At 63.5% G+C, this 56,001-nt stretch carries 52 protein-coding genes and 1 pseudogene (1 of these 53 only partly in view); 31 read left to right on the forward strand and 22 right to left on the reverse strand.

Annotation, left to right across the window (positions count from 1 at the left end; genetic code table 11):
- The 3 genes from lon to IAE40_RS12150 form a co-directional block, all read left to right on the forward strand.
- Positions 1–1,510, forward strand: partial view of an endopeptidase La gene (gene lon / locus IAE40_RS12140; RefSeq protein WP_054892388.1) — the 3' portion only. 887 nt of this gene lie to the left of the window's left edge; 1,510 of the gene's 2,397 nt are visible here — the last part of the coding sequence; its start codon lies beyond the left edge, outside the window; its stop codon occupies positions 1,508–1,510.
- A 153-nt stretch (positions 1,511–1,663) separates the two neighbouring features.
- Positions 1,664–1,936, forward strand: a complete 273-nt coding sequence (hupB, locus tag IAE40_RS12145) for a nucleoid-associated protein HU-beta (protein WP_054892387.1) — start codon at positions 1,664–1,666, stop codon at positions 1,934–1,936.
- A 184-nt stretch (positions 1,937–2,120) separates the two neighbouring features.
- Positions 2,121–3,992, forward strand: a complete 1,872-nt coding sequence (locus IAE40_RS12150) for a SurA N-terminal domain-containing protein (protein WP_200603237.1) — start codon at positions 2,121–2,123, stop codon at positions 3,990–3,992.
- A 109-nt stretch (positions 3,993–4,101) separates the two neighbouring features.
- On the opposite strand, the gene IAE40_RS12155 is transcribed toward IAE40_RS12150, so the two are convergent.
- Positions 4,102–5,142: a patatin-like phospholipase family protein gene (locus tag IAE40_RS12155; protein WP_112897885.1), complete on the reverse strand. Its 1,041-nt coding sequence runs from the start codon at positions 5,140–5,142 to the stop codon at positions 4,102–4,104.
- 157 nt (positions 5,143–5,299) lie between these two features.
- Between IAE40_RS12155 and IAE40_RS12160 the strand changes: the two genes are divergently transcribed.
- The 3 genes from IAE40_RS12160 (at position 5,300) to IAE40_RS12170 (ending at position 7,251) form a co-directional block, all read left to right on the forward strand.
- Positions 5,300–5,578 (forward strand): hypothetical protein, encoded by a 279-nt coding sequence (locus IAE40_RS12160; protein ID WP_054892384.1) that lies wholly within the window; start codon positions 5,300–5,302, stop codon positions 5,576–5,578.
- Positions 5,579–5,592: 14 nt separating this feature from the next.
- Positions 5,593–6,360: a CHAD domain-containing protein gene (locus IAE40_RS12165; RefSeq protein WP_197890036.1), complete on the forward strand. Its 768-nt coding sequence runs from the start codon at positions 5,593–5,595 to the stop codon at positions 6,358–6,360.
- Between the two features lie 93 nt (positions 6,361–6,453).
- A complete protein-coding gene (locus tag IAE40_RS12170; protein ID WP_200603238.1) occupies positions 6,454–7,251 on the forward strand; it encodes an acyl-CoA thioesterase in 798 nt (265 codons plus the stop codon).
- Positions 7,252–7,265: 14 nt separating this feature from the next.
- Here the strand turns inward: IAE40_RS12170 and IAE40_RS12175 are convergent, their stop codons facing one another.
- The 3 genes from IAE40_RS12175 to IAE40_RS12185 form a co-directional block, all read right to left on the reverse strand.
- A complete protein-coding gene (locus IAE40_RS12175) occupies positions 7,266–7,634 on the reverse strand; it encodes an Mpo1-like protein (RefSeq protein ID WP_125930339.1) in 369 nt (122 codons plus the stop codon).
- 75 nt (positions 7,635–7,709) lie between these two features.
- Positions 7,710–9,188 (reverse strand): methyl-accepting chemotaxis protein, encoded by a 1,479-nt coding sequence (locus IAE40_RS12180; RefSeq protein ID WP_200603239.1) that lies wholly within the window; start codon positions 9,186–9,188, stop codon positions 7,710–7,712.
- 87 nt (positions 9,189–9,275) lie between these two features.
- A complete protein-coding gene (locus IAE40_RS12185) occupies positions 9,276–10,073 on the reverse strand; it encodes a TatD family hydrolase (RefSeq protein WP_200603240.1) in 798 nt (265 codons plus the stop codon).
- A gap of 155 nt (positions 10,074–10,228) precedes the next feature.
- On the opposite strand from IAE40_RS12185, the gene IAE40_RS12190 reads away from it, so the two are divergent.
- From IAE40_RS12190 to greB, 4 genes are all read left to right on the forward strand, one after another.
- On the forward strand, positions 10,229–11,635 hold the full coding sequence (locus IAE40_RS12190; protein WP_197890044.1) for a transglycosylase SLT domain-containing protein: 1,407 nt from the start codon (positions 10,229–10,231) through the stop codon (positions 11,633–11,635).
- Between the two features lie 108 nt (positions 11,636–11,743).
- Positions 11,744–12,178 (forward strand): DoxX family protein, encoded by a 435-nt coding sequence (locus IAE40_RS12195; protein WP_054892377.1) that lies wholly within the window; start codon positions 11,744–11,746, stop codon positions 12,176–12,178.
- 213 nt (positions 12,179–12,391) lie between these two features.
- Positions 12,392–12,700, forward strand: a complete 309-nt coding sequence (locus IAE40_RS12200) for a hypothetical protein (RefSeq protein WP_054892376.1) — start codon at positions 12,392–12,394, stop codon at positions 12,698–12,700.
- A 91-nt stretch (positions 12,701–12,791) separates the two neighbouring features.
- Positions 12,792–13,268 carry a transcription elongation factor GreB gene (gene greB, locus IAE40_RS12205; RefSeq protein ID WP_063544128.1) on the forward strand — a complete coding sequence of 159 codons (477 nt, stop codon included), beginning with the start codon at positions 12,792–12,794 and terminating at the stop codon, positions 13,266–13,268.
- On the opposite strand, the gene pdxR is transcribed toward greB, so the two are convergent.
- Entirely contained in the window at positions 13,240–14,700 is a 1,461-nt protein-coding gene (gene pdxR / locus IAE40_RS12210; RefSeq protein ID WP_200603241.1) for a MocR-like pyridoxine biosynthesis transcription factor PdxR, read from the reverse strand. The two genes, greB and pdxR, sit on opposite strands and share 29 nt — an antisense overlap.
- Before the next feature lie 195 nt (positions 14,701–14,895).
- On the opposite strand from pdxR, the gene IAE40_RS12215 reads away from it, so the two are divergent.
- Positions 14,896–16,110: an MFS transporter gene (locus IAE40_RS12215; protein WP_200603242.1), complete on the forward strand. Its 1,215-nt coding sequence runs from the start codon at positions 14,896–14,898 to the stop codon at positions 16,108–16,110.
- Here IAE40_RS12215 and IAE40_RS12220 read toward each other — a convergent pair.
- Together IAE40_RS12220 and IAE40_RS12225 are read right to left on the reverse strand one after the other, a co-directional pair.
- Positions 16,073–18,580: an ABC transporter permease gene (locus IAE40_RS12220; RefSeq protein ID WP_197890280.1), complete on the reverse strand. Its 2,508-nt coding sequence runs from the start codon at positions 18,578–18,580 to the stop codon at positions 16,073–16,075. The genes IAE40_RS12215 and IAE40_RS12220 overlap by 38 nt on opposite strands.
- Positions 18,580–19,263 (reverse strand): ABC transporter ATP-binding protein, encoded by a 684-nt coding sequence (locus IAE40_RS12225; RefSeq protein WP_063544135.1) that lies wholly within the window; start codon positions 19,261–19,263, stop codon positions 18,580–18,582. The genes IAE40_RS12220 and IAE40_RS12225 overlap by 1 nt, the downstream gene beginning before the upstream one ends.
- A 10-nt stretch (positions 19,264–19,273) precedes the next feature.
- Between IAE40_RS12225 and IAE40_RS12230 the strand changes: the two genes are divergently transcribed.
- The 3 genes from IAE40_RS12230 (at position 19,274) to IAE40_RS12240 (ending at position 21,307) form a co-directional block, all read left to right on the forward strand.
- Complete coding sequence (locus tag IAE40_RS12230) at positions 19,274–19,879, forward strand: arylesterase (RefSeq protein ID WP_200603243.1); 606 nt, start codon at positions 19,274–19,276, stop codon at positions 19,877–19,879.
- A gap of 58 nt (positions 19,880–19,937) precedes the next feature.
- Positions 19,938–20,219 carry a hypothetical protein gene (locus tag IAE40_RS12235; protein WP_054895440.1) on the forward strand — a complete coding sequence of 94 codons (282 nt, stop codon included), beginning with the start codon at positions 19,938–19,940 and terminating at the stop codon, positions 20,217–20,219.
- 110 nt (positions 20,220–20,329) lie between these two features.
- Positions 20,330–21,307 (forward strand): L,D-transpeptidase family protein, encoded by a 978-nt coding sequence (locus tag IAE40_RS12240; RefSeq protein WP_197890063.1) that lies wholly within the window; start codon positions 20,330–20,332, stop codon positions 21,305–21,307.
- A gap of 148 nt (positions 21,308–21,455) precedes the next feature.
- Here IAE40_RS12240 and oprI read toward each other — a convergent pair whose 3' ends face one another.
- On the reverse strand, positions 21,456–21,707 hold the full coding sequence (gene oprI / locus IAE40_RS12245; RefSeq protein ID WP_003259780.1) for an outer membrane lipoprotei OprI: 252 nt from the start codon (positions 21,705–21,707) through the stop codon (positions 21,456–21,458).
- 502 nt (positions 21,708–22,209) lie between these two features.
- Between oprI and IAE40_RS12250 the strand changes: the two genes are divergently transcribed.
- Positions 22,210–22,491 (forward strand): GNAT family N-acetyltransferase, encoded by a 282-nt coding sequence (locus tag IAE40_RS12250; protein WP_054895442.1) that lies wholly within the window; start codon positions 22,210–22,212, stop codon positions 22,489–22,491.
- A gap of 58 nt (positions 22,492–22,549) precedes the next feature.
- Here IAE40_RS12250 and IAE40_RS12255 read toward each other — a convergent pair whose 3' ends face one another.
- Together IAE40_RS12255 and IAE40_RS12260 are read right to left on the reverse strand one after the other, a co-directional pair.
- On the reverse strand, positions 22,550–23,626 hold the full coding sequence (locus IAE40_RS12255; RefSeq protein ID WP_054895443.1) for a 3-deoxy-7-phosphoheptulonate synthase: 1,077 nt from the start codon (positions 23,624–23,626) through the stop codon (positions 22,550–22,552).
- 237 nt (positions 23,627–23,863) lie between these two features.
- Positions 23,864–24,280 (reverse strand): annotated as a pseudogene (locus tag IAE40_RS12260) (PilZ domain-containing protein); the annotation flags it as partial.
- A gap of 117 nt (positions 24,281–24,397) precedes the next feature.
- On the opposite strand from IAE40_RS12260, the gene IAE40_RS12265 reads away from it, so the two are divergent.
- From IAE40_RS12265 to cysB, 3 genes are all read left to right on the forward strand, one after another.
- Complete coding sequence (locus IAE40_RS12265) at positions 24,398–25,345, forward strand: putative 2-dehydropantoate 2-reductase (RefSeq protein ID WP_063544137.1); 948 nt, start codon at positions 24,398–24,400, stop codon at positions 25,343–25,345.
- Positions 25,346–25,442: 97 nt separating this feature from the next.
- A complete protein-coding gene (locus IAE40_RS12270) occupies positions 25,443–25,940 on the forward strand; it encodes a universal stress protein (protein WP_054895445.1) in 498 nt (165 codons plus the stop codon).
- Positions 25,941–26,067: 127 nt separating this feature from the next.
- Positions 26,068–27,042 carry an HTH-type transcriptional regulator CysB gene (gene cysB, locus IAE40_RS12275; protein WP_054895446.1) on the forward strand — a complete coding sequence of 325 codons (975 nt, stop codon included), beginning with the start codon at positions 26,068–26,070 and terminating at the stop codon, positions 27,040–27,042.
- A 93-nt stretch (positions 27,043–27,135) separates the two neighbouring features.
- On the opposite strand, the gene IAE40_RS12280 is transcribed toward cysB, so the two are convergent.
- The 5 genes from IAE40_RS12280 to rloA all read right to left on the reverse strand — a co-directional run bounded on the left by IAE40_RS12280 (position 27,136) and on the right by rloA (position 32,498).
- Positions 27,136–27,870 carry a phosphoadenylyl-sulfate reductase gene (locus IAE40_RS12280; RefSeq protein ID WP_054895447.1) on the reverse strand — a complete coding sequence of 245 codons (735 nt, stop codon included), beginning with the start codon at positions 27,868–27,870 and terminating at the stop codon, positions 27,136–27,138.
- 117 nt (positions 27,871–27,987) lie between these two features.
- Positions 27,988–29,331 (reverse strand): aminodeoxychorismate synthase component I, encoded by a 1,344-nt coding sequence (gene pabB, locus IAE40_RS12285; RefSeq protein WP_200603244.1) that lies wholly within the window; start codon positions 29,329–29,331, stop codon positions 27,988–27,990.
- Positions 29,332–29,440: 109 nt separating this feature from the next.
- Positions 29,441–30,421, reverse strand: coding sequence for an alpha-L-glutamate ligase-like protein (locus IAE40_RS12290; protein ID WP_063544141.1), 981 nt, complete (start codon positions 30,419–30,421; stop codon positions 29,441–29,443).
- A complete protein-coding gene (rloB, locus tag IAE40_RS12295) occupies positions 30,421–31,956 on the reverse strand; it encodes an osmotic stress tolerance membrane protein RloB (protein ID WP_063544143.1) in 1,536 nt (511 codons plus the stop codon). Before rloB ends, IAE40_RS12290 begins: the two co-directional genes overlap by 1 nt.
- A 5-nt stretch (positions 31,957–31,961) precedes the next feature.
- Positions 31,962–32,498 (reverse strand): retropepsin-like aspartic peptidase RloA, encoded by a 537-nt coding sequence (gene rloA, locus IAE40_RS12300; RefSeq protein WP_054895451.1) that lies wholly within the window; start codon positions 32,496–32,498, stop codon positions 31,962–31,964.
- A 276-nt stretch (positions 32,499–32,774) separates the two neighbouring features.
- Between rloA and IAE40_RS12305 the strand changes: the two genes are divergently transcribed.
- From IAE40_RS12305 to prpF, 5 genes are all read left to right on the forward strand, one after another.
- Positions 32,775–33,491 carry a GntR family transcriptional regulator gene (locus IAE40_RS12305; protein WP_054895452.1) on the forward strand — a complete coding sequence of 239 codons (717 nt, stop codon included), beginning with the start codon at positions 32,775–32,777 and terminating at the stop codon, positions 33,489–33,491.
- On the forward strand, positions 33,488–34,378 hold the full coding sequence (prpB, locus tag IAE40_RS12310; protein ID WP_054895453.1) for a methylisocitrate lyase: 891 nt from the start codon (positions 33,488–33,490) through the stop codon (positions 34,376–34,378). Before IAE40_RS12305 ends, prpB begins: the two co-directional genes overlap by 4 nt.
- Positions 34,379–34,557: 179 nt before the next feature.
- Positions 34,558–35,685 carry a bifunctional 2-methylcitrate synthase/citrate synthase gene (prpC, locus tag IAE40_RS12315; RefSeq protein WP_197890080.1) on the forward strand — a complete coding sequence of 376 codons (1,128 nt, stop codon included), beginning with the start codon at positions 34,558–34,560 and terminating at the stop codon, positions 35,683–35,685.
- Between the two features lie 157 nt (positions 35,686–35,842).
- Positions 35,843–38,431 carry a Fe/S-dependent 2-methylisocitrate dehydratase AcnD gene (acnD, locus tag IAE40_RS12320; RefSeq protein ID WP_063544147.1) on the forward strand — a complete coding sequence of 863 codons (2,589 nt, stop codon included), beginning with the start codon at positions 35,843–35,845 and terminating at the stop codon, positions 38,429–38,431.
- Between the two features lie 145 nt (positions 38,432–38,576).
- Positions 38,577–39,770 (forward strand): 2-methylaconitate cis-trans isomerase PrpF, encoded by a 1,194-nt coding sequence (gene prpF / locus IAE40_RS12325; protein ID WP_151924051.1) that lies wholly within the window; start codon positions 38,577–38,579, stop codon positions 39,768–39,770.
- A gap of 262 nt (positions 39,771–40,032) precedes the next feature.
- Here the strand turns inward: prpF and acnB are convergent, their stop codons facing one another.
- The gene (acnB, locus tag IAE40_RS12330) at positions 40,033–42,642 is read right to left on the reverse strand and encodes a bifunctional aconitate hydratase 2/2-methylisocitrate dehydratase (protein ID WP_200603255.1); all 2,610 of its coding nucleotides are present in this window, start codon (positions 42,640–42,642) and stop codon (positions 40,033–40,035) included.
- Between the two features lie 407 nt (positions 42,643–43,049).
- Between acnB and IAE40_RS12335 the strand changes: the two genes are divergently transcribed.
- Complete coding sequence (locus IAE40_RS12335) at positions 43,050–43,517, forward strand: DUF1289 domain-containing protein (RefSeq protein ID WP_197890084.1); 468 nt, start codon at positions 43,050–43,052, stop codon at positions 43,515–43,517.
- 68 nt (positions 43,518–43,585) lie between these two features.
- Complete coding sequence (locus IAE40_RS12340; protein WP_153772967.1) at positions 43,586–44,338, forward strand: hypothetical protein; 753 nt, start codon at positions 43,586–43,588, stop codon at positions 44,336–44,338.
- An 11-nt stretch (positions 44,339–44,349) separates the two neighbouring features.
- Here the strand turns inward: IAE40_RS12340 and queD are convergent, their stop codons facing one another.
- A complete protein-coding gene (gene queD, locus IAE40_RS12345; protein WP_028634508.1) occupies positions 44,350–44,706 on the reverse strand; it encodes a 6-carboxytetrahydropterin synthase QueD in 357 nt (118 codons plus the stop codon).
- A gap of 53 nt (positions 44,707–44,759) precedes the next feature.
- Positions 44,760–45,839, reverse strand: a complete 1,080-nt coding sequence (locus IAE40_RS12350) for a patatin-like phospholipase family protein (protein WP_200603245.1) — start codon at positions 45,837–45,839, stop codon at positions 44,760–44,762.
- A 167-nt stretch (positions 45,840–46,006) separates the two neighbouring features.
- Here IAE40_RS12350 and IAE40_RS12355 point away from each other — a divergent pair, with 167 nt between their 5' ends.
- From IAE40_RS12355 to IAE40_RS12375, 5 genes are all read left to right on the forward strand, one after another.
- On the forward strand, positions 46,007–46,315 hold the full coding sequence (locus tag IAE40_RS12355; protein ID WP_054894716.1) for a PepSY domain-containing protein: 309 nt from the start codon (positions 46,007–46,009) through the stop codon (positions 46,313–46,315).
- Entirely contained in the window at positions 46,315–46,629 is a 315-nt protein-coding gene (locus IAE40_RS12360; RefSeq protein ID WP_054894717.1) for a PepSY domain-containing protein, read from the forward strand. The genes IAE40_RS12355 and IAE40_RS12360 overlap by 1 nt, the downstream gene beginning before the upstream one ends.
- The gene (locus IAE40_RS12365) at positions 46,630–47,301 is read left to right on the forward strand and encodes a response regulator transcription factor (protein ID WP_153772968.1); all 672 of its coding nucleotides are present in this window, start codon (positions 46,630–46,632) and stop codon (positions 47,299–47,301) included.
- The gene (locus IAE40_RS12370; protein WP_200603246.1) at positions 47,298–48,617 is read left to right on the forward strand and encodes a sensor histidine kinase; all 1,320 of its coding nucleotides are present in this window, start codon (positions 47,298–47,300) and stop codon (positions 48,615–48,617) included. The genes IAE40_RS12365 and IAE40_RS12370 overlap by 4 nt, the downstream gene beginning before the upstream one ends.
- A 240-nt stretch (positions 48,618–48,857) precedes the next feature.
- On the forward strand, positions 48,858–50,015 hold the full coding sequence (locus IAE40_RS12375; protein WP_153772970.1) for an HPP family protein: 1,158 nt from the start codon (positions 48,858–48,860) through the stop codon (positions 50,013–50,015).
- Here the strand turns inward: IAE40_RS12375 and IAE40_RS12380 are convergent.
- Together IAE40_RS12380 and IAE40_RS12385 are read right to left on the reverse strand one after the other, a co-directional pair.
- On the reverse strand, positions 49,989–50,855 hold the full coding sequence (locus IAE40_RS12380) for a LysR family transcriptional regulator (protein WP_054894721.1): 867 nt from the start codon (positions 50,853–50,855) through the stop codon (positions 49,989–49,991). The two genes, IAE40_RS12375 and IAE40_RS12380, sit on opposite strands and share 27 nt — an antisense overlap.
- A gap of 120 nt (positions 50,856–50,975) precedes the next feature.
- Positions 50,976–52,268 carry a leucine-rich repeat-containing protein kinase family protein gene (locus IAE40_RS12385; protein WP_200603247.1) on the reverse strand — a complete coding sequence of 431 codons (1,293 nt, stop codon included), beginning with the start codon at positions 52,266–52,268 and terminating at the stop codon, positions 50,976–50,978.
- 160 nt (positions 52,269–52,428) lie between these two features.
- On the opposite strand from IAE40_RS12385, the gene IAE40_RS12390 reads away from it, so the two are divergent.
- The gene (locus IAE40_RS12390) at positions 52,429–54,318 is read left to right on the forward strand and encodes a propionyl-CoA synthetase (protein WP_200603248.1); all 1,890 of its coding nucleotides are present in this window, start codon (positions 52,429–52,431) and stop codon (positions 54,316–54,318) included.
- A 30-nt stretch (positions 54,319–54,348) separates the two neighbouring features.
- On the opposite strand, the gene zapE is transcribed toward IAE40_RS12390, so the two are convergent.
- Both zapE and IAE40_RS12400 read right to left on the reverse strand, forming a co-directional pair.
- Complete coding sequence (gene zapE, locus IAE40_RS12395) at positions 54,349–55,425, reverse strand: cell division protein ZapE (protein WP_200603249.1); 1,077 nt, start codon at positions 55,423–55,425, stop codon at positions 54,349–54,351.
- A gap of 107 nt (positions 55,426–55,532) precedes the next feature.
- Entirely contained in the window at positions 55,533–55,775 is a 243-nt protein-coding gene (locus IAE40_RS12400) for a hypothetical protein (protein ID WP_054894725.1), read from the reverse strand.
- Between the last annotated feature and the right edge of the window lie 226 nt (positions 55,776–56,001).

Below are 56,001 nucleotides of genomic sequence, written 5' to 3' on the forward strand. Positions count from 1 at the left end.
GGTGCCCTGGAAAGCCCAGAGCAAGGTGCGTCTGGATCTGGCCAAGGCCGAAGAGATCCTCGATTCGGACCACTACGGCCTGGAAGAGGTGAAGGAGCGTATTCTCGAGTACCTCGCGGTCCAGAAGCGCGTGAAGAAGATCCGTGGCCCCGTCCTGTGCCTCGTCGGGCCGCCCGGCGTGGGCAAGACATCGCTGGCCGAGTCGATCGCCGCTGCCACCAATCGCAAGTTCGTGCGCATGGCCTTGGGTGGTGTGCGTGACGAGGCCGAGATCCGTGGTCACCGCCGTACCTACATCGGCTCTATGCCGGGTCGCCTGATTCAGAAGATGACCAAGGTCGGGGTGCGCAACCCGCTGTTCCTGCTCGACGAGATCGACAAGATGGGCAGCGACATGCGCGGCGATCCGGCCTCGGCACTGCTCGAGGTGCTCGACCCGGAGCAGAATCACAACTTCAACGATCACTACCTGGAAGTCGACTACGACCTCTCGGACGTGATGTTCCTGTGCACCTCCAACTCGATGAACATTCCGCCAGCGTTGCTGGACCGGATGGAGATCATTCGTCTGCCGGGCTACACAGAGGACGAGAAGGTCAACATTGCGGTCAAGTACCTGGTGCCCAAGCAGGTCAAGGCCAACGGCCTCAAGAAGGAAGAGCTGGAGGTCGACGTCGCCGCGATCCGCGACATCATCCGCTACTACACTCGAGAAGCCGGTGTGCGTGGTCTGGAGCGCCAGATTGCCAAGGTCTGCCGCAAGGTGGTCAAGGAGCATGCGGGCAACAAGCAGGTGAAGGTCAAGGTCACCGGCGACCAGCTCGAACACCTGCTGGGTGTGCGCAAGTTCCGTTATGGTCTGGCCGAAACCCAGGACCAGATCGGCCAGGTCACAGGCCTTGCCTGGACCCAGGTCGGCGGTGAGCTGCTGACCATCGAGGCGGTCGTGATTCCTGGCAAGGGGCAGTTGATCAAGACCGGCTCGCTCGGCGATGTCATGGTCGAATCGATCACTGCCGCACAGACCGTGGTACGCAGCCGCGCCCGCAGCCTGGGTATCGCTGCCGATTTCCACGAGAAGCACGACGTGCACATCCACATGCCTGAGGGCGCCACGCCGAAGGATGGCCCGAGTGCCGGTATCGGCATGTGCACTGCACTGGTCTCGGCGCTGACCCAGATTCCGGTGCGTGCCGACGTGGCGATGACCGGTGAAATCACCCTGCGCGGTCAGGTGCTTGCCATCGGCGGGCTGAAGGAAAAACTGCTTGCGGCGCACCGCGGCGGGATCAAGACAGTCATCATTCCCGAGGAAAATGTGCGTGACCTGAAGGAGATTCCTGAAAATATAAAACAGGATCTGCAAATCAAACCGGTTAAATGGATTGACGAGGTCCTGCAAATTGCGCTGCAATACGCCCCGGAGCCCTTGCCAGATGTGGCTCCGGAGATTGTCGCGAAAGAAGAGAAGCGCGACAGCGATGCTAAGGAAAGAATTAGCACGCACTAGTTCGTATCTCATTGGGGGCCTTCGGTTGACAGCTTTTTCGGGCCCTTGCTATAAAGCGGCACGCCAGTGTCAACAGGCCACCCAATGATCGTTTCATAAGCTTTTCATTACATACTTAGAAACAAACTCAATAGAGATATAAGGGGACTTAGAGTGAACAAGTCGGAACTGATTGACGCTATCGCCGCTTCTGCTGACATCCCGAAAGCTGTAGCCGGCCGCGCGCTGGACGCAGTAATTGACTCCGTAACCGGTGCCCTGAAAGCAGGCGACGACGTCGTTCTGGTTGGCTTTGGTACCTTCTCCGTCAAGGAGCGCGCTGAGCGCACCGGCCGTAACCCGCAAACCGGCAAGGCGATCAAGATCGCTGCTGCCAAGGTTCCAGGCTTCAAAGCTGGCAAAGGCCTGAAAGACGCCGTCAACTAAGTCGTCTCTTTCAGCCGGACCCGGCCTGGCCAGGTCCGAGCACGTAGCGGCGGGGGCCGCAAACGTTCCCGCCTGCCACGTTTGCTAAGAAAAGGCGCATCCTCGGATGCGCCTTTCTTTTATCAGGATTCTACCCACTCTCCGCGGTTGTCGATGCAGTGGTACGACCGTTTCTGGGGGACGCATGCTGCAGAATATCAGGGACAATTCACAGGGTTGGATTGCCAAGACCATCATTGGCCTCATCGTCGTGCTGATGGCACTGACCGGTTTCGAGGCCATCTTCCAGGCCGCCAGCCACAGCCAGGATGCCGCCAAGGTGAATGGCCAGACCATCAGCCAGAACGAGCTGAGCCAGGCCGTCGACATGCAGCGCCGCCAGCTGATGCAACAGCTGGGCAAGGATTTCGATCCGGCGATGCTGGACGAGAAGATGCTGCGTGAGGCCGCACTCAAGGGGCTGATCGAACGCAAGCTGCTGTTGCAGGGTGCCGAAGACGCCAAGTTCGCTTTCTCCGAGGCGGCACTGGATCAGTTGATCCTGCAGACGCCTGAGTTCCAGGTCGATGGCAAGTTCAGCGCCGAGCGCTTCGACGCCGTCATCCGCCAGATGGGCTACGGCCGCATGCAGTTCCGCGAAATGCTCGCCCAGGAAATGCTCATCGGCCAGCTGCGTACCGGCCTGGCAGGCAGCAGCTTCGTTACCGACAAACAAGTCGACGCCTTCGCCCGTCTGGAAAACCAGACCCGCGATTTCGCTTCGCTGACCTTCAAGGCCAACCCGGCCGCAGTCAAGGTGAGCGATGAAGAGATCAAGGCTCATTACGATCAGCACGCCAAGGAATTCATGACCCCTGATCAGGTGGTCATCGATTACATCGAGCTCAAGAAAGCTGCGTTCTTCGACCAGGTTTCGGTCAACGAAGACGAGCTCAAGGCGCTGTACGAAAAGGAAATCGCCAACCTCGCGGAACAGCGCCGCGCTGCGCACATCCTGGTCGAAGTCAACGACAAGACCGATGATGCCCAGGCCAAGGCCCGCATCGAAGAGATCCAGCAGCGCCTGTCCAAGGGTGAAGACTTCGCCAAGTTGGCCAAGGAGTTCTCCCAGGATCCGGGCTCGGCGGCCAATGGCGGTGACCTCGGCTTCGCAGGTCCGGGTGTCTATGACCCGGCCTTCGAGGATGCCCTGTACAAGTTGAACAAGGACCAGGTGTCGGCACCGGTTCGCACCGAGTACGGCTACCACCTGATCAAGCTGCTGGGCGTCGAGGCGCCTGAAGTGCCTACCTTCGCCAGCCTGAAGGACAAGCTGACCCACGAGCTGAAAACCCAGCAGGTCGAGCAGAAGTTCGTCGAAGTCACCAAGCAACTGGAAGACTCGGCCTTCGAAGCCTCCGACCTGGCGCAGCCTGCGCAGGAACTGGGCTTGAAGGTACAGACCTCGGCACCGTTCGGCCGTGAGGGCGGCGAGGGCATCACTGCCAACCGTTCGGTGATCCAGGCTGCGTTCAGTGAAGAGGTGATGGACGAAGGCGCCAACAGCAGTGCCCTGGAGCTGGACCCTGAGACCGTGGTGGTACTGCGTGTGAAAGAGCACCGCAAGCCGGAGCAACTGGCGCTGGAAGTCGTGTCGAAGAACATCAGAGAACACCTGGCCAAGGAGAAGGCGACCGCCGAGCTCAAGGCCAAGGCGGACAAGCTGATTGCCGGCCTGCGTGATGGTTCGATCGCCAAGGGCGCCGACCAGGAAGGGCAGAAGTGGAAGGTGCAGGAGGCGGTGACCCGCAACCAGGACGGCATCGACCCAGCCGAACTGCAGGCCGCGTTCCGCATGGCCAAGCCTGAGTCCAAGGACAAGCCGGTCTACGGCAGTGTCGTCCTGGGTGACGGCAGCCTGGTAGTGCTGCAGCTCAAGGGTGTCAACGAAGGTGCTGCCGCCTCCGACGAGGAGAAGGTGCAGATTCGTCGCTACCTCGCTTCGCGCGCAGGCCAGCAGGACTTCGCTGCCTTCCGCAAGCAACTGGAAGCCAGCGCCGACATCACCCGTTACTGAGTGCTGTCGTCGTGAAGAAACAGGCCGCTTAAGCGGCCTGTTTCGTTTTCGGCATCTCCAGGTATTTTCGCGGACAGGCCCGCGAAAAAGTCAGCGCCGATACTCCTGCCTAGCGCTGCTCCCCCTCATGACTGTCCAGGGTATCCCGCGCAATCTCACGCCCCAGTGCGATCAGCTCCGGCGCCTTGTAGAACTCGAAGAACCGGCATACCCGCTTCGGCACGTTGATCAGTACATCCGGCGGATACCCGGCGATCTTGTACTGTGCCAGCGAGGTCTGCATCACCTCGAAGCTCTGGTTGATCAGGTCGAGTAGCGATGCAGGTCCGACGTTATCGATGATGAACGAACCGGTCGCCGACTTGGGGGCGCCTTCGCGTTCCGGGGCCGCTGCCGGTTGCTGGCTTTCCGGGTCGGCGGGGTCGCTCAGCCACGGGTTTGTCTGGCTCATGCGTTCGGCGACGATTTCCTGCTCGATGCGCATCAGCTGCTCGGCCGGCTTGCGGCGAAACGGCATGCGCGACCCCAGCGAACTGATCACCGATTCGAAACGCATCCTGAACGCCGCCGGGCGTTCGATCACCGGCAACTGGTACTGTTTCTGATTGGTGGCGTTGAGGTTGACCGCGATGATCAGGTCGCAGTGACTGGACACCACCGGCACGATCGGCAATGGATTGAGAATACCGCCATCGACCAGCATGCGGTTGCCCTGCATGACGGGCGTGAACAGGCTGGGAATCGCCGCCGAGGCGCGCATGGCCTGGTGCAGGCAGCCTTCCTGGAACCAGATTTCCTGCTGGTTGGTCAGGTCGGTGGCAACGGCGGTATAGGGGATTCGCAGTTGTTCGATATTGATCTCGCCGACGATCTTGCGGATTTGTCCAAATACCTTGTCACCACGAATGGCGCCCAGGCGAAAGCTCACATCCACCAGGCGCAGCACGTCGAGGTAGTCCAGGCTTTCTATCCAGCGACGGTATTCGTCGAGCTTGCCGGCGGCATAGATGCCACCAATCACCGCGCCCATCGAGCAACCGGCGATGCAGGCGATTTCGTAGCCGCGACGCTCGATCTCCTCGATCACGCCGATGTGCGCATATCCCCGGGCACCGCCCGAACCGAGCACCAGTGCGACACGCTTGCTCATACTTTTCCCCCCAAGGCATTTCGCGCGTATTCCAACAATGCACCCATTGGTGCCGGTGCTTCAATGTCGTTGCGCGCTGGGCTACGCTGAGCATGGCACTTTTCACGTTGCCGGCCGTCGAACAGCGACTGTTTTGTCCTTCTTGAGGTAATGCCCGATGAAAGCCTGGATCTGCCTTCCCCTGATTGCCCTGGCCCTTGCTGGCTGTGCGGGCAAGACGGCCTATCGCGACAGTTGCGCGACTCAGTTGGATGCGGCCTGGAAGGAGCTCGACCTCGCCAAGGCCGAAGGGTTTGCCGGTACCGTGAGCTACTCCAAGGCGCTGTCATTGCTGACTGGAGCCAAGACCCAGCAGCAGTTCGAGGCGTTCGAGGGGTGCAGCAGCAAAGCCGAGCGAGCACGTTTCTATATCCGTGAGTCCCGTGCAGGCCGTTGACCGAGGAGGCTGATATGCCCGCGATGCTCGATCATGTAGTCGCTCAGGTCCTGGCCCTGCAGGTGCGTCTACTGGCCTGCCGGGAACGCCTGGCCGCCGATACCGACAGCGAAGCCCTGCACGACCTGCGCACCAGTGTCAGGCGCCTGCGCAGTCTGCTGCGACCCTTGCGCGCGCTGCCGGGTGTCGAACAGTTGGAGGATGCAGCGAAATCGCTGGGCACGCTCACCACGCCTCCGCGCGACCGTGAGGTGCTGGCCGATCAGTTGATCTCTGCTGGGTACGTGCACGCCGGGCAGCGGCGCCTGCAGGGCAGGGCGGCAGCTTTCGCCAGCGTCGCTGCCAGCCCGCAGTTGGCCCGGCTGCTGGCGATACTCGATTCATTCCCCCTGTTCCTGCGTGCTTCGCAACGCGAAGGCCTGGCGAATGACTTGGGCACGCGCATCGACAAACGCCTGCGCAAGCAATGGCGCAAGCTGGAAGCGGCCATCGACGATCCGGCCCACGACCGGCATCGCTTGCGTCTGTTGATCAAACGGGTGCGCTACGGCGATGAGGCCTACCCGCAGTTGCGCCATGCAGGGAAGAAGCTTCAGAGGCTGCTCAAGCAGGCGCAAGGCGACCTGGGCGATTGGCATGATCGTGTTCAATGGCTGCTGCAGTTGCGCGAGCATCCCGACCTGGCGCCGTGCGAGGCGGCTTGGGAAACCGAGTTGCATGAGACCGAGCGTGCCAGCGATGCCACCTTGGCGTCGTTGCGCAAAGCCCTGTCGCGTCGATAACCCCAGTAAATGACCGATATGCGGGCTGCCCTGTGCCAGCCTGCTGGTTACCATGCGCCTTGACCCCGTTGTCGATAGAGGCCAAGGACTTCCATGAATTTCGATGAACTGCTAGAGGCCGTGCGCCGTCACCCGGCGTCGGTCAGTATCCCACCAGACTGGGCCCAGGGCCGCGCTTCGTTTGGCGGGTTGATGGCGGCGTTGGTCTATGAGGCGATGTGTCAGAAGATCAGCGATGGGCGGCCAGTGCGCTCGTTGGCCATCAGTTTCGTCGGCCCGGCGGCCCCGGATGTGCCGATACGCTTCGAGGCCGAGGTGCTGCGTGAGGGCAAGGCTGTGAGCACGCTGCTGGGGCGTGCGATCCAGGATGGGCAGGTGGTGACGCTGGTGCAGGGCAACTTCGGTGCCGGACGCCCGTCGGTGGTGGAGGTGCAGGCCGAGCCAGCGCCACCGTTCAAGGCTCTGGAGGATTCGGCGCCGGAGTTACCCTACATCAAGGGCGTCATGCCTGAATTCATGCGCAAGGTGGCGCTGCGCTGGGCGATCGGGGGGCTACCCTTCAGCGGAAACGCATCGCGCCAGATGGGCGGCTGGGTGCGTCTGCGCGACCTCCCGGAGGCGCCGCTTGAAGTGTCGCACCTGCTGGCGCTGGTCGATGCCTGGCCGCCGAGCCTGATGCCTTTTCTCAAGCAACCTGCCGCAGGCAGCACCCTGACCTGGACCATTGAGTTCGTCCAGCCATTGCCGGAGCTGAGCACGCACGACTGGTACCAGTATTGTGTAGAGACCGAGCACGCCCGTGATGGTTATGGGCATGCCGCAGCCCGCTTATGGTCGGCCGATGGCCGTTTGTTGGCCTTGAGCCGGCAGACGGTGACGGTGTTTGCCTGAGCCTTGCCGCGTGTTCAGGGCCGATGCTTGTGTCTTTCGCGCCAGGCACGCCACCAGCCACCGCTCAGGACGAAACGTGGGAAGGTGATGAACTGTTCGGTCAACAGACGTTTCAGGGCGTCCTGTCGATCACTGAACGGCTCGGGTTGCTCGGCCTCCAGGCGATGGCCCTGGCGCTGCATGGCAAGCCCTGCGATCAGCGCGATCACGCCTACCGCAAGCTGGGTGATGTCGAGCGAGAACAGGCCTGAAAGCACCAGCAGAGCACCAAGGATGAACAGCGGTACGGCAATCAGGTGCAGCACCAGGTTGGTCGGGTGGCGGTGATTATGGTGGTAGCCGCGCCATTGCCAGGCGGGCAGATTCGGCAGACGTTTGCTCATGGACAATTCCCCTTGGTCATGTCCAGAGCTTAGTGCGGCCCCCCGCAGGGGGCCAATCGAGGCTGTTTATCGGGACTATAGCTTGAGCTGGCCGATGGCTTTGTTCAGTTCGCCGGCGAGGGTCGCCAACGCATTGCTGGTGGTGGCCGATCCTACGGTCTGCTGTACGGTTTCTTCGGTGACGTCGCGGATGCTCACCACTGCCCGGTTCATCTCCTCGGCGACCTGGCTCTGCTGCTCGGCGGCCACGGCGATCTGTGTGTTGCTCTCGCGCATCTGCGCTACCGCGCGGGTGATTTCGGCCAGCGCATCGCCGGCTTCGCGGGCCTGCTTGACGCAGTCGTCGGCCTTGTAGGAGCTCTCTTGCATGTACTCCACGGCATCACGGGTGCCGTCCTGAAGCGCGGACACCATGGTGGTGATCTCGTTGGTGGAGTTCTGCACGCGCTTGGCCAGGTTGCGTACTTCGTCGGCCACCACCGCGAAGCCGCGACCCAGGTCGCCGGCGCGTGCGGCTTCGATGGCGGCGTTGAGGGCCAGCAGGTTGGTCTGTTCGGCGATGCTGTGGATCACGCTGACCACGCCGTTGATCTTCTGGCTGTCGTCGGCCAGTTGGCGAATCATCTCGGCAGTCTGCTGCACGCCACTGGACAGCCCGGCAATGGAATCCTGTACCCGGCTGACCACTTCCTGGCCGCTGCCGGCGAGGCTGTCGGCGCTTTGCGACAGGTCACGGGTGGCGCCGGCGTGCTGGGCGATGTGATGCACGGTGGCGGACATCTCGTTGATCGCTGTCGCGGCCTGGTCGGTCTCGCTCTGCTGGCCGATCATGCCGTGGCGTACTTCGTCCATGCTCGTGGCCAGACGTGCGGCGCCTGAGTCCAGTTGCGCGGCAGTGTGGGCCACCGTGCTGACCACGCGGTGGTAGGTCGTCTGCATGGCATTGAAGGCTCCGGCCATCTGGCCCACTTCGTCGCCACAGGCCAGCGGCACGCGCGCCGACAGGTCGCCGGTTTTTTCCACGTGCAGCATCACATCCTTGAGGGTGTTGAGCTGGCTGAGCAGGAAGCGGATCAGCAGCTGCGAAGCGCCAAGCATCGCCAGCATGAGAATCAGTACGCACACCGCGTAGTTGCTGAACCGGTCGATGAATACCTGGCGCAGGCTTGGCGATTGCGCCAGCACGGCAATGTGCTGATTGCCCTGGCGCAGCACCTGGGCGCCGCGCAGCGGATCGTCGCCAAACAGCCAGGCCGCGGGCAACGCGACCCAGCCTTGGCCGTCACGCAGTGCCTCGACGGGCTCGCCTTTGAAGCTCGGGGTCTGGCCTTCCTGCCAAGTGATCATCTGTGGCAGATGGGGGAGGGGTTGTGCAGCGGGCCAGGTGGCCAGCAGTTCGGCCTGGGCGACGGCATGCGCCTGGGCCGATTCGGCGCGGGCCTGCTGCTCCAGGTAGACCGCGTAGAGCACCAGCAGCAAGGTGGTGACGAAGGCCACCGCATTGACTGCCCAGAATTTGTACTTCAGGGAAATATTGCTAAGCCAGGCACCCATGGTAGGTCTTCTCTGAGTTGAGCGGAAACATTATTGGCAAGGTGCCATCATTGTGTCCGCTCGCGCGCGAAGCCTTTATGACATGCGTCAAGGGAGCTTGAAGAAATCCTTGGCCGTGGCCGTGGTGTGCTGGGCGCAGTGCTCAAGGCTTTCACCCCGGTGCAAGGCGACTTCACGCAGTACTTCAGGCAGGAACGCCGGTTCGTTGCGTCCGCTCTTCGGTTTCGGCCGCAGGGTGCGCGGCAGCAGGTAGGGCGCATCGCTTTCGAGCATCAGTCGGCCTTCGGGAATATTGCCTACCAGTGGATGCAGGTGCGTCCCGCGTCGCTCGTCACAGATCCACCCGGTGATGCCGATGTGCAGGTCCAGGTCGAGGTAGGCGAACAGCGCCTGGCGCTCGCCAGTGAAGCAATGCACCACGGCGGCTGGCAACTGGTCGCGGTAGTGCCTGAGGATTGCCAATAGCCGCTCGCTGGCATCGCGTTCATGCAGGAAGACCGGCAACTGCACTTCGGCGGCCAGGGCCAGTTGAGCTTCCAGGGCTTTTTCCTGCTGTGGACGGGGGGAGAAGTCACGGTTGAAGTCCAACCCGCATTCACCCACGGCAAGCACCCGCGGCTGAGCCAGCAGATCGCGCAGGGTGCGTTCGCTGGCGCCTTCCCAATGGCTGGCATCGTGAGGGTGGACGCCGGCCGTGCTGAACAGGTGTTGGCCAGCCTCATCCAGGCGCTGGCATAGCAGCAGGGCCTCTTCGCTGACGGCAAGGCTGGTGCCGGTCAAAACCATCTGCGCCACGCCGGCGGCCAGGGCGCGTTCGACGATCGCCGCCTGCTGGTCGTGAAAGCTGCTGTTGGTCAGGTTGACGCCGATATCGATCAGTTGCATGGTGCTACCTCGTGCCGCGGGGCGGCCAGCATAGCAAAATCTGCAAGTTCGCAGAAAAACCAAGAACTTCAAACGTTTGCCATGGTCTCTTGCCGTCATTTGTCATGCGCACCGCTCGGCGCATGGTTTCGCCAACCGCTTCTGGACCCTTCTTCATGCTGCGAACCCTGCTGACGACCTTGCTGTTGCTCGGGCTGATCGCCGCAGCGCCTGCCATCGCCCGCGAAACCGGCCCGTTGCAGCATGTGCCGGCGAGCCAGAGTCGCGACCTTGCGCAGATTCGAGCGAGCAAGGTGTTGCGGGTGCTGGTCAACCAGAGCCGCAACAGCTCAGGCGAGGTCAAGGGCGAACCGGTGGGTATCGAGTACTATCGCCTGCGCGCGCTGGAGCATTTTCTCAATGCGCGGGTCGCGGACGGTCAGGAAATCACGCTGCAGATCGTCCCGCGCGCCAAGGAACAACTGATAGGCGCCCTGCAGCGCGGTGAAGGCGACCTTGCCGCGCCTGGCGAATTGCTTGATGCGGGGCTGGTGCAGGGCGTCGGAGTCAGTGCGCCGGTGCTTGACCAGGTGCCGCTGATGCTGGTCGGACGCAAGGGTGAGCGAGCCTTCAGCCGGGTCGAGCAGCTGTCCGGGCGCACCATCGCCCTGACCACCGCCAGCGCTGCCGGTGCGGTGATCGAGCAGATCAACCAGCAGTTGGCCCTGCGCAAGCGCCCGCTGGTGAAGATCGAGTGGGTCGATCCGACCCTGGCAGTCGAAGATGTACTGGAGATGGTCCAGGCCGGCATCTATCACCTGACCGTAGTGGAGCGCCCCATCGCCCAGCGCTGGGCGCGGGTGATGCCCAAGCTGCGCCTGGACACCCAGTTGCGTCTGAGCCAACCTCAGGCCATGCGCTGGTATGTGCGCAAGGATGCCGAGCAGTTGCTGGCCAGCGTGGACCGCTTCCTTGCCGTTTACCGCGCGCCGGACAACCAGGATGCAGCCTTCGAGCGCATCTATCGACGCCAGTACCGCGTGCACAATCCGTTGGCCCGCCAGGACCGCCAGCGCCTGGAGTCGCTGCGCGCGGTGTTGCAGAAGCACGGCGCCGAGCAGCAGATCGACTGGCTCAACCTGGCGGCCCTGGCGTTCAAGGAGTCGACATTCGATCCCAAGGCCCGTGGTACAGGGGGCGCCCATGGGCTGATGCAGATCACCCCGGCCGCCGCGCAACGGGTGGGCGTGAGCAATACCGCCACGGTCGATGGCAATGTTCAGGCCAGCGCGCGCTACCTCGCGCTGATCCGACGCAAGTTCTTTTCCAGCCCGCAGCTCAATGAGCGTGAGCGCATGGCCTTCATTCTTGCCGCCTACAACCTCGGCCCGGAACGCGTCCAGGCAATGCGCGCCGAGGCCCGTCGCCGTGGCCTCAACGGTAACCAGTGGTTTTTCCAGACCGAGCGCATCGCCATGGAGCAGGTGGGTATGGGGCCGGTGAACTTCGTCAACAGCGTCAACAAGTACTTCCTGGCATTCAACCGGGAGCGCAGCGCCTTGGAGCGGGTCGCGAAACGTTGATAAATCGACTTTTTCGATTTGTTTGTTAGGTTTTTTGCGGTTTTCTTATTCGTTGGTTTGATTAAGATGGCGGCCATTCCAACCTGACATTTCAAGGAAGCTCACCCGATGAATCCCTCCCTCAACGCCCTGTTCGTCACCCGTGCCGGTTTCGGCCTCAGCATCATCCGCATCCTGGTCGGCATCATCTTCATGGCGCATGGCTCACAGAAGCTGTTCGGCCTGTTCGGTGGCTATGGCCTGGAAGGCACCGGTCAATGGATGGAGAGCATTGGCCTGGCCCCTGGCTATCTGATGGCCCTGCTCTCGGGCAGCGCGGAATTCTTTGGCGGCCTGGCACTGCTGCTCGGCCTGCTGGCCCGCCCGGCTGCGCTGGCGCTGAGCGTGACACTGGTGGTCGCGATCTTCTCGGTGCACATCGGCAATGGCCTGTTCATGTCCAACAACGGCTACGAGTTCGCCCTGGCGCTGTTGGGCGGCACGCTGGCGGTACTGGTCGAAGGGGCAGGGCGCCTGTCGCTGGATCGCCTGATCGCCCGCTGACATCTCGCTGCAACCCGCCTGCGGCAAGCTGCAAGTGAACGCCCACTTGCAGCTTGCCGTTCGACGCTCTACGATACCGCTTGCGCCGATTTAAACAGCTACTTGCGGGGCGCAGGAGAGGCCCCAGGGCAATCCGAAATACCGCTAAAGCGCTGGTTCGGTGACGCCTCCCACCGCTGCCCAGCGGGATTCGCGAGGCGCAGAGATACCACCATGAGTTGCCCACGTACCAGTGTTTGCCTGACCCCACTGCCTGCTGACCAGGCATCCCGCACACCGCGCATCCTGCTCGGTGGCCAGCATCAACCTACACTTCTGCGTAACCTCGACGGCTTTTCGCGCCGCAAGGGCCAGGCCCGTGCCTTCCTCATCCAGTTCGCCGAAGCGGCTTGCAACCTTGCCCATTACGCCAATGACCGCTTTGACCTGGCTGTGATCCAAGCTCCGATCGGCGAGGATGCTGGCGAGATCATCGGCCAGTTGACCCGCATCGCGCGCCAGGGCCTGATCACCCGCCGCTGAGCAAGGTGTGGCGGCGCCTGTTTTTGGTTAAGCTCGGTAACCCAGCAGGCCCAAGGCGCCTGCTGTGGCTGTGCCGAGGAGAGCAAGCGGTTTGAGTACCAACATCATCACCACCGAAGGTCATGAAGCCCTCAAGAAGGAGCTGGATCACCTGTGGCGCGTCTACCGCCCCGAGATCACCCAGAAGGTGACCTGGGCTGCGTCGCTGGGGGATCGCAGCGAAAACGCCGATTACCAGTACAACAAGAAATTGCTGCGCGAGATCGATCGGCGGGTCCGCTACCTGCGCAAGCGCCTCGAGGATGTGAAAGTCGTCGCCTATTCCCCGGAGCAGGAAGGCAAGGTGTTCTTCGGTGCCTGGGTCGAGATCGAGAACGACGACGGCGAAACCCTGACGTTTCGCATCGTCGGTTACGACGAGATCTATGGCCGTAACGACTACATTTCCATCGACTCGCCCATGGCCCGTGCGCTGCTGAAAAAAGAAGAGGGCGATGAGGTGCTGGTGCAAACGCCCACGGGTGAAGCGACCTGGTACATCAATCGCATCCACTACGGCGCCCAGTGAGCGCATTCAGGTACAGCCGCCCCAATGTGTCCCCCGCCACCGCAATCTGCGCCTCGCTCAACGAGGCGTAACCCACCAGTACGCCCGCCGGCCAGGCATGTTCACGGGTGAACAGTCCGAGCGGCTGAAGCATCAGGCCCTGCTCGTGGGCCTGTTGGCAAAATTGCTGTTCGTTGCAGCCTTCAGGCAACCAGAGGATGAAATGCAGCCCTGACTGCTCGCCGACAATCCGCACCTCAGTGTGCCGGCGCAGCCTGTCGATGAGCAGGTCGCGGCGCTGCTGGTAGGTCTGCCGGGCAATGCGCAGGTGGCGTGCATACTGGCCGTTGCCGAGCATCTGCTCCAGCGCCCGCTGGCCGAGGGCGCCAGGCGCCTGCCCGGAGATCGTCAGCGTGTCCAGCATTTCGGCGTGCAGGCGCCGGGGAACCACGGCAAAGCCCAGGCGCAGGTTACTGAACAAGGTCTTGTTGAAACTGCCGCAGAACAGCACTTGGTCGTGGTGGTCGATCGCCTTGATCGCCGGCAGCGGTGCACTCGCATAGTTGTACTCGCTGTCGTAATCGTCCTCGATGATTATCGCGTCCCGTGCCTGCGCCCAGTCGAGCAGGGCCTGGCGGCGTTCGACGCTCATGCAGATGCCCAGTGGCGCTTGATGGGCGGGTGTAACCTGTACCGCCCCGAGTGTTTCATGGTCGGCAAGGGCATCGACGCGCAGGCCCTGTTCGTCGAGCGGCGTGCTGAACAGCCTGTGCCCCGAACGCTCGAAAATCCGCCTGGCCCAGGCATAGCCTGGGTCCTCAACGGCGAGCGCTCGGTGCTTGGGCAGCACGCGGCTGAACAGGTCGAGGGTGTGACGAATGCCGTGGGTGACCAGGATGTCATCCGCCTCGCAGTCGATACCCCGATAGAGCTTCAAGTGCGCTGCGATGGCCTGGCGCAGGCTTGGGTCACCCTGCGCAGGGAGGCTTTCAAGCAGGCCGGCGCCGTCCAGGCGTGCCGGAAAAAGAGGCTGCTCCAGCAAGTTCGGGTCGGGCAGGCGGGCGACGAAGGGGACCCGCGCTTGCACCTGCGCCTGCACCGACTGCGGGTCGGGCATCGGCCGAGGTAGCGACGCCTGGCCGGCCGGGTTGCCGGATGCGATCAGGGTATCGGGCAGTTGCAAGGTGACCTGCGACCCTGCGCCCTGGCGCCGCTCGATGAAGCCTTCCAGCTTGAGCTGCTCGAACACCGCCTCCAGCGTGCCACGCGCCACGCCCCAGCGCTGTGCCAACGTGCGTGTGGAGGGCAGCAGGGTGCCGGGTGGCAGATGGCCGCTGACCACCAGCTCCTGGAGAAATCCATGCAGCAGCCGGTGCTTGCCGGTAGCGCTACCGGCAGACAGCTCGAACGGCAGGGCGAGATCGAGGGCAATGGCTTGTTTGCCTCTGGCCATAGTGGTCCATATTCGGGAAGGCCTAATGGGCCTTCATCTTATGCAGCGCCGCCCCTAACCTCAATCGCGTGACGCAGAGCCTTTGCGTCGTACCTGCAGGACCTCCTGACCTTCATTCAAGGAACATCGAATCATGTGTATAGCGGTGGGGCTGCGTTCGCCCGTCCGATTGTCTTTTGCCTTGCGGGTGCAGCCATGAACCGGCCCGGATTGTCAGTGGCCTTGCTGGCCGCAGTGGTAGTGCCGCAGGTCGGGCTGGGCATCATGGTGCCGGCCTCGGCGCAACTGGCCGAGCAGTTGCAGGTTGGCCTTGGCCAGGTGCAGAGCACACTGGTGATGTACATGGTCGGCTATGCGCTGTCGATGGTGCTGGCCGGGCTGCTGTGTGATCGCTACGGCCCGCGGGCAGTACAACTGGGCGGGCTGCTGCTGGCAGCGTGCGGTACCGGGCTTGCGGCCAGCGCCACGTCCTTCCTGCCCTTCATGATCGGCCGCCTGCTGCAAGCATTGGGCGGCTGCGTCGGCACGGTGACCACCCGTATGGTGGTGCGCGAGGTGTTCACCGAGCGCGAGCGCATGGGCATTCTCACCACGCTGGCTTCGGCCATCGCCATCACCCCGTGCCTGGCGCCGTTGCTGGGTGGCGCGTTGCTGCCGCCGTTTGGCTGGCGCGGGATTCTGGGGCTGGTGGGGGCATTCAACCTGCTGGTACTGCTGGTGTTCTGGCGCCTGGTGCCGAGGCTGCCGGGGACAGGCCAGGGCGTTACTCCGGGCCTGGTGCTGCGGGTGTACGGACGCAACCTGGGCAACGCTGCGTTCGTTTTTCATGCAGCCTGCATTAGCCTGGTTTGGATGAGCTACTTCGGCTTCCTGTCTTCATCGTCCTACGCCTTCCAGGTTGTCCTGGGGTTCAGCGCATCCGAATACGGCGCGCTGATCGCCATCTGTGCACTGGGTTATGTCACCGGCAGCTTTCTGGCCCGGCGCCTGAGTCGCCAGCATGACCTGGCGCTGATCCTGGCGGTCGGGGCCGCTGTCGGTACTGTCGGCTGGGTTGGCCTGTGGTTGGCCGTTCACCTGGCAGGGCCGGTGGCGGGAGCGTTCGTGGTTCCGATGATGACAATCCTGTTGAGCACTGGCATGGTGATTCCGGCGACCCAGGCAGGGCTGCTGCGTTGTGTGCCGCGGGATATCGGACTGTCCACCGGTCAGTTCTTCTTCCTGCAGATGGTCAGCGGTGCGGCGTATGGCTTTCTTGCCAGCCACTGGCCGCATTTGGATGTGAGCCAGTTGGCATGGTTGGTGGGCGCGCCGATGGTGCTGCTCACCGTGCTCACCGTGCTCACAGGCACGGCGAGCATGCGCCGTCGGCTCAGGTCTCGCGCAGAACGCTCAGTGGCGTTGCATTGAGTGCTCGCCGGGTGCCGAACACACCGGCCCCGCCGACCAGGACCGCGCCCAGCACGGGCAGTACCAGCAGCCACGGATGCGGCGCCCAGTGCAGGTCGAAGGCATAGCGGTACAGGGCCCAGGTGATCAGTTCGCAGCCCAGGGCAGCGAGCAGGCCGCTGGCGGCGCCAAGCAGGCCGAACTCGATGCGCCGGGCCTTGACCAGTAGCGCACGGCCGGCGCCCAGGGCGCGCAGTAGCGCGCCTTGGCGGATACGCTCGTCCAGGGTGGCCTGCAGGCCGGCGAACAACACGGCAAGGCCCGCCGCGAGCACGAACAGCAGTACGTACTCCACCGCCAAGGTGACCTGGGCGAGGATGCTGCGCAGTTGCCCCAGCAGCGCATCGACCTGGAGGATGGTCACCGCCGGAAACGCCCGCGACAGGGCGACCACGTCGTTATCGTGGCCCGGCGCGAGGTAGAAGCTGGTCAGGTAGGTGGCGGGCAGGCCTTGCAAGGTGCCGGGCTGGAAAATCATGTAGAAGTTCGGCTGGAAGCTGTCCCAGTGCACCGTACGCAGGCTGCTGACCCGTGCCTGGCGGTGCTCGCCGCCGATGTCGAAGGTCAGCAGGTCACCCAGTTTGAGCTTGAGGCTTGCGGCCAGCTCGGCTTCTACCGATACCGCGGGTGGCCCGTCGGTCGCCGGGGGCGTCTGCCACCAATCGCCTTCGCTCAAGGCATTGCCCTGGGGCAGTTCGGCGGCCCAGGTCAGGCTCAGGTCGCGCTGCACGGCACGATCGCCCGTAGATTCCTTGCTCACCAGCTGCTGTACCGGCTGATCGTTGATATGGGTGAGGCGCCCGGGGATCACTGGGTACAGCGGCGCCGAGGTGGCATTGACCTCGCGCAGGCGCTGGGCAAAGGGTTCGCGCTCGTCTGGCAGGATGTTCAGCGCGAAGTGGTTGGGGGCATCCTTGGGTAGTTGCGCCTGCCAGTTGTCCAGCAGCTCGGCGCGCAGTAGCGCGACCAGGGCCATGGCCAGCAGGATCAAGCCGAAGGCCAACGCCTGGCCGGCGGCTGCCAGCGGATGGCGCAGCAACTGACCCAGCCCCAGGCGCCAGGGCAGCGGCGAGCCGACCAGCAACCGGCGTAGGCTGCGCAGGCCCAGCAGTAGCAGGCCACCAAGCAGCAGCGCGGCGATCAGGCCGCCGCCGAGCAGGGCGAAGGTCAGCAGCAGGTCCAGGCTCAGGCGCCACATGATCAGGCCAAGGGCGAACAATGCGGCGCCATAGACCAGCCAACTGCTGGGCGGTACCGGCAGCAGGTCACGGCGCAGCACGCGCAAGGGCGGTACCCGGCCCAGAGCGGCGAGCGGAGGCAGGGCGAAGCCGGCCAGCGCCACCAGGCCGGTGCCGATGCCAGCCAGTGCCGGGGCGATGCCGCCCGGCGGAACGGTACTGGGCAGCAGCCCCTGCAGGAGGGCGAACAGACCCAGTTGCGCGAGCCAGCCAAGCAGGGCGCCGGCGAGCGCCGCCACCAGCCCCAGCATCGCCAGTTGCAGCGAGTACAGGCCCAGCGCCTGGTGTCGTGACAGCCCCAGGCAGCGCAGCAGGGCGCTGGCGTCCAGGCGGCGGGCGGCATAGCGACTGGCCGACAGCGCCACGGCCACACCGGCCAGCAGCACCGCGACCAGGCTGGCCATGTTCAGGTAGCGTTCGGCGCGACCCAGGGCGCCGCCGATCTGGCGGTTGCCGTCACGGGTGTCGAGCAGCCGCTGGTTGGCGGCAAGATCCTTCTCCACCGCCTGGCGATATTGCACCAGGGTGTCCGGCTCGCCGCGCCACAGGTCGCGATAGGTGACACGGCTTCCTGGCTGGATCACACCGGTGGCGTCCAGGTCTGCGATGTTCATCAGCACGCGTGGGGTGAGGCTGTAGAAGTTGCCGGCGCGATCCGGTTCGTAGGTCAGCACGCGGGTCATGCGCAGGGTCTTCATGCCGACGTCGATGCTGTCGCCCAGTGTCAGCCCCAGTGCCGCCAACAGGCGCGCCTCGACCCAGGCTTCGCCGGCCGCCGGCCCCCCGCCGGGCGTCTCGCTGCCATAGGGCGTGGCGGCGCTGCGCAGTTGGCCACGCAGTGGATAGGCCGGGTCGATGGCCTTGATGCTCGACAACTGGATACCGGCATCGGCGGCCACCACGCTGGTGAACTCCACCACGCGGGCGTGGGTCAGGCCACGCGAAGTACCGGCATCGATCTGCGCCGCCTGGGCGGCGGACGACCCTTGCAGCACAAGGTCAGCAGCGAGGAATTCGCTGGCCCGCAATTGCATGGCACCGTTGAGGCGGGCGCCGAAGTAACCAATGGCGGTGCTGGCGGCGACGGCCACCAGGAGCGCGAAGAACAGTACTCGCACTTCACTTGCGCGGGCGTCACGCAGCAGTTGGCGCAGGGCCAGGGCGCACAGGCGCATGAACGGCAGGCGGGTCATCATGGCTCCAGGGGCGCCACCAGGCGTCCGGCGTCCAGGCGGATCAGGCGACGGCAGCGCTTGGCCAGCCGCTCGTCATGGGTCACCAGCACCAAGGTGGTGCCGCGTTCCTTGTTGAGCTCGAACAGCAGGTCGCTGATGCGCTCGCCGGTATGGCTGTCGAGATTGCCGGTGGGCTCGTCGGCGAACAGTACTGCCGGGTGCGCCGCGAACGCACGGGCAATCGCCACCCGTTGCTGCTCGCCGCCGGACAACTGGCGTGGGGTGTGGCTCAGGCGCTGGCCCAGGCCGACCCGTTCGAGCAGGGTGCGGGCCTGCTCGCGGGCGTCGCGGCGACCGTCCAGCTCCAGGGGCAGCATGACGTTTTCCAGGGCATTGAGGCTGTCGAGCAACTGGAACGACTGGAACACGAAACCGACGTGTTCGGCACGCACCCGTGCGCGCTGGTCTTCGTCCAGGGGGCCAAGGTCGTGGCCGGCGAGCACGACACTGCCATCACTGGGGCGGTCAAGGCCTGCGAGCAGGCCGAGCAGGGTCGACTTGCCCGAGCCGGATGCACCGACGATGGCCAGGCTGTCGCCCTGGTCGAGGTCGAGAGAAAGCGGGTGGAGGATGGTGAGGTCGCCTTCCGCGCTGGGGACCACTTTGCTAAGGTTCTGCGCAACGAGAATGCTGGGGCCCATGGAGAATCCGATGCGAATGTGGTGGTTGAGTGCCGGTCTGGCCCTGTGTTGCCTGGCCCAGGGCGCGGCGGCGGGAACGTTGCTGGTTGTCGGCGATAGTATCAGTGCCGGTTTTGGCCTGGATACCCGCCAGGGATGGGTCGCGCTCCTGGAGCAACGCCTGAAGGACGAGGGTTTCACCGACCATGTGGTCAATGCCTCGATCAGTGGCGACACCAGTGCAGGTGGCCAGGCGCGGCTGCCGGCGCTGCTTGCAGCGCACAAGCCTGATCTGGTGGTGCTGGAGTTGGGCGGGAACGACGGGCTGCGTGGGCAACCTCCACAACAATTGCAACAAAATCTTGCCTCGATGATCGATCGCTCCCGTGAGGCCGGCGCCAAAGTGGTGTTGCTCGGCATGCGCTTGCCACCGAATTATGGCGTGCGCTACACCACCGCGTTCGCCCAGGTCTATGAGCAGTTGGCGAAGGAAAAGAAGGTGGCCTTGGTGCCGTTCTTTCTGGAGGGCATAGGTGGGGTGGCGGAGATGATGCAGGCCGATGGCATCCATCCGGCCGAGGGCGCCCAGCAGCGCTTGCTCGATAATGCCTGGCCGACGATAAAACCCTTGCTCTGACGCTTTTATCGGGGGCCGCTTTCGGCTAATGTTGCGCCCCCCGTTTCGAGTGCCCCCGATGCCACGCCCCGCCTGGTCCCTGTATGCCTACCAATTGATCGAGCCCGACGAGCAGCTCGACCTGTTCGCCTGCCAGGAAGTCCGTGTCCATCTCGCCGCCCGCCAGCTCGAACTGGGCGCTCCGGTCGACCGCACCTTGTGTGGCGGCTTGCTTCCGGCGCAGCCGCGCTGGTCGTCGGTCGAGCGCGCGGTCTATCGCGACGAACGCCTGTGCCCGCTATGCCGGGCCATTCTCGATGCCCAGCGGCGGGGTACGCGTCCGGTGTGGCCGGAGCTCTGAGCTCACCTTTCATCATTTGTAACCCTTGCAACGCCTGCCGATGCCTCCCGCTTGAATCCGGGCGGGTGTACAATCGAATGTCTTGAACCCTCTTTCGAAGGATTTACCGGATGTTGCCGCGCTTTCCCGCCGTCACCCGTTGCCTGTCCCTGGCCGCCTTGCTGCTGACCGGCCCTGCCGTCGCGCTGGAGCTGCCATTGCCACCGCCCGGCGAAGACGTCGTCGGCCAGGTCCGGACGATCAAGGCCAAGTACGAAGACACCTTCGCCGACATCGGCACCGCCAACGACCTGGGTTACCTGGAGATGATCGCCGCGAACCCTGGCGTCGATCCCTGGTTGCCTGGCGCCGGTACCGAAATCATCCTGCCGACCCGTTACGTCCTGCCACCCGGGCCACGCGAGGGGATCGTCATCAACCTGGCCGAGTACCGCCTGTACTACTATCCGAAAGGCGAGAACGTGGTGCACACCTTCCCGTTGGGGATCGGTCGTGAAGGCTGGGGTTCGCCGATCGCGGTCACCAAGATCACCGCCAAGACACCAAACCCGACCTGGACGCCGCCGGCCTCGATTCGCGCCGAACATGCCGCTGACGGCGATATCCTGCCTGCCGTCGTGCCGGCTGGCCCGGATAACCCGCTGGGTCCGTTCAAGTTCACCCTGGGCCTGCCGGGCTACCTGATCCACGGCTCGAACAAGAAGTTCGGCATCGGCATGCGCACCAGCCATGGCTGCTTCCGCATGCTCAACAACAATGTTGTGGCACTCTCCAAGATGGTGCCGGTGGGCACCCCGGTGCGGATCATCAACGAGCCTTACAAGTTCGGTGTGAGTGGTGGCAAAGTCTATCTCGAAGCTCACACGCCGTTGGACGACCATGGCAACCCGTCGGTGGTCGACAAACATACGGCCGTCATCAATGCGCTGCTCAAGCGTGAAGACCTGGCCAACAACCTGCGCATGAACTGGGACATGGTTCGTGACGTGGTGGCCGCCGAGGATGGCATGCCGGTCGAAATCGCCGTCCCGGTGAATGGCCAGGGTGCCGCACCGATGGTGTCGAGCATCCCGCCAGAGCTACAGTAAGCCCTCGCCTGCGTGAACCGAAAGGCCTGCCATCGTGCGGGCCTTTTTGTTTTCGGGTGACGGGAGTGGCGTGGAGAAGGGGCGTTCTTCGGGCAATAAAAAAGCCGGCCCACAAGTGGGCCGGCTCCATAACAATCCGTGAGGATTATTACTTGCGGCTGGCTTTGTCCAGCATACGCAGAGCGCGCTCGTTGGCTTCGTCAGCGGTCTGCTGAGCCTTCTGAGCGGCTGCCAGAGCGTCGTCAGCCTTACGGTAGGCTTCGTCAGCACGGGCTTGAGCGCGAGCTGCTGCGTCTTCAGTCGCAGTCAGACGAGCTTCGGTTTCTTTGGATACGCTGCTGCAACCGGTAGCCAGAACTGCGGCCAGAGCCAGAGCAGAGAATTTCAGAACGTTGTTCATCGTGTTCCCCTTCAAGGACTTTCTATTAAATAGCCATCTCTCGGAAAAGAGAAACTGGCCGGCGTACATAGTACCCATTACTTGTAGTAAGTAAACTGACAGAGCGCAAGAACTGCAAAAAAAATGTTGCCAGGGGCCGCGTGTGACGGGGTTTGTAAAGAAAGTGTGAAGGCCATGCAAATCGGCCGCAAGCGATTGTGCCAAGGAAACTTTTTGTTGAACTAAGGGTGACTTTCACGGTCCTCAAACGTCTTAACCCGTAGAACATCCGGCAGGCTGTTTGGTGTCGACCGGCGCCGGCGGCCCAACCCGCTTTCATGGAATTTTTAGCCCTGTGCACCTTGAGCAATCCCGCGTTGCACGCCTACTATTTGGGTGTCCCGGGCGTCGAACGATTGCTGATGGACCACGGTCCAAGGGGCATGAGTGGCGTTGAGGTTCCTCCGCCGGATAAACCATCGGTCAAGGCAAAGGTCTGCCAAAAGACCTGCGAGGAGTAGTGATGAGTGAAGCGCTGACCATCCACCATGACCAGGCTGGTCATCAGTTCGAGACCAATGTGGACGGTCATCGTGCCTACCTGACGTACATGGACCTGGGCAAGCAGACGCTGGATATCTATCGCACCTTCGTTCCCAACGCCCTGCGCGGTCGCGGTATCGCCGCGGCCCTGACTGAAAAGGCCCTTGAGTACGCCGAGCAGATGGGCTACACCGTCATTCCATCATGCTCATATGTCGAGCGTTACATGGAACGCCAGCAGCGCCATTCGACCAAGGCCTGAATCGACACCGCACCAACGAAAACGCCGGGCAGATGCCCGGCGTTTTCGTTGGTGCGTATCAGCCGCGCTGGCGCTTGGGCAGCACGTCCTTGAGCTTGGCGTGCATGCTGCGCAGGCTCTTCTCGGTGGCGGCCCAGTCGATGCAGGCGTCGGTCACCGAAACACCGTATTGCAGGTCTTCCAGGTTTTTCGGGATGGCCTGGCAGCCCCAGTTCAGGTGGCTTTCGACCATCAGGCCGATGATCGACTGGTTGCCTTCCAGAATCTGGTTGGCGACGTTCTCCATCACCAGCGGTTGCAGGGCCGGATCCTTGTTGGAGTTGGCGTGGCTGCAGTCGACCATGATGTTGGCCTTGATCTTGGCCTTGGCCAGATCCTGTTCGCACAGGGCAACGCTGACCGAATCGTAGTTGGGTTTGCCGTTGCCGCCACGCAGCACCACGTGGCCGTAGGCGTTGCCTTTGGTGGTGACGATCGACACGCCGCCTTCCTGGTTGATGCCCAGGAAGCGGTGGGGCTTGGACACCGACTGCAGGGCGTTGATCGCCACGGTCAGGCCGCCGTCGGTGCCGTTCTTGAAGCCGACTGCCGAAGACAGGCCCGAGGCCATTTCACGGTGGGTTTGCGATTCGGTGGTACGGGCACCGATGGCCGACCAGCTGATCAGGTCCTGCAGGTATTGCGGGGAGATCGGGTCGAGGGCTTCGGTCGCGGTCGGCAGACCCTTCTCGGCCAGGTCCAGCAGCAATTGGCGACCAATGTGCAGGCCGTCCTGGATCTTGAACGAGTCATCCAGGTACGGATCGTTGATCAAGCCTTTCCAGCCGACGGTGGTACGAGGCTTCTCGAAATACACCCGCATGACCAGATAGAGGGTGTCGGAGACTTCTTCGGCCAGTACCTTGAGGCGATCGGCGTACTCGTGGGCGGCCTTGATGTCGTGGATCGAGCAGGGGCCGATCACGACGAACAGGCGATGGTCCTTGCCGTCGAGGATGTTGCGCACCACTTCACGGCCGGCAGTCACGGTCTGCAGGGCCTTGGCGCTGAGGGGAATCTCTTTCTTCAGCTGATCGGGGGTGATCAGGGTCTCGTTGGAGGCAACGTTGAGGTCATCGATCGGTAAATCAGCCATCGTGTTACTCGTCAGGTCACGGGTGCCGGCCGCCAGCAAACCCCGTGCGGCCCAGCAGCAGATTGTTCGCAGCGGGGAGCCGAACCTTAGCGCGTTACATCGGGCGCGACAATGGGCAGGGGGCCGTCAGCGCTGAAAAGGTGCCCTGGCCGTGCGCGAGCTGCCTTGCAGGCCGATCGCGATACAAGGATCGCGCAGGGGGCTCGCCGAGGGGGTCGACATCAGGGGGTGTTCGCCCACCAGCGCTGCTTCGGAAAATTCGGCGCCATGCTGGGCGATCCACTGCTGCGCCAGCACCTGCGCCTGTTCGCCGTGCAGGTCATGTTGCTGGTGCACTTGGCAATAATGATGAATATGGCAAACCTGCTCACCCATGCGCGCGCCGAACAGGGCCTGGTCGTCGGTGAAGGCGATGCCCACGCGGTAGCCTGCATCCAGCTGCTGGCACCAGGCAACATAACCGGCATAACGCGCTTGTGCACCCAGTGAGGGAATGACCACTTCCACCGCAGTGCCGCGACGGTAGGCACGCGGGTGGTTGCAAGCGATGCCGCCAAGCCCCAGGGTATGCAGGTGCCGACGGAACAGGCTGGGAGACGGGCGAAGATTCAGCTCGAGCGGAATCCCGTCAGGGTGAGGCAGAAATCCACACATCGTCGACTCCGTGTCGATTATTTGACCTTTATCGCCTGAGTATAGTGAAGGATCGCAAACCGGCTGATTCGCTGTAAAAAATCGGACAGACAGTCATCGCTTCGACAGGAGAGCGGTATGGATCCTCGTAACAAACGCATCGGCATCATCGGTAGCGGTGCCATCGGTGGCTTCTATGGGCTGATGCTGGCGCGTGCCGGTTTTGACGTGCACTTTCTGCTGCGCAGCGAATATGGCGTGGTGCATGAGCACGGGCTTACGCTGCGCAGCGCTGTGCACGGGGAGTTGCAGATGGACGTCCAGGCTTATGCCTCGGCCAGCGACATGCCGCCGTGCGACTGGTTGCTGATCGGCACCAAGGCCACCAGCAACGCCGAATTGGCGCCGCTGATCGTCCAGGCGGCTGCGCCCGGTGCCAGGGTGGTGTTGCTGCAGAATGGCCTGGGCGTCGAGGAGCAGTTGCGTGGCGCGTTGCGCGACGACATGCACCTGCTCGGGGGGCTGTGCTTTATCTGTGTGAACCGTGAAGCGCCCGGGGTGATCCGCCACCAGGCGCTTGGCGCGGTCAACCTGGGTTACCACAGCGGTCCCAGCGATGACCGCGGCGCAGCCATCGTCGCCGAGGGCGCCGAATTGTTCCGCGCGGCGGGCGTCGACTCGCAGCCAATGGACAACCTCGCTCAAGCGCGCTGGCAGAAGCTGGTGTGGAATGTGCCGTACAACGGCCTGTCGGTGTTGCTGCAGGCCAGCACGACGCCTCTGATGACTGATCCCGACAGCCGCGCGCTGGTTCGCGGGCTGATGGCCGAAGTGGTCGAGGGCGCACGGGCCTGCGGGCATATCCTGCCGGAGGGCTATGCCGAGCACCTGTTCCGGGTCACCGAGCAGATGCCTGACTACTGGCCGAGCATGTACCACGATCACGCTCAGCAGCGGCCGCTGGAGTTGCAGGTGATCTACGGCGAGCCCCTGGCCCGTGCTCGCGAGGCCGGTTGCCACTTGCCGAAGATGGAGGCGCTGTACCAGGCGCTGGCGTTCATCGACCGGCGCAACTGCGCGGGCTGAAGCCTATGGCTGGCCGCTGCGCCGGACGGCGAAGCGGCTCTCCACGGCACTGCTAAGCTGTAGCTTGCTCTGCCCCCGCGGCAGTGGAGGAGGCCGAATGATCCGTTCCATGCTGTACGCCACCGATCTCGGCGTGTATGCGCCCTTCGTCATGCAACACGCCCTGGCCTTGGCGCGGACCTTCAACGCAGAGTTGTACGTGATCCACGCCGTCGAACCCATGGGCCAGTTCGCCGAGTCGTTGCTGCAAAGCTATCTCGATGAGCAGACCCTCGACCGCCTTCACTCCCAAGGGGTCAATACGGTGATGGCCAACATCGAGCAGCAGGTGCTGGAAAATTTTCGTGAGGAATTGGGCGAGGCGGCCGATCTGGCGGTGATCAAGGCCGTGCGAGTGCGCCAGGGCGATCCGGCGCAAGTGATTCTGGAGCAGGCCCAGCGCCTGGCGGTCGACCTGTTGATCTTCGGCAGTCACGCCGAGGGCGCGGGTGTCGATGTACCGATTGGTCGCACAGCGGTGCGGCTGCTGCAGCTGTCCCCGGTGCCGGTGTACATGGTGCCGTTGGCACAGCATTTGGGGCGTAGGAAAGTCTGATGCTGGCGGTAGGTCTTTTCCTTGGGGTGTAACAAAATAGTTCTAGATTTATTTCTCTTACCACTAATATAGTTATAAATCGTTGCTGCCAGCAGCCGGTGACCTACCGCTGATTCGAGGGGAATCTATGAAGCTTCAACAACTGCGCTATATCTGGGAAGTAGCGCACCACGACCTCAACGTCTCCGCGACTGCGCAGAGCTTGTACACGTCTCAGCCCGGGATCAGCAAGCAGATCCGTCTCCTCGAGGATGAACTGGGCGTAGAAGTCTTCGCCCGCAGCGGCAAGCACCTGACCCGCGTCACCCCGGCGGGCGAGCGCATCATCACCACTGCTGGCGAGATCCTGCGCAAGGTCGAAAGCATCAAGCAGATTGCCCAGGAGTTCTCCAACGAGAAAAAGGGCACGCTGTCCATCGCGACCACCCACACCCAGGCCCGTTATGCCCTGCCTCCGGTGATCAGCAACTTCATCAAGCAGTACCCCGAAGTATCCCTGCACATGCACCAGGGCTCGCCGATGCAGATCGCCGAGATGGCCGCTGACGGCACTGTCGATTTCGCAATCGCTACCGAGGCGCTGGAGCTGTTCGGCGATCTGATCATGATGCCGTGCTACAAATGGAATCGTTGCGTGGTGGTGCCCCAGGGGCATCCGCTGACCAAGCTGCCGAAGCTGACCCTCGAAGCGGTGGCCGAGTACCCGATCGTCACCTATGTGTTCGGTTTCACGGGCCGCTCCAAGCTCGATGAGGCGTTCAACCATCGCGGCCTGACGCCGAAGGTGGTGTTCACCGCCGCAGACGCCGACGTGATCAAGACGTACGTGCGCCTCGGTCTGGGCGTGGGTATCGTCGCGAAGATGGCGGTCGATCCGAAGCTCGACAGCGACCTGGTGTGCCTGGATGCGAGCGAGCTGTTCGAAGCCAGCATCACCAAGATCGGCTTCCGCCGTGGCACCTTCCTGCGTGGCTTCATGTGCGATTTCATCGAGAAGTTCGCACCGCACCTGACCCGCGAAGTGATGGCCAAGGCCATCCAGTGCCACAACAAGCAGGAGCTCGAAGAGCTGTTTGAAGGGGTTGAGTTACCCGTGCACTGAGTTGGCATGAAGCAGGGGCCACGTTGCGGCGCCGTCGCGGGGCGAGCCCGCGCCTACAGGTCTTGTGTAGGCGCGGGCTTGCCCCGTTTGTTTTCAGGCCTTGCTGATCAGGTTGCCCGCGTGCAATCCGCATTCCTTCTGCGTCGACTCCTCCCACCACCAGCGCCCCTCGCGCTCGTGCTGGTTCGGCAGCACCGGGCGGGTGCAAGGTTCGCAGCCGATGCTGATGAAGCCGCGCTCATGCAGGCTGTTGTACGGCAGCTCGAGCATGCGGATATAACCCCAGACTTCCGCGCTGCTCATCTGTGCCAGAGGGTTGAACTTGTACAGGGTGCGTTCGGGCGTCGAGAATGCCGAATCGATCTCCAGTGCTGCAACCTGGCTGCGGGTGCCAGGGCTCTGATCGCGGCGCTGGCCGGTTGCCCAGGCGCTGACGGTGGCCAGCTTGCGACGCAGCGGCTCGATCTTGCGGATGCCACAGCATTCGCCATGGCCATCCTTGTAGAAGCTGAACAGGCCCTTTTCCTTGACGAATGGGTCGAGCTTGGCGCGGTCCGGGCTGAGGATCTCGATCGGCAGGTTGTACTGCTCGCGAACCTGGTCGATGAAGCGGTAGGTTTCCGGGTGCAGGCGACCGGTGTCGAGGCTGAACACCTTGACTTGCTTGTTCAGCTTCCAGGCCATGTCGACCAGCACCACGTCCTCGGCACCGCTGAAGGAGATCCACAGGTCGTCGCCGAAGTGTTCGAAGGCGAGCTTGAGAATGTCCTGCGGGGACTTGCTGGCATAGGTCGCGGCCAGGGCGGCGACGTCGAAGGGTTGGCTCATCAGGCGGTTTCCATCGTGTGTATGGCGCTGTGCGCTCGTAATGGGTCGATGGTAACAAAAAATGGCGGGGTAGACGGGCTCGAATAGGTGACGCCCGCTTTGCGGGCGGATCATCGGCTATAGCCCCTGCAAGGTCTCCATCAGCACCCGCACTTTGGCGATCGACTCCTCGTACTCGGCCTCCCACGCCGAATCAGCCACCACCGCGCCACCGCCCCAGCAACTGACCTGACCCTCCTTGACCAGCAGGCTGCGGATGGCGATCGAGCTGTCCATCTCGCCGCGCACGTCGATGTATAGCAGCGAGCCGCAGTACAGGGCCCGGCGTGTCGGCTCCAGTTCATCGATGATCTGCATGGCACGGATCTTCGGAGCCCCGGTGATCGAGCCGCCGGGAAAACTGCCGGCGATCAGGTCCAGTGCATCCTTGTCGGCGGCCAGGCGCCCGGTGACGCTGCTGACCAGGTGGTGGACGTTGGGGTAGCTCTCGAGGCTGAACAGCTCCGGCACCTTCACCGAGCCGATCTCGCAGGTACGGCCGATGTCGTTGCGCAACAGGTCAACGATCATCAGGTTCTCCGAGCGGTCCTTGGTGCTGGCTTGCAGCTCGCGGGCGTTGCGCAGGTCTTGCTCCGGGTCTGTCGAGCGTGGTCGGGTGCCCTTGATCGGGCGGGTCTCGACGTCGCCCTGGCTGACGCGGATGAAGCGCTCCGGCGAAAAGCTCAGCAGTGCGCTGTCGGGACTCAGTTGCTGGAAGCCCGAGAAGGGCGTCGGGCAGGCGCTGCGCAGCGCCTGGTAGGCGTGCCACGGATCGCCCTGGCAGGGGGCGCGAAAGCGCTGGGTGAGGTTGATCTGGTAGCAGTCGCCGGCGTGGATATAGCGTTGTACCTGATCGAAGGCTGCGTGGTACTGCTCGGCACGAAGATCGCCCTGCATTGGAGACAGCAGCTTGAAGGTTCCGCTGAGTGGCGCGTCATCCTCCTCGAACAGGCGGATCAGGCGCTGGCGTTCGCTGTCGGCCAAGGCGGGATGGAACACCAATTGGCAGGTGCGCAGTTGGTGGTCGGTGATGGCGGCCCAGGCGTACAGGCCCAGTTGCGCATCGGGCAGGCCGAGGTCGTCTGTCGCCTGCTGCGGTAGATGCTCCAGGCGCCTGCCGAAGTCATAGCTCAGGTAGCCGATCAGTCCGCCGGCGAACGGCAGTTCGCTATCGTCGGGCAGTGTAGCCTCGCCGAGTCCTGCCAGGGCCTGGCGCAGCCGCTGCAGATAGTGTTCACCGCTTTCGCCGTCCTGCGCTTGCAGTTGTTGCAGTGGCCAGGCACTGAACAGGTCGAAGCGCCCGCGCTCGGCGACCGGGCGGGCGCTGTCGAGCAGGATGGCGCCGGGGGCCAGGCGCAAGCGGCTGAAGTAGTGCGCAGGGTCGGGTTGGTAGGGCAGGGGGTGCAGCGTACAGGTCGGCATCGGAATGGACGGCGATGAAAATCAAGGACGGGGATTGTAGGCCGCTGTAGGAAAAGTGCCTAGCACCAGTTGGAGCAGGCCGCCCCTGCAGGGACGGCCTGTCCTGGCATCATTGCTGGACGACGTGCCCGAACAGCCCCTGAGCCACTCGCACCCGGGTCTCGGCATCTTCGCTGATGCCGTCCTTGGCCAGCGCCTCGATATGCGCCTCGATGGCGTGGGTACGCTGGGTCAGGCCGCAGTCATTGGCGATCTGGATGTTAAGGCCGGGGCGGGCGTTGAGCTCAAGGATCAGCGGGCCTTTGTCCTGGTCCAGCACCATGTCCACGCCGATGTAGCCCAGCCCGCACAGCTCGTAGCAGCTGGCAGCCAGCTTCATGAAACCGTCCCAGTTCGGCAACTGCACGCCATCCACTGCGTTGGTGGTGTCCGGGTGTTTGCTGATGATCCGGTTCAGCCAGGTGCCGCGCAGGGTGACGCCGGTGGCGAGGTCCACGCCGACCCCGATCGCGCCCTGGTGCAGGTTGGCCTTGCCGCCGGACTGGCGGGTCGGCAGGCGCAACATGGCCATCACCGGGTAGCCCATCAGCACGATGATGCGGATGTCGGGTACACCTTCGTAGCTGATGCTCTTGAAGATCTGGTCCGGGGTGACGCGGTACTCGATCAGGGCGCGGTCGCGGTGCCCGCCCAGCGAATACAGCCCGGTGAGGATGCTCGAGATCTGGTGCTCGATTTCCTCATGGCTGATGATCTTGCCCGAGACCGTGCGGTAACGGTCCTCGAAGCGGTCGGCGACCACCAGGATGCCATCGCCGCCAGCGCCCTGCGCCGGCTTGATGACGAAGTCGCTGCGCCCGCCGATGATCTCGTCGAGCTTCTCGATCTCTTTTTCGGTTTCGATGATGCCGTACATCTCCGGCACATGGATGCCGGCCGCCAGTGCGCGCTCCTTGGTGATGATCTTGTCGTCGACGATCGGGTACAGGTGGCGCTTGTTGTACTTCAGGACATAGTCCGCGTTGCGCCGGTTGATACCCATGATGCCCCGGGCCTCCAGGGCTTTCCACGTCTTGATCAGTCCGAACATCAGGCGTCAGCCTTCTTCAGGAATGCCTTGAAGCGAACGAGCTCGGTCAGGCGGTAGCCGCGGTAGCGACCCATCGCCAGCATGAAGCCCACCAGGATCAGCAGCACTGCCGGGAAGGTGAAGACGAAGTACACGGCTTCCGGCACGGTCATCAGCAGGTGCGCCAAGGAGGCTGCGAACAGGGTGCCGACGGCGACTTTCATTGCATGGCCGCCGCCACGTTCCTCCCAAGTGATCGACAGGCGCTCGATGGTCATGGTCAGGATCACCATCGGGAACAGTGCCACCGACAGCCCGCGTTCCAGGCCCAGCTTGTGGCTGAACAGGCTGATCGCGGCGATCAGCACCACGACGAAGGTCAGCACCACCGACAGGCGCGGCAGCATCTGCAGCTTCAGGTGTTCAAGATAGGAGCGCAGCGAAAGGCCCAGGGCGGTGATCACCGTGAACAGCACGATGCCGAAGCCCAACTGCGTTTCGCGGAAGGCCAGGGCAATCAGCACCGGAGTGAAGGTGCCGAGGGTCTGAATGCCGATCAGGTTGCGCAGTACGAGGATGACCAACACGCCGATCGGGATCATCACCATGATCATGAAGGTCTGCTGGGTTTGCAGCGGCAGGCCGTACAGGGAGTACTCGAGGAAGTCGGCGTCGGTGTTCTCGTCGGTCAGCTTGGCCAGGCGGATGGCGTTCATCTCGCTGTTGTTCATGCTGAAGGTGACGGTGGCCTTCTTGCCGCCATCGACGGTGATCAGGTTTTCATCGCCGGTCCACCACAGCAGGCGGTCATTGGGCAGGCCCTGTTCGCCGGTTTCCGGGTTGAAGTACAGCCAGGCGTTGCCGTTGAAGCTGCGCAGCCATAGTTCAGGGCTTTGCGGGGTGTCGGCAACCAGGCGGATGGTGTGGACCTTTTCCATCGGCACGTGGGCTATCGACAGCAGCAGGTCGATGACCTGGGCTTTCTTCATGGGGGAGTTGTCGCCGGCCAGCAGCAGCTTGGCGTTGTCATCGTTGGGGTTGTTGACGCGCTTGATGGTCTCGCTGACGAAGGTCTCGACGTCGGCAGAGTGCTGGCGGATCGGTGCCATCAGCGCTTCGGCGGCAATTTTCTCGGGGCCTTCGACCGCCAGGCTGTCACGGAAGGTCGGGCCCTTGATCTTGGCTTTTTCGGTGCTGTAGCGCTTGGTCAGGACCAGGCGGTAGTAGAGGGTCTGATTGCCGCTGGCGCGGCGAGCCGACCAGGTGACCTTGCGATTGCCATCGGTGCGGTTGACGCTGACCCCGTAGTTGTTGGAGATGAAGCTCTCGTTGAGGCTCACGTAGTCGCGGTTCAGCGGCGGCACGAACATCTGGATCTTTACCGGGTCCTTGGGACTGGCAACGAACTCGACCTTGGCGTCGATGTTCCACAGGTCGTCGGTCTCGTCTTCGGTTACCGGGATGCCCAGGATGAAGATCTGGTAGCAGGTGACCGTCACGCCCAGCAGCACCAGGACGGTGATCAGGACTTTCAGGTGCAGGGTAAGAGAGCGCATCGGAATTACTCTACTTTGGGAGCTTCGGTGGCACAGGCAGGTTTGCCGGCCGCGTATTTGAGGCTGGGGTCGACCAGCGCGTCGAAGTGCTTGAGTGCCTCGGAGCCGATCAGCAGCGGGAACTGGAAGGCGCTGCGGTCGGTGAGGTTGACTTCGATGGTGCGCAGGGCCTGGCCCATGCAGATGTTCAGTTCGATCACCGGGCGGGCGGTGTAGGCCTTGCCTTCGTCCGGATTGTAGTCACCGGCGCGCCGCTTGATCTTGCTCACGCGGGCCAGTGGGCGTTCGATGGGGTGCTTGTGGGCGGCGTCGATGGCCAGGTAGAAACGCACCCAGCTTTCGCCGTCGCGCTTGAAGCGCTTGATGTCGCGCGCGCTGAGCGAGGCGGTCTTGGCGCCGGTATCGAGCTTGGCGGCCACTTCAAGGTCAAGATCGCCCAGGCGGGCGTACTCGTTCAGGCCGTACACGGTCTTTTCGGCCGCATGGCCAAGCGCCGGCAGCAAGGCGAGGCTGAACAACAGTGAATAAAACGTGGGTCTCATAGTCCTGGCGCGGTGCTGTCTGTGTTCGGGGCAGGGCGCAAGCGCCTCGTTCATCTGTCAACAGCATGAAATGATGACAGGCACACTATCCGTAATCCTTGGGAAGCGCGGCATTCTATCACGCCGACGTCTTGACGCCAGCGCGCTGCGATCTGACCGCGGCAGCGTGGGGTAAGTTCGTTATTAGACAATTGTCGACAATGTTGTTTTTGTCTTTGACTGCGCGCCTTTATTTGGCTAGTTTTGGCGCTATCAACTTACAAGGTGTCGACAATCATGCTGGAAGCGCCCCAGGCCCTCGCACCGGTTGCAGATGATTCCGAAACGCTTTCAGAGAATGTCTTTCGGCGCATCCAGGCGGCCATCGTGAAGGGGGATATCGCCCCGGGCAGCAAGATTTCCGAGCCGGAGCTGGCTCGCACCTACGGCATCAGTCGCGGTCCGTTGCGCGAGGCCATTCATCGACTGGAGGGCCAGCGCCTGCTGGTGCGTGTGCCGCATGTCGGTGCACGGGTGGTATCGCTCAACCACGCCGAGCTGATCGAGCTGTACGAAATCCGCGAATCGCTCGAAGGCATGGCCTGCAGGCTCGCCGCTGAACGCATGAGCGTGGCCCAGATCGACGAACTGCGCCAAGTGCTCGATACCCACGAGCGCGATGCGGCATTCCAGGCCGGGCTTGGCTACTACCAACAGGAAGGCGATTTCGACTTTCACTATCGGATCATCCAGGGCAGCGGCAACCAGACCCTGGTCAAGATGCTGTGTGGCGAGCTGTACCAGCTGGTGCGCATGTACCGCATCCAGTTCTCGGCCACCCCCAACCGTCCGCGCCAGGCTTTCGCCGAACACCACCGCATACTCGATGCCATCGCCGACCGTGACGGCGAGCTGGCCGAACTCCTGATGCGCCGCCATATCGGTGCGTCCAAGCGCAATATCGAGCGTCACTACCAGGACGCCCACAACAACAGCCCACGAGGTGAGTCATGACTGTGAAGAGCACCCCCGGTCAGCGTTTTCGCGACGCCGTAGCCGCCGAGCATCCGCTGCAGGTAGTCGGAGCCATCAACGCCAACCATGCGCTGCTGGCCAAGCGCGCCGGGTTCAAGGCCATCTACCTGTCCGGTGGCGGGGTCGCTGCCGGCTCCCTGGGGCTGCCGGACCTGGGCATCAGCGGGCTGGACGACGTGCTGACCGATGTTCGCCGGATCACCGATGTGTGCGACCTGCCGCTGCTGGTGGATGTCGACACCGGCTTTGGTGCCTCGGCGTTCAACGTCGCCCGCACGGTGCGCTCGATGTGCAAGTTCGGCGCCGCGGCCATTCACATCGAGGACCAGGTCGGCGCCAAGCGCTGTGGTCATCGGCCGAACAAGGAGATCGTCTCGCAGCAGGAGATGGTCGACCGGATCAAGGCAGCGGTGGATGCGCGCACTGACGACAGCTTCGTGATCATGGCACGTACCGACGCCCTGGCAGTGGAAGGCTTGAATGCGGCATTGGACCGTGCCGAGGCGTGCATCGAGGCCGGCGCCGACATGATCTTCCCCGAAGCCATCACCGAGCTGCAGATGTACAAGACCTTCGCCGACCGGGTGAAGGCGCCGATCCTGGCCAATATCACCGAGTTTGGTGCCACGCCGCTGTACACCACCGACGAGCTGGCGTCGGTCGATGTGTCGCTGGTGCTGTACCCACTGTCGGCGTTCCGCGCCATGAACAAGGCTGCCGAGAACGTCTACGCCGCCCTGCGCCGCGACGGCACGCAGAAGAATGTGATCGACACCATGCAGACCCGCATGGAGCTCTACGATGCCATTGGTTATCACGCGTTCGAGCAGAGCCTCGATGCGCTGTTTGCGCAGAAGAAGGGCTGAAGGTCAAAGATTCGCGTTGGAGCGGCTGGCCTCTTCGCGGGTGAACCCGCTCCCACAAGTACGGCGTGATGCTCGATGCCTGGGGAACCCTGTGGGAGCGGGTTTACCCGCGAAGGGGTCGGCCCAAGTTTCAACGATTAGCCAGATTTCCATAACAAGTTCAAGAAAGGAGAAACACCATGGCCGAAGCAAAAGTACTCAGTGGTGCCGGCCTGCGTGGCCAGGTGGCCGGGCAGACCGCGCTGTCGACCGTGGGCCAGGCCGGTGCCGGCCTGACCTATCGTGGCTACGACGTGCGCGACCTGGCCGCTGGCGCCGAGTTCGAGGAAGTCGCCTACCTGCTGCTCTATGGTGAGCTGCCGAGCAAGGCCGAGCTGGATGACTACAAACACAAGCTCAAGGGACTGCGCGACCTGCCGCAAGCGCTCAAGGAAGTGCTCGAACGCATCCCGCGCGACGCCCATCCAATGGACGTGATGCGCACGGGCTGCTCGGTGCTCGGTACCCTGGAGCCGGAGCTGACCTTCGAGGCCCAGCGCGACAAGACCGATCGCCTGCTGGCACTGTTCCCGGCGGTGATGTGCTACTGGTACCGCTTCACCCACCACGGCGTGCGCATCGACTGCAGCAGCGACGAGGACACCCTCGGTGGCCACTTCCTGCACCTGCTGCACGGCAAGAAGCCGAGCGAGCTGCACGTGAAGGTGATGAACGTCTCGCTGATCCTTTACGCCGAGCACGAATTCAACGCCTCGACCTTCACTGCACGGGTCTGTGCCTCGACCCTGTCAGACCTGTACTCCTGCGTCACGGCCGCCATCGGCTCGCTGCGCGGCCCGTTGCACGGTGGTGCCAACGAGGCGGCGATGGAGCTGATCGAGCGCTTCCAGAGTCCGCAGGAGGCGACCGCCGAGCTGCTGCGCATGCTCGAGCGCAAGGACAAGATCATGGGCTTCGGCCACGCCATCTACAAAGAGTCCGACCCGCGCAACGAGGTGATCAAGGGCTGGTCGAAGCAGTTGGCCGACGAGGTGGGCGACACGGTGCTGTACCCGGTATCCGAGGCCATCGACAAGACCATGTGGGAGCAGAAGCGCTTGTTCCCCAACGCCGATTTCTACCATGCCTCGGCGTACCACTTCATGGGCATCCCGACCAAGCTGTTCACCCCGATCTTCGTCTGCTCGCGCCTGACAGGCTGGGCGGCGCACGTGTTCGAGCAGCGCGCCAACAACCGCATCATTCGTCCGAGCGCCGAGTACACCGGCGTCGAGCAGCGCCAGTTCGTGCCGATCGACAAGCGCTGACAAAAGGCGCGCCGCGCGCCCTGTAGGAGCGGGCTTGCCCCGCGATAGTGTCAGACCAGACAGCATCATTGGCACGACTGACGCCATCGCGGGACAAGCCCGCTCCTACAAGAGCGACCGCGGCCCTTGGATAACCGTGACCGAGCCTGATAACGATATGAACACCGCATACCGCAAGAACCTGCCAGGTACTGCCCTGGACTACTTCGACACCCGCGCGGCGGTCGAGGCGATCAAGCCCGGCGCCTACGACGGCCTTCCCTATACCTCCCGCGTGCTCGCCGAAAACCTGGTACGCCGCTGCGATCCGGCCACCCTCGACGCCTCGCTCGGACAATTGATCGAGCGCAAGCGCGACCTCGACTTCCCCTGGTTCCCGGCGCGCGTGGTGTGCCACGACATTCTCGGCCAGACCGCCCTGGTCGACCTGGCGGGCCTGCGCGATGCCATCGCCGACAAGGGTGGCGATCCAGCGCAGGTCAATCCAGTGGTGCCGGTGCAATTGATCGTCGACCACTCGCTGGCCGTGGAGTGCGGCGGTTTCGATCCGCAAGCATTCGAGAAGAACCGCGCCATCGAAGACCGTCGCAACGAAGACCGTTTCCACTTCATCAACTGGACCAAGCAGGCGTTCAAGAACGTCGACGTGATCCAGCCGGGCAACGGCATCATGCACCAGATCAACCTGGAGAAGATGTCGCCAGTGATCCACAGCGATCGCGGCGTGGCCTACCCGGACACTTGCGTCGGCACCGACAGTCACACGCCGCATGTGGACGCCCTGGGCGTGATCGCCATCGGCGTGGGTGGCCTTGAGGCCGAGAACGTCATGCTCGGTCGCGCCTCGTGGATGCGCCTGCCGGAAATCGTCGGCGTCGAGCTGACCGGTCGACTGGCACCGAACATCACCGCTACCGACCTGGTACTGGCTCTGACCGAGTTCCTGCGCAAGCAGAAAGTGGTTGGCGCCTACCTCGAATTCCATGGCGAGGGTGCCCGGGCGCTGACCCTGGGCGACCGTGCCACCATTTCCAACATGGCACCTGAATACGGCGCCACTGCGGCGATGTTCGCCATCGACCAGCAGACCATCGACTACCTGCGCCTGACCGGTCGTGATGACCAGCAGGTGCAACTGGTCGAGACCTACGCCAAGGTCGCCGGCCTTTGGGCCGACAGCCTGGCCAAGGCCGAATACGAGCGCACGCTGACCTTCGACCTGTCAAGTGTGGTGCGCAACATGGCCGGCCCGTCCAACCCGCACGCCCGCGTGGCTACCAGCGATCTGGCGGCAAAGGGCATTGCCGGGGCTTGGGAAGAAGTGCCGGGGCAGATGCCCGATGGTGCAGTGATCATCGCCGCCATCACCAGTTGCACCAACACCAGCAACCCGCGCAACGTCATCGCCGCCGGCCTGCTGGCGCGTAACGCCAACCGGCTCGGCCTGGTGCGCAAACCCTGGGTCAAATCCTCGCTGGCGCCGGGCTCCAAGGCGGTACAGCTGTATCTGAAAGAGGCCGGCCTGGAACAGGAACTCGAGCAGTTGGGCTTCGGTATCGTCGCCTTCGCCTGCACCACCTGCAATGGCATGTCTGGCGCACTGGATCCGGTGATCCAGCAGGAGATCATTGACCGTGATCTCTATGCCACGGCAGTGCTCTCGGGCAACCGCAACTTCGACGGGCGTATCCATCCCTACGCCAAGCAGGCGTTCCTGGCGTCGCCGCCGCTGGTGGTGGCCTACGCCATCGCCGGCACCATCCGCTTCGATATCGAGAAGGATGTACTGGGCGTGGTCGACGGCAAGGAAATCCGCCTGAAGGATATCTGGCCGAGCGATGAAGAGATCGACGCGGTGGTACGTGCTTCGGTCAAGCCCGAGCAGTTCCGCCAGGTGTACATCCCGATGTTCACCATCGAGGAAGACAAGGGGCCGAAGGTTGCGCCGTTGTACGAATGGCGCCCGATGAGCACCTATATTCGGCGTCCCCCTTACTGGGAAGGCGCCCTGGCCGGCGAGCGCACCCTGCGCGGCATGCGTCCGCTGGCGGTGCTGCCGGACAACATCACCACCGACCACCTGTCGCCGTCGAACGCCATCATGCTCGACAGCGCGGCGGGCGAGTACCTGGCGAAGATGGGCCTGCCGGAGGAGGACTTCAACTCCTACGCCACCCACCGCGGCGACCACCTCACCGCGCAGCGCGCAACCTTCGCCAACCCCAAGCTGTTCAACGAGATGGTGCGCAAGGAAGACGGCAGCGTGAAGCAGGGCTCGCTGGCGCGTATCGAGCCGGAGGGCAAGGTGACGCGCATGTGGGAGGCGATCGAGACCTACATGGCGCGCAAGCAGCCGCTGATCATTGTCGCCGGTGCCGACTACGGGCAGGGCTCGTCGCGGGACTGGGCGGCCAAGGGCGTGCGTCTGGCGGGCGTCGAGGCGATCGTCGCCGAAGGCTTCGAGCGCATCCACCGTACCAACCTGATCGGCATGGGTGTGTTGCCGCTGGAGTTCCAGCCGGGCACAACGCGCGTGACCCTGGGCCTGGACGGCAGCGAGACCTACGATGTGGTCGGTGCGCGCACGCCGCGCGCAACCCTGACGCTGGTGGTGACCCGCCGCGATGGAGAGCGTGTCGAAGTGCCGGTGACCTGCCGTCTGGACACCGCTGAAGAAGTGTCGATCTACGAGGCGGGCGGGGTGCTGCAGCGCTTTGCCCAGGACTTCCTCGAAGCGACGGCCTAATGACCTGAACCCTGCCTTTACTCTGTAGGAGCGGGCTAGTCCCGCGATTGCGTCAGCAGGAGCAATATCGCTGTCTGTTCTGACGCCATCGCGGGGCAAGCCCGCTCCCACAGGGGGGGTGTGGGGCCTTGAAGGATGAGTGCTCATGGCATCTGTAGCGCAAGTGAAAATCCCCGCCACCTACATCCGTGGTGGCACCAGCAAGGGCGTGTTCTTCCGCCTGCAAGACCTTCCCGAGCGCGCCCAGGTGCCAGGCCCTGCGCGCGATGCCTTGCTGTTGCGGGTGATCGGCAGCCCCGACCCCTATGCCAAGCAGATCGACGGCATGGGCGGTGCGACCTCCAGCACCAGCAAGACCGTGATTCTTTCGCCAAGCAGCAAGGCCGATCACGATGTCGACTACCTGTTCGGCCAGGTCGCCATCGACAAGGCCTTCGTCGACTGGAGTGGCAACTGCGGCAACCTCTCGGCGGCCGTAGGTTCGTTCGCCATCGCCAGTGGCCTGGTGGACCCGGCACGCATCCCGCGCAACGGCAGGGCGACCGTGCGCATCTGGCAGGCCAATATCGGCAAGACCATCATTGCTCATGTACCGATCACCGAGGGTGAGGTGCAGGAAACCGGCGACTTCGAGCTCGATGGCGTGACCTTCCCGGCGGCCGAAGTGCAACTGGAGTTCCTCGACCCTGCAGCCGATGAAGACGGCGAGGGCGGCGGGGCGATGTTCCCTACCGGCAACCTGGTTGACGACCTCGAGGTGCCAGGTGTCGGCACGTTCAAGGCGACCCTGATCAATGCCGGCATCCCGACCATCTTCGTCAATGCCGCCGACATCGGTTACACCGGAACCGAGCTTCAGGATGCGATCAATGGCGATGCCGCCGCGCTGGCGCGTTTCGAGACCATCCGTGCCCATGGCGCGGTACGTATGGGCCTGATCGAGCACATCGACCAGGCCGCCGGCCGCCAGCACACGCCGAAGGTCGCTTTCGTCGCGCCTGCTACGTCGTATACCGCTTCCAGCGGCAAGGCTGTGGCGGCGAGCGATATCGATCTGGTGGTGCGGGCGCTATCCATGGGCAAGTTGCATCACGCGATGATGGGGACGGCGGCGGTGGCCATTGGCACGGCGGCGGCGATTCCCGGCACTCTGGTGAACCTGGCGGCCGGTGGAGGAGAGCGTAGCGCGGTGCGTTTCGGTCACCCGTCCGGGACGTTGCGGGTGGGCGCCGAGGCGCGCAAGGCGGAGGGTGAGTGGACGGTGACCAAGGCCATCATGAGCCGCAGTGCGCGGGTGTTGATGGAAGGGTGGGTGAGGGTGCCTGGCGACGCCTTCTAGGCCTCCAGCCTGCGCCTCACCTGTGTGTAGGAGCAGCTGTCTTGCTCAAAAATCTGAGGCCTGCCCAATCCCGGTGGGAGCGGCGGTTCGCCGCTGCGACTTGTCCCACGATCACCGGCGTAGCCGGTGCCATGCATCGCGGTGTTTCTTTCGCGGGCAAGCCCGCTCCCACAGGGACCTGCGCTCCTACTGGGATCCTTCCGGAATTGAAAAAGCCCCGGTATTTCTACCGGGGCTTTTCATTTACAACCGACTGCTCAGCTTACGCCTGAACCACCGGGATCTTGGCGTTGGCCGCCGCTTCACGGAACTCGGCGATCTGATCGAAGCTCAGGTAGCGGTAGACGTCGGCAGCCATGCTGTCGATATCCTTGGCGTACTGCAGGTACTCTTCGACGGTCGGCAGCTTGCCGAGGATCGACGCGACTGCAGCCAGCTCCGCCGACGCCAGGTAGACGTTGGTGGCATCGCCCAGACGGTTCGGGAAGTTACGGGTCGAGGTGGAGACCACGGTCGAACCGGTCTGAACACGTGCCTGGTTACCCATGCACAGCGAGCAGCCTGGCATTTCCATGCGCGCGCCAGCCTTGCCGTAGATGCCGTAGTAGCCTTCCTCGGTCAGCTGGTGGGCGTCCATCTTGGTGGGCGGCGCCAGCCACAGACGGGTCGGGATACCGCCCTTGACCTTGTCCAGCAGCTTGCCGGCAGCGCGGAAGTGACCGATGTTGGTCATGCACGAACCGATGAACACTTCGTCGATCTTCTCGCCTTGTACCTGCGACAGCAGGCGGGCGTCGTCCGGGTCGTTCGGCGCGCAGAGCACAGGCTCCTTGACGTCGGCCAGGTCGATTTCGATGATCTCGGCGTATTCGGCATCGGCGTCGGCCGACAGCAGCTCAGGGTTGGCCAGCCAGGCTTCCATCGCTTGGGCACGGCGCTCCATGGTGCGAGCGTCGCCGTAGCCTTCGCTGATCATCCAGCGCAGCAGGGTGATGTTCGACTGCAGGTACTCGGCGATGGCCTTTTCCGGCAGCTTGATGGTGCAACCGGCAGCCGAGCGCTCGGCGGAGGCGTCGGACAGCTCGAACGCCTGCTCGACGGTCAGCTCGTCCAGGCCTTCGATTTCCAGGATGCGGCCGGAGAAGGCGTTCTTCTTGCCTTTCTTCTCGACGGTCAGCAGGCCCTTCTGGATGGCGTAGTAAGGGATGGCGTGGACCAGGTCACGCAGGGTGATGCCCGGTTGCAGCTTGCCCTTGAAGCGCACCAGCACCGACTCCGGCATGTCCAGCGGCATGACGCCGGTGGCAGCGGCGAAGGCGACCAGGCCGGAACCGGCCGGGAACGAGATGCCGATCGGGAAGCGGGTGTGCGAGTCGCCACCGGTGCCGACGGTGTCAGGCAGCAGCATGCGGTTCAGCCAGCTGTGGATGATGCCGTCGCCTGGACGCAGGGACACGCCGCCACGGGTGCGGATGAAATCCGGCAGGGTGTGGTGGGTGGTGACGTCGATCGGTTTCGGGTAGGCGGCGGTGTGGCAGAACGACTGCATGACCAGGTCGGCAGAGAAGCCCAGGCATGCCAGGTCTTTCAGCTCGTCACGGGTCATCGGGCCAGTAGTGTCCTGGGAACCGACGGTGGTCATCTTCGGTTCGCAGTAGGCACCTGGGCGTACGCCTTGGCCTTCCGGCAGGCCGCAGGCGCGACCGACCATCTTCTGTGCCAGGGTGAAGCCCTTGCCGGTGTCGGCAGGCTGTTCTGGCTTCTTGAACAGGTCCGAAGCACCCAGGCCCAGTTCGGCACGGGCTTTTTCGGTCAGGCCACGGCCGACGATCAGCGGGATACGGCCGCCAGCGCGGACTTCGTCCAGCAGCACTTCGGTTTTCAGTTCGAAGGTGGTGACCAGCTCGCCGCTGTCGTGACGCTTGACTTCACCTTTGAACGGGTAGACGTCGATGACATCGCCCATGGCCAGGTTGGTGCAGTCGAATTCGATCGGCAGGGCGCCGGCGTCTTCCATGGTGTTGTAGAAGATCGGGGCGATCTTGGTGCCGAAGCAGAAACCACCGGCGCGCTTGTTCGGCACGTACGGGATGTCGTCGCCGAAGAACCACAGCACCGAGTTGGTGGCGGATTTACGCGAGGAGCCGGTACCGACCACGTCGCCGACGTAGGCAACCGGGAAGCCCTTGGCCTTGACCGTTTCGATCTGGGCCAGTGGGCCGACCGAACCAGGCTGCTGCGGTTCGATGCCATCACGGGCCATCTTCAGCATGGCCAGGGCGTGCAGTGGGATGTCAGGGCGCGACCAGGCGTCCGGGGCAGGGGACAGGTCATCGGTGTTGGTTTCGCCTGGCACCTTGAATACGGTCAGGGTGTACTTGTCGGCGATGGCTGGGCGCGAGGTGAACCACTCGCCGGCAGCCCAGGACTCCAGGACGGCCTTGGCGTGCACGTTGCCGGCCTTGGCTTTTTCGGCCACGTCGTGGAAGGCGTCGAACATCAGCAGGGTGTGCTTGAGCTGTTCGCCCGCGACGGCGCCCAGTTCGGCGTCGTCCAGCAGCGCAACCAGCGTCTCGATGTTGTAGCCACCCTGCATGGTGCCCAGCAGCTCGGTGGCGTGCTTGCGGTCGATCAGTGGCGACTTGGCTTCGCCCTTGGCGACAGCGGAGAGGAACGCGGCCTTGACGTAGGCAGCTTCGTCGACTCCTGGCGGAACGCGATTGGTGATCAGGTCTACGAGGAAGGCTTCTTCGCCGGCCGGCGGGTTTTTCAGCAGCTCGACCAGGCCTGCAGTTTGTTCGGCGTTCAGCGGCTGGGGCACGATACCCAGGGCGGCACGCTCTTCGATGTGTTTGCGGTAGGCTTCAAGCACAGTTATTACCCTCATCAGTGGTCCCTAAAGGGAGTCCGGGACGCTCATCCAGCATTCCCTGCACCCATGCGCGGATCACGGCTTTTTGAGCCGTCCAGCCAGGGTCGCAGAGAATCCTTACAGAAGCTGCTTTCAAAGTTTTACGCCTGTAGAACGGAGCGTTGATGAGGGGTTGGCGCGGGCCATGCGGGGAGCATGGCCTGGGCCAACACCGTTCTACCGGATGAACTGTGCTCGTGACGCTTTGAAAACAGCTTCCAACGGACATTGTTGCCTTGAAAAGGCGGGGTGATTCTACGGCAAAAAAACACGGAAGGTAAGTTGCCGACGATGACTTTAACGAGTGACCCCGGTTAGACAAAGGGCTAACATGACGCCGTGTTCCACCGCCAAGCCGTTGTTTTTCCATGTCCAACCAGTCCATCAAGACCCCTTGCGTCGGCCTTTGCTCAACTGTCTACGGAGACACCGTCTGCCGTGGCTGCAAGCGCTTTCACCATGAAGTGATCAATTGGAACGGTTATGACGAGGAGCAGAAGCGTGCCGTCTGGCTGCGCCTGGAGCAGTTGCTGGTGCAGGTGATGATGGCCAAGCTTGAAGTGTTCGACCAAAACCTGCTGCGCCAGCAATTGGAGCAGCGCTCAATCCGTTTCGTGCCGCACCAGTCCGAATATTGCTGGGCCTACCAGTTGATCGCGCGTGGCGCCCGCATGATCCGTGACCTGGAAGCCTACGGCATGGCCCTGCTGCCGGAGTTCCGCGATTGGGAGCTGCCGCAGTTGCGCGACGCCATCGACCGCGAGTTCTTCCTGCTTTCCGAGGCCCATTACCAGCGCTACATCGCGCCTGCTTTCCTGCAGCAGTCGCTGGGGTAAGACTTCAGGCTGCTGCGCCGCGCTCGTACTTTTTAGCGTTGACGCTCCCTCACTTCCAGGAGCGCCGTATGTCTAGTTTCGAGTTTCAACCCCTGCTGAGTTTCAACGCGCGTTGCCAATGGCAGCTTCATGATCGCCCTATTACCGTCGGCCAATGGAAAGAGAACAGTGACATGTTCCGGCCGTTCTGGGTCGAGTTCGATGACTGGAATGGAGACGATGGCTGGCTGATCACCAGTTGGGACTACGGCGAGGAGATGATCCAGTCGTTTCTGCTCGAAGGCTTGTTCGGCAAGGACGCGCACAAACGCTATGTGAGTGACTGCTTCTGGTTCGGTGTCTACCGCCATGCCGACGGCTATGTGTACGAGATCCGTCCCGCCTACGAAGGGCGCAACGAGCATGCCTGGCCCGAACTCGACTACTGGCTCGACACCAGTCGCAATGGCTACCTGGGGTTCTACAGCGCCGGATCGCCGGCGGGCGTGAACGTGGACGAGCCGGCCAGGGTCGAGATCAACGACCCTATCGGGACTTCGTTCGAGCTGCCTATTGACCCACCCATTCAGTTGACCACTCCGCTATACACCCTTACATCTGCACAGCGAACGCCCCTGTGGCATATTCCGGGCCTGAACCCCGCCGCATTGCGAGACAACGATGTGTTGCCGAACCTGACGCTCTACAGCCCGAAGGGACGCCAGGTCAGGCGTCAGGTGGAGAATGTCGCCTACCTCAACGACCAGATCGGCAAGCGCGGTGGCTTTACGCTGATTGTCAGTCAGTCTGGCGTTCCGCCTCATCGCAACCCACAGCCCTGACGGCCGGGTGGTCAGTCGCCGGTGTATTCGCAACCACTGGTGCAGGTCTCGTGGATACGCACTTTCGACAGTTCCGGCAGCAGCGGCTTCACCTGTTCCCAGATCCACTTGGCGATCACTTCGCTGGTCGGGTTTTCCAGGCCGGGAATGTCGTTCAGGTAGTTGTGGTCGAGGCGATCGTAGATCGGCTTGAAGATCGCCTTGACCTCGGCGAAGTCTCGGATCCAGCCGGTATGCGGGTCGAGCGGGCCAGTCAGGTGCAGGGCGACCTTGAACGAATGGCCGTGCAGGCGACCGCATTTGTGTCCTTCGGGGACGTGGGGCAGGCGGTGAGCGGACTCGAAGGTGAACTCTTTGAAAATTTCCACGCTGGCAGAACTCTGTGTGAATCAGGAATGCGCGCAGTCTACCAGCATGCTTGCTACAAGGCTTGCAACCGTTCATGCAGCCGCCCGGTGGCGACCAGCTCCAGCAGCTCGTCGCCCAGGCGCTGGCTTTCGGCGATGGCCTTGTACCAGTAACGCTTGCGTGTCGGCGCATCCCCGATGAAGCGCTTGAAGTCGTTGCGGTCTGGCAGCTTGCCATAGGGCAGGGCGGCCAGGTACTGCGGCGATGGGGTCATCAGCAGCACATTGTGCAGGCGTGTGGCATCGCCGCGACGCCAGGGCAGGGCCTTGTCGAACCAGCCGGGCACGACCTTGTCGGTGAAGTGCGGATAGAGCACCAGGTCGTCGCCTCGATAGGGCAGGTCGAGGTGGTAGTCCAGCAGGCCGCCGTCACGGTAGGTGCCGTTGCCAGCGCCGGGAATATCGCGCACGCCCTCCATCACCATCGGGATCGAGCCCGACGCGAGCAGCGCCTGTCGCAGGTTGCCCAGGTCCAGGGGCAGGCAGCGCGAGGGAAAGTCGGTCAGTGCGTCCAGTGGTGGTGCGCTACGGCCGTCATGCAGGATGATGCGTTCGAAGTGACGGGCCAGGTGCGAACGCCCGAGCAGGTTGCTGGCAATCACCGAGGACAGGCCCATGCCCAGCCGCGCGGGGTGATCATGGGCAAGCTGGCCATGGCTCTTCACCACCAGGATATTCAGGCGATAGTTCGGATTGGCCAGGATCTGGCCGTCACGACCCTGTAGCAGATCGTCGAGCATGCGCTGGCAGCTCTGGCTGATCTGCGCAGGGGTTACGCCCTTGGCGAAATCCTGCTCGGTGTACAGTTCGCCCAGGCGCCGCAGGCCGGCCACGGGGTCGTCCAGGCAGGCGCTGGCAAAGCGCCAGGAGCCGATCGAGGCGCCGATCAGCGAGCGCTGCCGCGGTGCCGATGGCAGCAACTGGCCGAACAATGCCAGGTCCAGGCCCTGTATACCCAGCGGCTTGGGGCCGCCGGCCGCCCCCGGGAGCACCCCGACATCGACAGCCCGCAGGCCGCGCTCGCGGATCTGCGCCAGGGCGCGTCGGCCGGCCTTAAAGGTCAGGGCGGGATACTTGATATGGATGGCGCTCATGGCTGTCTCTTGAAGGGCAGGGACGCATTATAGGCAATTGGGGTTCGACAGGCGCTCGGAGGCTGCGAACGGCGCTATCATGTCGCCAGCTGTTTTCAGGTTGAGTTAAGGACCGGTGGTTAATCTTAACCCCGTAGACAACATACGCACCTCGATGGAGAGACCCTATGAAAACGTTGACTGCCCTGTTCACCGCCGCTGCCCTGACCTTCGGTGCCACTGCCGCCTTCGCCAAGGACGTGCAGCCCGACGAAGTGGTCAAACTGGTGAATGCCAAGACCATCAAGTCGCTGGATGAGCTCAAGGCCGCTGCCGTGGCCAAGCATCCCGGCTCGACCGTGACCGACTCCGAGCTCGAAGACGAATACGGCCGCTATGTCTACAAGGTCGAACTGCGCGATGCGCAGAACGTCGAATGGGACGTGGCCCTGGACGCCAAGACCGGTGAAGTGCTGAAGGACGAACGAGACAACTGATGAACACCCTGCCGCGAGCGGTGCCCTGTCTGGCACTGGCATTATGGGTCGCCTGCTCGCCGGCGACCGCCCGCGACCTGGACCAGGACGAAGCCCTGGAGCTGCGTCAGCAGGGCATCATCCTCCCGCTTGAGCAACTGCTCGACGCAGCCCTGGGGCGCTACCCCGGGGCGCGTTTGCTGGAGGCCGAGCTGGAAGAGAAGCACGGCCGTTACGAGTACGAGGTCGAACTGCTGACCCCGGCCGGTGTGGTGCGTGAAATCAAGTACGACGCCCGTACCGGCGTTTTGATCAAGGACGAGGAAGACGACTGAATGCGCCTGTTGCTTGTCGAGGACAATGTGCCGCTGGCCGACGAATTGATCGCCAGCCTGCAACGCCAGGGCTATGCCGTGGACTGGCTGGCCGACGGTCGTGACGCGGTCTACCAGGGGCAGAGCGAGCCTTATGACCTGATCATCCTCGACCTCGGCCTGCCCGGCCTGCCGGGGTTGGAGGTACTGACGCAGTGGCGTGCCGCTGCGCTGGCCACCCCCGTGCTCATTCTCACCGCTCGCGGTTCCTGGGCCGAACGCATCGAAGGGCTGAAGGCCGGAGCCGACGACTACCTCACCAAACCCTTCCACCCCGAAGAACTGCAACTGCGCATCCAGGCTCTGCTGCGCCGTGCCCGTGGCCTGGCCAACCAGCCGCGCCTGGAGGCGGCGGGCCTGCACCTGGACGAAGGGCGCCAGTGCGTCGTGCGCGAGGGTGTGGATGTGCAACTGACCGCCGCCGAGTTTCGCCTGCTGCGCTATTTCATGCTGCACCCGCAGCAGGTCCTGTCCAAAAGCCACTTGGCCGAGCATCTCTACGACGGGGAAACCGAGCGTGACTCCAACGTGCTCGAGGTGCACGTCAATCACCTGCGGCGCAAGCTGGGACGCAGCGTGATCGAGACCCGTCGCGGCCAGGGCTATGTCTACGCTGGGAGCAGCAACGGGTGAAGTCGATCCAGGCACGCCTGAGCCTCGGCCTGGTGGCCGTGCTGGTGGTGGTCGGCGTGGTGATGGCGCAGGTGACCCTGTGGTTGTTCGAGGCCGGGTTGCAGCGCTATCTCGAAGCCGGGCTGCGCAAGGAGAGCGAGAACCTGCTGGTGGCGCTGGTCCGGGGCCCCAACGGCCTGCAACTGGACGAGCGGCGTATCTCGGCGGCCTACCAACGGCCGTTTTCAGGGTATTACTTTCGCATCGATTTCGAGCAGGGCACCTGGCGCTCCCGTTCGCTATGGGACCTGGACATGCCCAAGCTCGCGCGCCCGGGGCTGGAGGATGGCCATGAGCTGGGCCCGGAAGGCCAGCAACTGTTGGCCTATCGCGGAGATTACCGGCGCCTGGGCCAGGATATTTCGATCAGCGTCGCTCAGGATTATTCACCCGTACGCGAGGGGTTCAGGCGCTTGCAGCAGATCGGCCTGGGCATGGGTGTGCTGGCGCTGCTGTTGATCCTGGTCCTGCAGCGCATCACTGTGACCCGCTCGTTACGTCCGCTTGAGCGCGCCCGTCAGCAGATCGCCCAATTGCAACAGGGGCAGCGCTCCCAACTCGATGCCCAGGTGCCCAGCGAACTGCAACCGCTGGTGGACCAGGTCAACCACCTGCTGGCGCACACCGAGGACAGCCTGCGTCGCTCACGCAATGCGCTGGGTAACCTCGGCCATGCCTTGAAGACCCCTCTGGCGGTGCTGCTGAGCCTGGCGTCGAGCGAGCGCCTGCGCGATCTGCCTGAAGTGCAGGCGCAACTGCGCGAACAACTGGAGCAGATCCAGCAGCGCCTGGCCCGTGAACTGAACCGCGCACGCCTGGCGGGCGATGCCTTGCCAGGCGCGCAGTTCGACTGCGATGCGGAGCTGCCTGGGCTGCTCTCCACGCTTGGCATGATCCATGGCGAGGGGCTGCTGCTGGCGCGTGATGTACCACCGGGGTTGTTGCTGCCCTGGGATCGCGAGGACCTGCTGGAGCTGCTGGGCAACCTGCTGGACAACGCCTGCAAATGGGCTGACAGCGAGGTACGCCTGGGTATCAAGGAAACCGCCGAGGGTTACCAGCTCTGGGTCGACGACGACGGGCCTGGAATTCCCGGTGAGGCACGGGAGCACGTGCTGGAACGCGGTTCGCGGCTCGACGAGCAGGTGGACGGGCATGGCCTGGGGCTGGGCATCGTGCGGGACATCGTCGAGGCCTGGGAGGGGCGGATCACCTTGCTTGAGAGCCCGCTGGGAGGGCTGCGCGTCAGCATCGAGTTGCCACGCAAGGGACGCTGACACGCCTCTTGGCCCTTGAAAGATCGATCAAGGGCAGATCCAGCAAAAAAATTGCAGTCCAGGCGCATTTTTTTGAATTGGCCCCAAAACGGTGCGTTCGGCACAATCCCCGCCACGAAACCCTCCGGTTTCCATCTCTCCACGGACGGAGCCCATTGTCATTGCCTTGGTAATGCAGGGCCCAGACCCTCTCGGCTGGGCTTTCTTTTTAACTATTCCAATACGATTGCGCTTGATTCGATGCCTGCCTCGCGTCCTGAAAACCGTCTGCAGCGCCTGTTGCCGGCGCCTTTGAATATTCCCCCGCGGGAATGGCTGCGTGCCGCTGTCGGCGCGCTGCTGGGTCTGTTCCTTGCCGGATGGCTGTGCAGCATGGCGTACGGCCCCTCCGTCGCCTTGCACCTGCTTGGCCCGTTGGCCGCCTCGGCGGTACTGGTGTTTGCCGTGCATTCCGGCCCGCTGGCGCAGCCCTGGCCGGTGCTCGGCAGCTATGCCCTGGCCGGGATCCTCGGGTTGGCGATGCGCCAGGGCTTGGGCAGCGAGCTCTGGGTTGCCGCAGCGGCCCTGGGGGGCTCGCTGCTGCTGATGTGCGGGTTGCGTTGCCTGCACCCTCCGGGCGGCGGTGTGGCGGCCAGCGTGGTGCTGGCTGACCCAGGGCTGGTGGCGATGGGCGACCATTTGCTCGAGCCAGTGCTGCTCAACGCATTGATTCTGGTGGCCGTTGCGGTGCTCTACAACCGCCTGACCGGGGTGCGTTATCCCAAGGGCGCCGTACCGCGCAAAGACCCGCATCACACCCATGACCCACTGCCCGGTGCACGCGTCGGCATCAGCGCAGAAGACCTGGATCTGGCGCTGGAGGAGCTGGGGGAGTTCGTCGATGTCACCCGCGATGAGCTCGAACGTATCATCCTGGCCACCGAGCAGCACGCTCTGCAGCGCAGCCTGGGCGGGATCACGGCGGCCGCGGTGATGTCTCGCGACGTACAGTTCGCCTCGCCGGACACGACCCTGGAACAGGCCTGGAAGATGCTCGCCAGCCATCACCTGAAGACGCTTCCGGTGCTGGAACACGGGCGTTTGGTCGGTATCGTCAGCCTTAGCGACCTGGTTGGCCCTGCGATGGCCCGGGGGCGCTTCAGTTGGCGAGGCCTGTTCCGTCGCCCGTCGACACGCATGGCGCAGGTCATGAGCCGCCAAGTGGTCAGCGTCGGTAGCGAGTATCCATTGGAACGTCTCCTGCCGCTGCTCAGCGAGCACGGATTGCACTGCTTGCCGGTGCTGGACGACGGGCGACTGGTTGGAGTGATCACCCAGACCGACCTTATCGCCGGCCTGAAACGTCACCTGCTCAACGCTGCAACGCAGCGCTCAGACCAGCGGGTCCCAGCGTTGTGACCAGTCGCTGGCGCCGTCGGCCACCTGACGGCGCAGCAGCGCGAGCGCCTGTTGCAGCGCCTCGCTGTCACGTTCACGGGCATAGACCAGGAACGTCGGGTAGGTGAACTCCGGCGCCTGTGGCACGCGCTCCAGCACGCCGCTATCCAGATAGGCCTGCACCACACGGGTACGGAAATAGCCGCTGCCGCCCTGGTCGAGGATGAACTGTAGCGCCAGGGGGCCGAGGTTGAAGCTCAGCGCCGGCCGCGCGCAGTGGGGCAGGGCCGCATCGTGCTGGCGTCGGAAGGCTTCGCCCCAGTCGACATAGATGTAAGGCTCGGGCAGGTCGACGCGGCGGATGCGGATCAGCTTTTCTTCCATCAACTGTTCGACTTGCAACCCCGGGACATAGGTCGGTTGATAGACCAGCGCCGCATCCAGCAAGCCCATTTCCACTTTGCGCAGTAACGCTTCGCCGTCGCTCACTTCGCTGCGGATCGCATGGTCGGGCAGGGCCCCATGCAGTGCGCTGACCCAATCGAGCATCAGCGGATTGCCCAGGCTCACCTCGCCCCCCAGGTGCAGAACCTTCTGGCAGCCCTGTGGCAGCGGCAGGTCACGGCGTGCCGCTTCCCAGGTGTGTACCAGTTGGTTGGCGTAGGTGACGAAGGCCTCGCCGTCGCCGGTCAAGCTGGCGCCGTTGCGGCTGCGCACGAACAGCTGACAGCCGAGTTGTTGCTCCAGGCGCTGCACTCGGGCCGAAATGGCAGTCTGTGAGACGAACAGGCGCTCGGCTGCGGCCACCAGGCTGCCGCAGCGCACGATTTCCAGAAAGGTACGGGCCTGATCGATGTCCATTGGGTGCTCGGCTGTGGGTCAGTGCGTCATTCTAGGGGCTTTGCACCGGATTGGGGCAGGTAAATGATCCAGGGCGCTGGGCGCTTTACTGCGCCAAGGCAGCGCAGCGGCCCCATGCTCTCAGTGGCTGCGCAGCGCCTCGGCCACCTGCGCGAACGCTGGGCGGCGCAGTACATCCGCCTGCTGGCAGTGCTCGGCCAGGACGCGCAGTCTGGCCTCGTCTTCTGCGCAGCAGTCCAGCAGTTCGTCGATGAGAATACCGAAGGCGCGAACCTCCAGGCGTTCGATTGCCTCGCTAGCCGCGCCTGCTGTCGGCGAGTGGAACGACGCCGCGCCGAAGTCCCCGAGCAGACAGTCACCGGCTGCTGCACAGAGGATGTTGTGTGCATACAAGTCGCCATGGTTCACGCCCCGTGCATGCAGGTGCGCGGCCACCGAAGCGACACCGGCCAGCAGGTGCTGCACAGCATCCAGGCTGAAATGGCGTTCTGCGGGGTAGCGGTCGCGCGTGCAACTGTCCAGGCTCGGTGGGCCTGCAAGGTTGAACCAGCTCGGATCGATCAGTTGCATCACCAGCGCCGGGCGAAGCTGGGGATGGTTGTCGATACGCCCGAGCAGCCGCACCAGTTGCGGATGGTCGCCCGCTGCCAGGCAGGCCCTCATCTCTGCCAGGGGTGAGCCATCGCTGGTGATCTCGCCCTTGTACAGCTTGACCGCCACCGGTGCCTGCTGTGCGCGCCAATGCGCCAGGTGAATCACCCCCGAGGCACCACGACCGAGTTCTTCGCCCAGTGTGAGATCCGCCCAGTCGATACGCTGGGCGACGGCCTCCGCTGTGGGCGCCCGCAGCGCCTGGGGTAGCGGGTTGTCGGCATAGGCCAGCCACGCCAGGCGCGGCATGCGCAGCAGCCAGTCGGGCAGGGCGGTAAGGCGGTTGCTGGCGACGCGCAGCAGTTCCAGGCGTTCGCAACGGGCGAGGCTCTCGGGCAGATCGGTCAGGCGGTTGCCTGCGAGCATCAGCTTCTGTAACTGGGTGCACTTGTCAATCTGTTGCGGCAGGGTTTCGAGCAGGTTGTCGGTCAGTACCAGCGAGCGCAGGCTGGCTGGCAGCGCCTGCGAGTCGACCTGGCTGATGCGGTTGCTCTTGAAGCCCACGGTTTCCAGACGCGCGCAGCGGCCGATGCCGTGGGGCAGGCGGGTGAAGCGGTTTTCCGAGCAGAACAGCACTTTCAGCCGGGTCAGTCGGTGCAGGTCGTCGGGCAATGCGCTCAGGGCGTTGCCGGTCAGGTTCAGCACCTCGAGTGTGTCTGCGAGCGTGAAGATCTCTGGCGGGAAGCAGGTCAGGCCTTCGCACAGGTCAAGGCGGGTGATGCCTTGGAGTCGGCCGGCTTTGAGGTCTTCGAGGCTGTGCATGGTGCGTGCCTATGGCTTGGAAAGGGCGCCATTCTAGAGCTGCGCCAGGCCATTGCAAATCTGCACAAGGGTTGCGACTTAAGTCCGATGGCAGGGGCGCAATGCCGGTCCATACTCAAGGCTCGCCCTTCAATAACAACAAGTACCGGGTTGCGAACCAATGACCTATCAGCACAGCTACGCGCATTCCATCACCGATCCCGCCAGCTTCTGGCAAGCCCAGGCCGAGCAGCTCGCCTGGCACCGCAAACCCTCGCTCACCCTGCAGGACAACCCGGACGGCACCCACCGCTGGTTCGCTGACGGGCGCCTGAACAGCAGCTACCTGGCCCTGGACCATCAGATCGAGCAAGGCCGCGGCGAGCAGTTGGCGCTGATCTACGACTCGCCTGTGACCGGCACCGCGCAGACCTTCACCTACCTTCAATTGCGCGACGAGGTCGCGCGCCTGGCCGGTCTGCTGCGCGCGCTCGGCGTGGGCAAGGGTGATGGCGTGATCATCTACATGCCCATGGTGCCGCAGGCAGCCATGGCCATGCTGGCCTGCGCGCGGATCGGCGCGGTGCACTCGGTGGTGTTCGGCGGTTTTGCCGCCAACGAATTGGCCCTGCGTATCGACGATGCGCGTCCGACCCTGCTGCTCACCGCGTCCTGTGGCCTCGAGTTCGACAGGGTGATCGAATACAAGCCGTTGGTCGATCGCGCCCTGCAACTGGCCCGGCACCAGCCTGGGCATGTGCTGGTGCTGCAACGTCCCCAGGCCCGCGCGCAGCTGCAGCCTGGGCGCGACCTGGACTGGCAGGCGGCGGTGGCCGATGCCGAGCCGGTGGCGCCGGTCGAACTGGACGCAGGCGACCCGCTGTACATCATGTACACCTCCGGCACCACCGGGAAACCCAAGGGCATCGTGCGTGAGAATGGCGGCAATGCGGTCGCGCTGTGCTACGCCATGCGTCACGTCTACGGTATGCAGGCGGGCGATGTGTGGTGGGGGATTTCCGACGTGGGCTGGGTGGTCGGCCATTCGCTGATCGTCTACGGGCCGTTGATGAGCGGCTGCACCACGGTGTTCTACGAAGGCAAGCCGATTCGCACCCCGGATGCCTCGGCGTACTGGCGGGTGGTCGAGCAGTACAAGGTCAATGCACTGTTCTGCGCACCGACCGCCATGCGTGCGATCCGCAAGGAAGATCCGGATGGCGAACTGATCCGCCGTCATGATCTGGGTTCGCTGCGTCAGTTGTTCCTTGCCGGCGAGAAACTCGACTCCAGCACGCACCAGTGGCTGGAGCGGGTCAGTGGCAAACCTGTGCACGATCATTGGTGGCAGACCGAGACCGGCTGGCCGGTCACCGCGCCGTGCGTGGGGCTCGAGGGCAGCGCTGCACGCCCGGGTTCGAGCAATCGTGCAGTGCCGGGCTATCACGTGCAGGTGCTGGACGATGAGGGGCGCCCCTTGGGGCCGAACCAGCAGGGCGCCATCGTGATCGCCTTGCCGTTGCCGCCAGGTTGCAGCCAGACGCTCTGGGGCGACCACCCACGCTACCTGCAGGCCTACCTGCACAGCTATCCGGGCTATTACCACACCGGTGACGGCGGCTACCTGGACGATGACGGCTTCGTCTACATCATGGGGCGCACCGATGATGTGATCAACGTCTCCGGGCATCGGCTGTCTACCGGCGAGATGGAGGACCTGGTGGCGCAGCATCCTGCGGTGGCCGAGTGCGCGGTGATCGGCGTGCACGACGAGATCAAGGGCCAGGTACCGCTGGCGCTGGTGGTGCTCAAGGACGGGCAGGGCATTGCCGAACAGCAGTTGCAGGCCGAACTGGTGGCCAAGGTGCGCGAGCAGATCGGGGCGCTGGCTTGTTTCAATCGAGTGCGTCTGGTCAAGCGCCTGCCCAAGACACGCTCGGGCAAGATCCTGCGTGCGGTGCTGCGCAAGATTGCCGATGGCGTGGACTACGTGGCGCCGTCCACGCTGGATGACCCGGCGGTACTGCCTGAGATAGAAGGTGTGCTGGCGGACCTGCCAAGGGCGGGATAAGGCCGCGGTGTCACCGGCAGGCGCGGCCCATCAGGCCGCAGGCCCCATCTGCTGAAGTTGCCCCAGCCGGCTGCGGGTGCGCATCAGGTCGTTGATCGCCCCGCCCAGGCTTTGCTCCAGGCTGCGCTTGCCCAGCACCAGCAGCGATTTGTCCTGGTCGTACAGCACATCGATCAGGTTGACGAAGCGCTGCTGCGCCGCCAGTGAACAGGCCGACAGATCATCCAGGCCATCGATGATCCAGTGGTCGAAACGTTCGGCCAGGGCCAGGTAGTCGATGACCGCAGTGGGTTGTTCGCACAAGTCGTCGAAGGCGAACATCACCTGTCGCTCATGGCTGTGCAGCGCGCGCAGCGGACGGCGATTCACCTCCAGCGTGAGTGCCTGCGCGGCGGGCACGGCAAGGATCTGGCGCTGCGTGGCATCGGCTGGCCAGACATAGTGGCCCTGGGTGAAGCGCTGTTGCTCGCGGTTGGCCGGCAGGCTGCGAAAATCGGTGTCGCCGCCGACCTCCAGCACCTGCATGCGGCTGTTGATCAGGCGTATCACCGGCAGGAAGCGCTCGTGATACAGCGGGTTGGGCAGCAGCCCTTCCGGGGCGTAGTTGGACGTTACCAGCAAGAACACACCCCGCTCGAACAGTGCACCGAACAAGCGGGTGAGCAGCATTGCATCGCCAATGTCGTGAACGTGGAACTCGTCGAAGCACAGCACCTGGCAATCGCCGAGCAACGCATCCAGGGTGGCCCCCAGCGCATCGTCCAGGGCGCGGTGGCGGTGCATGCCTTCGTGCAGGCGGGCGAAGAAATCATGAAAGTGCAGGCGGCGTTTCGCTGTGGTCGGCACGGCCTGGAAGAACCCGTCGAGCAGCCAGCTCTTGCCTCGACCGACCGAGCCATGCAGGTACAGGCTGCGCGCCTGGCCCTGTTCGAGGGCGGCCAGTTGCGTGGCCATGGCCTCGATCACCCGGTGTTGGCCTTCGCTCAGGGTATAGCCGCGTTCGCCGGCCTTGCCCTGGAAGTGCGTCAGCAGCGTAGTGTCGATTGGGGGGCAGGTACGCAGGCGCTGGCCGAGGTGGCGCAGGGGGTTTTGAATCCAGGCGGACAAGGCGACGGCTCCGAATGACGAGGGCAGACGCAGCTTGCGCGAGCCTGCGTCGTTTGACCAGTCGAGAATGTACGCCACAGTGATCGCATGGCGCGATAGGTCGCCGATCAGGCCTTGCGCTCCAGCTGCCGTTCGATCATGAACTTGACGGCCAGGCGCTTTTCCTTGAGGTGGCGCAGGTCTTCGTCCACAAAGTTGCCCGCTGAAATCGACTCGGCAGCCAGCACCTGGTTGTCGAGGTCCATGTAGTCGTCCAGCAGGCGATCCAGTGTCTTGTCCTGCTGACGTCGCTGTTGAACGATTTCGCGTGGGTAGTGCAGGTCCTGATACAGGTCGTGTGAAACTGGCATGGCGCCCTCCTTGTGATGCGCAAGCGGTGGTTACTTGCTTGGAATGGGTAAAGGCGCATGCGTTGAAGCGAGGCGGAAAAAAACCGACAGACGGTTGCCTGTGCCAACCCTTTCAAGGGCGAGTGGCGCCCAAGGCAACGGGTGTGGTTGGATCACCTTCGAGTAGAGGACACTAACTTGCTGTTTTCCGGCAATTTTTTTCAACTCGGGGGTTCCCAGCCGAAAA

Source organism: Pseudomonas sp. S44, from assembly GCF_016624805.1.
Lineage (GTDB): Bacteria > Pseudomonadota > Gammaproteobacteria > Pseudomonadales > Pseudomonadaceae > Aquipseudomonas > Aquipseudomonas machongensis.

Coding starts and splice junctions, on each gene's coding strand:
- IAE40_RS12150 (WP_200603237.1), top strand. CDS start 2,121: ATGCTGCAGAATATCAGGGACAATTCACAGGGTTGGATTGCCAAGACC.
- IAE40_RS12155 (WP_112897885.1), bottom strand. CDS start 5,142: ATGAGCAAGCGTGTCGCACTGGTGCTCGGTTCGGGCGGTGCCCGGGGA.
- IAE40_RS12160 (WP_054892384.1), top strand. CDS start 5,300: ATGAAAGCCTGGATCTGCCTTCCCCTGATTGCCCTGGCCCTTGCTGGC.
- IAE40_RS12165 (WP_197890036.1), top strand. CDS start 5,593: ATGCCCGCGATGCTCGATCATGTAGTCGCTCAGGTCCTGGCCCTGCAG.
- IAE40_RS12170 (WP_200603238.1), top strand. CDS start 6,454: ATGAATTTCGATGAACTGCTAGAGGCCGTGCGCCGTCACCCGGCGTCG.
- IAE40_RS12175 (WP_125930339.1), bottom strand. CDS start 7,634: ATGAGCAAACGTCTGCCGAATCTGCCCGCCTGGCAATGGCGCGGCTAC.
- IAE40_RS12180 (WP_200603239.1), bottom strand. CDS start 9,188: ATGGGTGCCTGGCTTAGCAATATTTCCCTGAAGTACAAATTCTGGGCA.
- IAE40_RS12185 (WP_200603240.1), bottom strand. CDS start 10,073: ATGCAACTGATCGATATCGGCGTCAACCTGACCAACAGCAGCTTTCAC.
- IAE40_RS12190 (WP_197890044.1), top strand. CDS start 10,229: ATGCTGCGAACCCTGCTGACGACCTTGCTGTTGCTCGGGCTGATCGCC.
- IAE40_RS12195 (WP_054892377.1), top strand. CDS start 11,744: ATGAATCCCTCCCTCAACGCCCTGTTCGTCACCCGTGCCGGTTTCGGC.
- IAE40_RS12200 (WP_054892376.1), top strand. CDS start 12,392: ATGAGTTGCCCACGTACCAGTGTTTGCCTGACCCCACTGCCTGCTGAC.
- pdxR (WP_200603241.1), bottom strand. CDS start 14,700: ATGGCCAGAGGCAAACAAGCCATTGCCCTCGATCTCGCCCTGCCGTTC.
- IAE40_RS12215 (WP_200603242.1), top strand. CDS start 14,896: ATGAACCGGCCCGGATTGTCAGTGGCCTTGCTGGCCGCAGTGGTAGTG.
- IAE40_RS12220 (WP_197890280.1), bottom strand. CDS start 18,580: ATGACCCGCCTGCCGTTCATGCGCCTGTGCGCCCTGGCCCTGCGCCAA.
- IAE40_RS12225 (WP_063544135.1), bottom strand. CDS start 19,263: ATGGGCCCCAGCATTCTCGTTGCGCAGAACCTTAGCAAAGTGGTCCCC.
- IAE40_RS12230 (WP_200603243.1), top strand. CDS start 19,274: ATGCGAATGTGGTGGTTGAGTGCCGGTCTGGCCCTGTGTTGCCTGGCC.
- IAE40_RS12235 (WP_054895440.1), top strand. CDS start 19,938: ATGCCACGCCCCGCCTGGTCCCTGTATGCCTACCAATTGATCGAGCCC.
- IAE40_RS12240 (WP_197890063.1), top strand. CDS start 20,330: ATGTTGCCGCGCTTTCCCGCCGTCACCCGTTGCCTGTCCCTGGCCGCC.
- oprI (WP_003259780.1), bottom strand. CDS start 21,707: ATGAACAACGTTCTGAAATTCTCTGCTCTGGCTCTGGCCGCAGTTCTG.
- IAE40_RS12250 (WP_054895442.1), top strand. CDS start 22,210: ATGAGTGAAGCGCTGACCATCCACCATGACCAGGCTGGTCATCAGTTC.
- IAE40_RS12255 (WP_054895443.1), bottom strand. CDS start 23,626: ATGGCTGATTTACCGATCGATGACCTCAACGTTGCCTCCAACGAGACC.
- IAE40_RS12265 (WP_063544137.1), top strand. CDS start 24,398: ATGGATCCTCGTAACAAACGCATCGGCATCATCGGTAGCGGTGCCATC.
- IAE40_RS12270 (WP_054895445.1), top strand. CDS start 25,443: ATGATCCGTTCCATGCTGTACGCCACCGATCTCGGCGTGTATGCGCCC.
- cysB (WP_054895446.1), top strand. CDS start 26,068: ATGAAGCTTCAACAACTGCGCTATATCTGGGAAGTAGCGCACCACGAC.
- IAE40_RS12280 (WP_054895447.1), bottom strand. CDS start 27,870: ATGAGCCAACCCTTCGACGTCGCCGCCCTGGCCGCGACCTATGCCAGC.
- pabB (WP_200603244.1), bottom strand. CDS start 29,331: ATGCCGACCTGTACGCTGCACCCCCTGCCCTACCAACCCGACCCTGCG.
- IAE40_RS12290 (WP_063544141.1), bottom strand. CDS start 30,421: ATGTTCGGACTGATCAAGACGTGGAAAGCCCTGGAGGCCCGGGGCATC.
- rloB (WP_063544143.1), bottom strand. CDS start 31,956: ATGCGCTCTCTTACCCTGCACCTGAAAGTCCTGATCACCGTCCTGGTG.
- rloA (WP_054895451.1), bottom strand. CDS start 32,498: ATGAGACCCACGTTTTATTCACTGTTGTTCAGCCTCGCCTTGCTGCCG.
- IAE40_RS12305 (WP_054895452.1), top strand. CDS start 32,775: ATGCTGGAAGCGCCCCAGGCCCTCGCACCGGTTGCAGATGATTCCGAA.
- prpB (WP_054895453.1), top strand. CDS start 33,488: ATGACTGTGAAGAGCACCCCCGGTCAGCGTTTTCGCGACGCCGTAGCC.
- prpC (WP_197890080.1), top strand. CDS start 34,558: ATGGCCGAAGCAAAAGTACTCAGTGGTGCCGGCCTGCGTGGCCAGGTG.
- acnD (WP_063544147.1), top strand. CDS start 35,843: ATGAACACCGCATACCGCAAGAACCTGCCAGGTACTGCCCTGGACTAC.
- prpF (WP_151924051.1), top strand. CDS start 38,577: ATGGCATCTGTAGCGCAAGTGAAAATCCCCGCCACCTACATCCGTGGT.
- IAE40_RS12335 (WP_197890084.1), top strand. CDS start 43,050: ATGTCCAACCAGTCCATCAAGACCCCTTGCGTCGGCCTTTGCTCAACT.
- IAE40_RS12340 (WP_153772967.1), top strand. CDS start 43,586: ATGTCTAGTTTCGAGTTTCAACCCCTGCTGAGTTTCAACGCGCGTTGC.
- IAE40_RS12350 (WP_200603245.1), bottom strand. CDS start 45,839: ATGAGCGCCATCCATATCAAGTATCCCGCCCTGACCTTTAAGGCCGGC.
- IAE40_RS12355 (WP_054894716.1), top strand. CDS start 46,007: ATGAAAACGTTGACTGCCCTGTTCACCGCCGCTGCCCTGACCTTCGGT.
- IAE40_RS12360 (WP_054894717.1), top strand. CDS start 46,315: ATGAACACCCTGCCGCGAGCGGTGCCCTGTCTGGCACTGGCATTATGG.
- IAE40_RS12365 (WP_153772968.1), top strand. CDS start 46,630: ATGCGCCTGTTGCTTGTCGAGGACAATGTGCCGCTGGCCGACGAATTG.
- IAE40_RS12375 (WP_153772970.1), top strand. CDS start 48,858: ATGCCTGCCTCGCGTCCTGAAAACCGTCTGCAGCGCCTGTTGCCGGCG.
- IAE40_RS12380 (WP_054894721.1), bottom strand. CDS start 50,855: ATGGACATCGATCAGGCCCGTACCTTTCTGGAAATCGTGCGCTGCGGC.
- IAE40_RS12385 (WP_200603247.1), bottom strand. CDS start 52,268: ATGCACAGCCTCGAAGACCTCAAAGCCGGCCGACTCCAAGGCATCACC.
- IAE40_RS12390 (WP_200603248.1), top strand. CDS start 52,429: ATGACCTATCAGCACAGCTACGCGCATTCCATCACCGATCCCGCCAGC.
- IAE40_RS12400 (WP_054894725.1), bottom strand. CDS start 55,775: ATGCCAGTTTCACACGACCTGTATCAGGACCTGCACTACCCACGCGAA.